Source organism: Microcoleus sp. CAWBG58 (assembly GCF_020883045.1).
Taxonomy (GTDB): Bacteria; Cyanobacteriota; Cyanobacteriia; order Cyanobacteriales; family Microcoleaceae; genus Microcoleus.
Genome location: NZ_JAHRFA010000024.1, coordinates 11661 through 69331 on the forward strand (window position 1 = coordinate 11661; position 57671 = coordinate 69331).

A 57671-nucleotide genomic window follows, 5' to 3' on the forward strand; every position below is an offset into this window, starting at 1 on the left:
ACAGTTGACAGCGATCGTAGGGTGCGTCGCCCTAGAAAATCCCCTTGCATATGGAGAATGTCAAAGCGACGCACCTATTGTTAGGCGAATTTAAAGGCAATTTGCGATCGGCTGTAGCATCATTAAACAGTTGACAGTTGACAGTTGACAGTTGACAGCGATCGTAGGGTGCGTCGCCCTAGAAAATCCCCTTGCATATGGAGAATGTCAAAGCGACGCACCTATTGTTAGGCGAATTTAAAGGCAATTTGCGATCGGCTGTAGCATCATTAAAATTGTAAAGTGTCATTGCGAGGAACGAAGCAATCGCCAAGACTATGACGCTTCTCAATTAATAAGACTCGGCGGTTGCCACCGCGTCCATACAAACAAAACCCACTTCAAGCGGGTTGAAGATTCGACTATAACTCAATATCGTTTACTGGTATACCGCCCTGAGGGTAAAACCCTATGAGAAATAGATACGGAGATTGCTTTCCTGCGGATCGCTTCGCTAACGTTCCTCGCAATGACTATTCTAAGTAAACCGTATTGGACTATAACTGGTTCCCAGATAAAGTGCCTGGGAACCAGTTATATAGCGGTTCTCAAAAAAGTGAGGTATGCCCTATGCCCATGGAGGCCTATGACCGATTTGGCCTATGCCCATGAGTACCTCATCTTTCTGAGAAAGGCTATATTTCGCTGCCTAAGTTGCACTCACAAAAACAGAAGCCGCAAGCTGACTTTGACTGACGCCCTGCACAATTCCCAGATAATTGCTACCCGACTTAATCGCCGTAGAAGCGACACTGGCACCTCCATTCAACTGCAAACTCACAGCTTCAAAAGTCAAGTTGGCAAATCCGATTCCGTCAGTCAAACCAATCTTATCTCCAGCCACAAAATCGGTAATCACATCGGCATTAATTAAAGTAGCCGAAGCAGACAAACCTCCCGCCAGGATAAACGTATCACTTCCAGCGCCACCGGTCAGAATGTCTTGCCCGCGATCGCCCGCCAAGACATCATCGCCGTTACCACCAATCAAGATATCGTTTTCCTTGCCGCCCCGGAGAGTATCGTTGCCGTCTCCTCCGATTAGTCGATCGTTATCATTGTTGCCGCTGATAAAATCATTACCAACACCGCCATCAATTGAATCGGAATCTTTGCCACCCGATAAAAGATCGTTGCCGCCGGCGCCGTTAATTGTATCCGCGCCTTGCATTCCATTAATCGTATCAGCGCCTGCTCCTCCAGTGAGATTGTCTTTGCCGGAAAGGGCAAAAATTTGCAATCCCACAGCACTGGCAGGTATTTGAGTATCAGCAGCATCTGATAGGAAATAATTGCCACCGCTGGCTGTATTCTTGGGTGCTGTCGTCGGGGTGCCGTCCCCTGTAGCATTGGGTATTGGGGAAGTAATCGAGACTAATGTGCTGGGTGTAGGAGTTGGAGTTGGAGTTGGTACGGGAGTGGGAGTTGGAGTGGGAGTGGGAGTTGGTGTGGGAGGTGGTGCGGGATTGACACTACCATCAAGCGAAGTAGCAAAAACTTGCGTCCAATAGTGATTGTAATTGACGCTGCCAGTATCGTTGCCTAGGAAATAGTAACCAATGCCAATCTCTTTCAGGTTCGGGTTGAGAATGTTAGCCCGGTGGCCGCTGCTGTTCATCCATGATGATACAACTTGTTCGGGTGTAGAAGAACCCGCAGCGATATTTTCTGCTGCCGATCTGAATTTATAGCCCGTTGCAGTAATCCGACTTCCCATTGACGAACCATCTTTTCCGGTGTGATCGAAAAAGTCTTGCACTGCCATGTTTTGGGTGTGATTTTGCGCCGCATTCAACAACTGAGTATTCAAGGTTAGGGGGGACAAACTCAATTTGCTGCGCTCTATGTTCGTGAGTTCTAAAACTTTATAGATAAAGTTTTGATTGGTTGTAGCTGGTGCAGGTTGTGAAAGTTGAGAAGCCGATCGCTCTCCTGTTAAAATGTCAGCAGACTCAGAATTGGAATTTTGTAGTTGTTCTAGCATGGGGATGATAAAAATGTTTAAGACTGGGCTGAGCTGGTAGATGGCTTACCGTCTTAACGATAATTTCCCCGATCGCAGGCTCGGCAGGCTTCAACAATTGTGTTAATCCCTGCCGCTGTTGTATCTATTCTTATTATACCTATTCTTCAACTGCCGATGTCAATATCCGGACTCTGGTTGAAAAAAGCCAAGAGTGCGATCGCCCGTGGCATCAATACAAGCGACATTCCCATCCGCGAGCGGATCGTGCAGAATAATTACCCACAATCATTATTTTAAAAGTAATCTATTATACTTGCTTTTTTGAACTATACCGTTAATATACGTACAACAATACAATTTATAGCGGTTCTCAAAAAAAGTGAGGTATAGCGGTTCTCAGAAAGATGAGGTACGTTGTTGGGCTTGGGCCCTCTTTCCTAAGATTATAAAGAGCGCTTAAGCGCAACTACGTACCTAACTTGTCTGACGACAATAAAACCGCCCTGCGCGGAATCTGAGATAGAGTTTGAGATTTGAGATTTTTCCCGATTAGTAAGGTTCATATTGCGCGTCCAGTTTACGGGTTGGGGGCTAGAAACCCGGTTTCTTCGAGTTTTGCATTTAGTTACGAAAAGTATACGAAGAAACCGGGTTTCACTCTTGTTAGCGATCGCGCGCCAACTAATTTTTTAGTAGAGTCCTCACAAAAAATTATCCATTAATTCAAAACTCACCGCTTAAGACTCACAATTTCAAAATATTATCTTGTCCGACTTTAGCCTCCTGAGACACTTGCTCAACCTCATCTTTGGCAAGAATTTTCAAAGCTGCCTCTGCTTCGGCACCACCCAACCGCCCCAAAGCTTGGGCGACTCTATAACGAATTTGCCAATCTGCATTGGAAGCGTAGGGAAGCAACAGCGGCAGCGCCCGTTTATCCCCTAATTCTCCTAATGCACTGATGGCAATAGTTTGGATCAATTCGTTTTCAGAATTCAGGGCATTTTCTAACATCGGAAATGCTTTTGGATCGCCCATTTCTCCCAAAGCTGCGACGATGCTGAGTTGCACCAACCATTCAGATGTACTGCTGTAAACTTGTTCCAAATCTTCTAAAGCAGCGGTTAATTTCAAGGCGCCCAAAGCATCGGCTGCTGCTGCTTGCACGTCGGGTTCGGGATCGTTTCGCAAGCTGTGAAGCAATATCTCTAAAGCATTTGGCAGATTCTCAGTGCCTAGGGTTGATATTTGGCTGACTGCTGCGTACCTAACGCGGACGTTTTTGTCGCCGATCGCAATTTGAATCAAATTATAGGCGATCGCCGGTTCTAGCTGTCGCAGTTGGTTGACACCTCGCAGCCTCTCGCCAAAATCCTCGGAATTTAGCAATTGTTCGACAGATTCAGGGGTAATACTCATGCTATTTTTAAATTGATAATTGAGAAGAAGAAGGAAGAAGGAAGAAGGAAGTTCGGCAACGGATTTTGTAACGGATGTAACGGATGGAATTCCGCTCTAAGTCGGAAGAAGGAAGAAGGAAGAAGGAAGAAATATTTCTGCGCGTATTCCTGACTTTTTTCTGGGGAATCTAGAGACTTATTGCATAAATCTTTGATTGATGGGGAAATCTGAGATAAACGCCAATAAACGCGGATTTTTTTCCAAAAAGCGAGCGAATCAAAGCAATTAACTTCTTAGGTAGTTGGCGATCGCCAAAAGCTTAGAGATTGAAGGAGCGATCGGCTCTTTTTCTGATACAATCCTTCAATTGTAACAATTAATTAAGACTGGGCCGCCATCCATCGGATAATATCTCCCCTAGTGAGGATGCCGATTACTTTGCCGGCACTATCGACTACTGGCAATCGGTGGATGCTGCGATCGTGCATTAGTTTGGCTGCTTCTTGGATAGATTTGTCTGGTTCGATGGTAATGGGTTCTTTACTCATCGCTTCTCCTACTGTTTGTCCTAAAGCTTTGTGGAGTTCTCGCTCGTAACGCGAGGGATTTTCTAGGTAAATCACGCTGTCGAGTACCATGATGTAAGCGGGCGGAGTGACGCCGGTTTCGCGCCACATCAAGTCGGTTTCGGAGATGACTCCTACCAATAAGCCATTCTCATCTACAACGGGAAGGCCGCTAATACGTCGATCGGCTAAAATTTTAATCGCTTCGTTTAAGGGCGTTTCGGGGCGCGCCAAAATCGGATCGCGACTCATCACATCGGCTACTGTTTTGGGCATGATTGGCGGTTGATTTAGTTGTTGCTCTACTTCCGATCATATAGGGAAAGCGCGACACAGATAGCACAAAGGCAGACGGGAGGGCGGATTCGTTACCAGCTAGAAGCATGGAAAAAGTTTGAATCCCAGAATTTGAAAGGTTTTTGCGATCGCACTCACGAATTCTGCCGTTTGTCAGTCAAGCGCGCGGGCGATCGACCTGACAACATTGTTAAAATATGTTAAACAGCAGATATCGCAACCGTGCCCGACGATGAGGAAGTTCCCTCTTCCCTCTTCCCTCTTCCCTCTTCCTTCTTCTATAAATTCTTAGCGATGCCAGAATCTCCAGCCCCAGAAGCAGATAGCCAACCAGAAACGCGCTGTGTATTAGTTTGCCAGTATCAATCTTGCCTGAAACAGGGTTCAGCAGCAGTGCTAGCTGCTTTTGAAGCCCAACCAGTCCAAGGGGTAACAGTTGAAGCTAGTAGCTGTCAGGGACAGTGCAACACGGGCCCGACTGTGCGAGTCACCCCAGACAAAATTTGGTATTGTCGAGTTAAACCTAGTGATGTACCGTTAATTGTGGAACAGCACCTCGAAGGGGGAAAACCTCTAGAGGCGCTGTTCAATCCAAGAATACATATGCGTTATTATTAGTCTTGACTTGATTTGATGATTTTTATCAGATATGTTGGCATCTAATTTGAACTTTTCTCTTAAGTCTTTGATTGATGTCGTTTCCGGTTATATCGGAATGATTTAACCACAGAGAGCGCAGAGGACACAGAGAGAGAAGATAGAGATGAATACCGATGCAATCGGATTTGATATGATGTCGAACCGCAGATTTACAGCAGATGAAGGCAGATTTTTTTAAGATAGAAAGATGTGGTGATTGTAAGGGAAGTGATGCTTTGAGAATCAAAGGAATTGCGGTTAGTTTTTTAGTCCTAATTTTGGGGCGCACGTCGGCGGTAGTCGCTCAAACGCCTGGGGTTGCTGGGGATATTTGTCCTGGAGAATTGGGGGCGAAGGTGGATGCGATCGCCAATCGTGCTGAATTTAGCCGATCGCGCTGGGGCATTTTGATTCAACCGCTATCATCTACGGCGACTCTCTACAGCCGTGAGGCCACCAAATATTTCATTCCAGCATCCAATGTCAAGCTGCTAACCACAGCCGCTGCTTTGCAGAAACTCGGTGCCGATTTTCGGATTAAGACATCGGTTTACGGTGGCGCAAATGGCAGTTTGTATGTTGCTGGTAGGGGCGATCCGAGCATTGCTGAGACTCAGTTAAAATCCTTAGCATCGCAGTTGAAGCAGCGGGGAATCAGTCAAGTTAATGAGTTGATTGGCGATGACAGTTATTTTCAAGGCAGTGCAGTCAATCCGAATTGGGAATGGGAAGACGCCCAAGCTGGCTATGGCGCGCCGGTTAACAGTTTGATTTACAATCAAAATTCGATCGAGCTTTTGTTGTCACCGCAGGCGATCGGGCAACCTCTAAAAGTCTCTTTTGCTGAACCTAAGTTAGCAAATCAGTGGCAAATTCTCAACAATTCCATCACAGTCCCCACCACCGAATCGGAGTTTGTTGAAGTTGGCAGGGAATTCGATCGCCCTACAATTAGAGTTAGCGGGCAGTTGAAAGTTGGTGCGGAATCTGAATCAGCTTATGTCGCCGTTGTCAATCCCGCTTCTAATTTTTTGCAACATTTTCAGCAAGTTTTAGTGGCTGAGGGCATTCCGGTTAAACAGGCTTTGGTTGCTCCTGTTTCTCGTAATGGCGATCGCGAATTAGCATTTGTGGAATCGCCACCGCTGGCGGAATTGGTAAAAGAAACTAATCGGGAAAGCAACAATCTTTATGCAGAAGTTTTATTGAGATTGTTAGGGAAAGTCACAGGCAAGATGCCTGTGCCACAAGAGGATACAGGTGAAATTGGTTTGAAGGAATTAAAAACAGCTTTAACTCAATTAGGGGTAAATCCCAATAGTTACAAATTAGCTGACGGTTCCGGACTTTCCCGCCACAATTTAATTAGTCCAGAAGCCTTGGTGCAAACTTTGAGATTGATGGCGACTTCACCTGCTGGATTTATCTACCGCGCATCACTACCCGTAGCTGGCGAGAGTGGCACCTTGAAAACTCGCATAAATAATACACCAAACCGCGTAATTTTGCAAGCAAAAACTGGAACCTTGAGCGGAGTTTCGGCACTGTCGGGATATATCGAAGTTCCGAATTACGAGCCGCTGGTGTTTAGTATTATCATCAATCAATCCGATCTGTCTGCTGCAAAAATGCGATCGGCAACGGATGAAATTGTGCTATTATTAAACCGCCTCCGCCGCTGTTAAAACAACAGAATCTAATTTGACACTCTCAGGTCTAAAGACACTGAGATTCTTAAGAAATTTCGTTCTTAATATCCCTATTGCTAGGGTTCCTGGGCGCAATCCTTTTGCCAAAAAATGGTGGGCTGCTATCCTTGTCTTTCAACAAGCTCCTCAAGCGTTTAAGGGTTTTTATCCCTTGGTAACGCGAGAGTCCCCGCGTACCTTTATGGTAGGCATTTGCTTCTCAGGTTTGACCTGTGTATCCATCCCACTATGCTTATTGTAAGAGCTTTTGTCCTTTTTACACTGCCAAAAATGTTAAGAATTAAGAAAGATTCACGGCGGTTGAAACCGCCCTTAGAGCTTACATCGAGCGGGAGTCAACGCCTCTGAGTTTTCCGCTTACCGAATGTTTTTTTATAAAAAAGTTGATATAGCGCTTCTCAGAAAGATTCGCGGACGTTGTTGGGCTTGGGCCCTTTAGTTTAAGCGGTTATCGAGCTGTCTGTCATACCTCATATTTTTGAGAAAAGCTATAAGTAGTTACACCTAAAAAGACGACACCGAAAAACTCTACAAGTTTTACGTTTAACTACATTGCAGCGGCGGGGATCGAAAAGCAGCTAGAATAAAAACAGAAGAATTTAAACCATTGCGCTATTTGAACCTGCTATCAGTCGGCGGGTTCTGTACTCCCCGAAAATAAGTTTAACTTTCCAACTATGAAATCTTTAGATTCCGAACAGCAACACAGCTTTGTCGAAACCAACAACATCCGCTTGCACTGCGTTTCTCAAGGAGAAGGCGAGCTCGTTATCCTCCTGCACGGGTTTCCCGAGTTTTGGTACTCTTGGCGCCATCAAATTCCTGCTTTAGCACGCCATTTCAAGGTTGTGGTGCCGGATTTGCGGGGCTACAACGATTCGGACAAGCCGGAAAGCGGTTATGATTTGGATACGCTGAGTGCTGATATTCGCGGTTTGATCGATCGGCTCGGCTATACAAAAGCTCACATTGTCGGTCACGATTGCGGTGGTGCGATCGCCTGGAACTTAGCTCAAAAGTTCCCCGAAAAACTCAACCGCTTAGCAATTTTAAACGCTCCGCACCCGCAGCGATTCGTCCAGGAAATGGCAAGCAATTTAGACCAACTCCGTCGCAGTTGGCACATTTTGGCTTTTCAAGTTCCCGGCATCCCTGAATGGTTGATCCGGCAAAATTTGAAAGATTTTGTACAAAATATCTTGCAAGGACAAGCTGTTCGCAAAGGAGCTTTTAGCGCTGAGGAAACTAAGATTTATCAAACCGCTTTAGAAAAGCCAGGAGTGTTAGCGGCGGCGATGAATTATTACCAGCAGATGTTGCACCCACAGCGTCTTTGGCATTGGGGGCAGAAGTTAGAACCTGTGACAGTGCCTACTTTGGTGCTTTGGGGAGAAGAAGATGCGTTTTTGAGCCACACGCTTGTAGAAGGTTTAGATCGGTTAATTACGGCGCCGTTTAAGTTAAAATTAATTCCTCACTGCGGTCACTGGATTCAGCAGGAAGCGCCCCAAACAGTGAATCGAGAATTACTCAATTTTTTGAGAAATTCCTCTCGTTCTTTGGCTTTGGCATAAAACATTTTAAAGGTTGCAAATAAAAACCCGGTTTCCGTGTGAAACCGGGTTTTTATTTTTCTCCGAGCATATCTGTAGGGTGCGTCACTAGAGAATTTCTGAGTTACCAGAGAATTAAATCAGGCTGACGCACCGTACTATAGTCTTTCTCAAAGAAATGAGGTATGACTGACAGCTTCTATCACTATTAAGCTAAGAGGGCTTAAGCCCAACAACATACCTCATCTTTGTGAGAACCGCTATATCTAACTTATTTCGCCTCAACAACAGATATAAATCCCCGACACGAGGGTCAGAATTGATTCCCAAATTTTAGACCGTAGTTCAAGTTCCCTGATTCATCGAGTTGAGTCAACCTAAAATCTAAAATCTTAAATCGACTTATGAGTCCCAGAGCATATTTTCTTGCATCAACAGTGCAATCATCGCAGTTCTAGAACAAACACCGAGTTTGATAAAAATCCGCCTCACGTAAGTAGCAACCGTCCAGTGACTGATATTTAAATTTTTGGCAATACATTTGTTGGGCAGACCTTGGGCTACTAATTGGGCGATCGCTCTTTCTCGCGGGCTCAGGCTGATTACCGGTTTGTAAATTGTGCTTTGCATAGTTTTGCAGTGCAGTGACGAGTTAAAAAATTAATCAATTAATGGTAGAATCCCCAGTTTCTCTCGGACTTCTGATAAGGGAGTTTCCCAATCAGATGCAACGTCCCAGTCAATTAGTCGCTCGGCTAATTTTCCATGTTTTAAACCTTTGATAATTTGTCCGATCGCACATTTTCCACTGAGCAGTCCAACTAACACTAAAATCGCACAGGAAGGGCGAAATACTTGAGCGCGAGTAAACGCTTGAAGTACAAATTCATCTTCAGCAGAAGGTGAAAGACCCGTCAGAACGTGCCAAACGTCGTGGTTTCGTTGAATCCAGTCTCCAGATGCGATCGGCTCAAACCCTTGTTCGTCTAGAAATCGCGCCACTTCGCACCCTAATGTTCCTGCTGGCAGTTGACGCAATTTTTCCAAGTCTATTTCAAAATGTCGATCGCTCTCAATTTGAGGATTAATTGTTTGAGCCATCTTTAATATAACTCCTAATCGACCGTCAGTCATGATTGATTCTCCCTGGAATAAGAATTTAAGTTCCTGAAAAATGAAATTCATGTTTGTCCAGTTCATTTTTGCGATGAATCAAGACAACTTTTTTTTACAGTTCAGCTCAGAAATCCTACATTCTGTAACAGCAATTAACTTTCAGGAGCTTTTACATTTCTTTACAAACAGCCTCAGAGGTGAAATCTGTCAGTTGTCAAAATCTGGCTAGTGTTCGTTACCGCAGCTTGACCCAGAGGGAAGTAACCGTAAACTCCACAGTATTTAGCGGTGATTGGAACTCCTTTACTTACGTATATGAATCTATTTTGCTCTTAAGTATTTGTACTTGCAATGAGTTAGAAGCTGAAGCGTGTAAACCCAGTGATGCGAGTGCTACCAAGTGAATCAAGGTGAAGAGACCTGAAGCAGGGTGAAGTAAACAGTTGACAGTTGACAGTTGACAGTTGACAGCTTGCCCTGTGGCAAGATTATTCGTAGGGTGTGTCGCCACTAAAATTTTCTGAATTAAAATCGACTTTTCGAGTAGCGACGCACCTCAATAGCTTTCGGTGACACAAATTGCCCCGGGCGGGCGATGGCTACGTCCCGGCTTGCGCCTACGCACTCGAAGCGAGCTAGTATTGATGCAAAAATGAGATGCACCCATTTAACAGAGAGCATCTCATTTTTGTAACAAGCATTTTTTATTTGAGTGCTGTCCGCGACAAAATTTAAATTTCTTCCATATCTCCTACATCTTGAATGTCATCATCAACATCAATATCATCAGCATCGACATCATCAGCATCGACATCCACAGGAGCCACAGAATTAGCAGAAACCACTGCCCCAGTATCAAGTTTTTCCCGTACTAGCCGCTCGATCTCATTTTTGAAATCGATATTTTTCTCCATGTGTTGAATCACTTTGTCTCGTCCTTGAGCGATGTTCTCGCCGTTGTAACTATACCAAGAACCTTTTTTCAGGATTACTCCCATCTCGTCTGCCAAGTCAGTCAGACAGCCTAAGGTAGAAATGCCTTTACCAAATACAATGTCAAATTCGGCAATGCGGAAAGGCGGAGCAACTTTATTTTTAGCAACTTTAACTTTCGTGCGGTTGCCGTATTCTTCGGTACCTTTTTTCAAGCTTTGAATGCGGCGAATGTCGAGCCGCACGCTGGCGTAAAATTTGAGGGCGTTACCACCTGTTGTTGTTTCGGGGTTGCCGTAAGTTATGCCGATTTTCTGCCGCAATTGGTTGAGGAAAATCACGGTACAGCCGGATTTGCCGATGTTGCCGGTGATTTTACGAAGTGCTTGACTCATCAAGCGGGCTTGCAAACCCATGTGGGAGTCGCCCATGTCACCTTCGATTTCGGCGCGGGGGACGAGGGCGGCTACGGAGTCAATGACTACGATATCGACGGCGACGGATCGCACGAGTTGATCGACAATTTCTAGGGCCATTTCGCCGGTATCCGGCTGGGAAACTAAGAGATTTTCAATATCGACGCCTAATGCTGAGGCGTAGGTGGGATCGAGGGCGTGCTCGGCATCTACGAAGGCTGCGATGCCGCCGGTTTTTTGGACTTCGGCGATCGCGTGGAGCGCTAGAGTAGTTTTACCGGAACTTTCGGGGCCGTAAATTTCAATTACTCGGCCTTTTGGCAAACCGCCGCCCAAAGCAATGTCCAGTGTCAGAGCTCCGGTGGGGATGGTTTCTACCCTCATGCGAGTGGAGTCTCCCAATCGGACGATCGCTCCTTTGCCAAAGCTGCGTTCGATTTGGGATAGTACGGAATTTAGGGCTTTTTGCTTTTCTGTGTTTTCAGTAGTTTTTGTAGAAGCTTCTTTTTTTGCCATTTTCGGTACGCGGGTAGACCCCTTGCGGAGCTTGTTGATTAACTGTACAACACGTATGTTAGCAGTTATTTTTGGGGTCTGGAGGTTCTGGGGGGATTTGGTTTAGAATTCTTGATTTTGGGCTGGTTGGGCGCGATCGCGCCCCGATCCGGAAAGAATTGGTTGAAAGCCCGCCCGCCTTCGAGGGAGAAATTAAAATCATATCGTGTCCGGTCGGTTGACCGCGATAAGATCCGTTCGTAGTGCGGACTTCAGTCCGCAATATGCTGCGGACTGAAGTCCGCACTACGAACAGTCAACTGTTGACGGTGGCTCTTAGTTGAAAGGTAGAAGGCTTTCGGCAGAGGGTAGAATGATGGTCAGTTGGGATCTGTATTGTATCGATCGAGCTTTAACAGGGCCCAAACGGGAGGTTTTCCACAGCAATACACAGGTTGCAGCAGGCGAACCCGGTAAAAAACCCGGTTTCTGAGCGTAGTGGTGCGATCGTCCCCTGAGTCGATCGGTACGCCTCTGGGACGATCGCCACAATTAGGACAAGCATGGCATCTACAACACATCAAGACACATCTGTTAATCCCAAAAATCCCCAAAATTCCCGGTTGCTAATCAGCTTATTGGCGATCGGCATTTTACTAGGTATCGGATTTCGGTTCTTCGAGATCGATCGCAAACTTTACTGGCACGACGAAGCTTACACATCAATCCGCGCCGCTGGTTTTACCAGGCAAGAAATCGACGACGAACTATTTCAAAACCGGATTATTCCTGCACCAGAATTGCAGAAATATCAGCAGATAAAACCGGGAAGTACAGCAGCAGACACAATACGTTCGTTAGCACTGGAAGATCCGCAGCATCCGCCTTTGTACTTTTTGATGGCTCGTTTGTGGATGCAGCAATTTGGCATTTCTCGAACAGCATCCCGAAGTTTGCCAGCAATATTGAGTTTGCTGTCGCTGCCTTTGATGTACGTTTTAGCCCAGGAACTTTTCGCTTCAAATTTGACAGCCTTAGTAGCAACAACGCTGTTGGCTTTATCTCCCTTTGACATCTTGTTTGCTCAGACAGCAAGGCAGTACAGTTTGCTGACTGCAACGGTGATTGGCAGCAGTTGGCTGTTGCTGAGAGCATTGCGATTGCGGGGCTGGCAAAATTGGGCGTATTACTCGATCGCGATCGCGATCGGTTTCTATACTCACCCTTTCTTCACGTTAACACTTGTCGGACATGGAGTTTTTATAATTGCTTGCTGGCTGTTTGTCAAACAAAGAAAATTGCGAGGTCACTTAACTAATTCGCAATTTTTCTTAGCAGTAACAGCCGCTTTAATCTTGTATCTGCCGTGGATTTACGTGCTGGCGACTAACCTGGAACGAGCCTCAGCAACGACAGATTGGACGCGAATATCTCCTGGTTGGCTGTACCTGGCAAAATTGTGGACGCTCAGCTTTACAGCCTTATTTTTTGACTTCGACTTCGGCTTTGACAATATCTGGACTTATCTGCTGAGATTGCCATTTTTGCTGTTAATTGTGGCAGCGGTTTACAACATCTGCCGCCGCACAAATATTTCGACTTTGCTGTTTATTGTAACATCAATTTTTGTCCCGTTTTTGATGCTGGTTTTACCGGATATAATCTTAGGTGGCAAACGCTCCGCCGTCAGCCGCTATCTGATTTCGTGTTTTCCGGGGGTGCAGCTAGCAGTTGCTTGCTTGCTGGCCAGTAATGTGAAAACTCAGCAGCGGTTTTGGCAAGTCATTTTAGCGGGGGTATTTACAGCAAGCATAGCATCCTGTACAGTCAGCGGTGTTTCTGATACTTGGTGGAGCAAAGACTTGAGCTATTTTAATGCTGAAGTTGCGAGAAATATTAACAAAGAGGCGATGGCTAATCGCTCGATTAAAGATACAATTGTAATTAGCGATCGCGGTAATGACTTTACTAACATGGGAGATTTGCTCTCCCTGAGTTATTTGCTCGACAAAGATGTACGGCTGATGTTGCTGAGTCAGTCGCCCGATATCGAGATGCTGAACAAATATTCGGCTCCTCTAGTATTCCGCCCTTCGGAAAAATTGCGATCGGCACTCAAGCAAAATCAACGCCGCCTAGAGCCGATATTGGCATACGCCAAACTTTTTCGAGTGCGGCGGATTTCTTAGTTATCGGTAGGGTACGTCAGAAAAAAAACTGTTTGAGTTATCTCAATTATTTGAACAGACGCAGCTTAAGTCATTATTTCGACATTTTTGATAATAAAAGTATGTTGTTGCGCTTGGGCGCTCTTTATCTAATACATAAGAGCGCCCAAGCGCAACAACGTACCTAAAGATTAACCCCTATAAGAGTGCCAGTTGAGTTGTTTCAAATATTTGGGCTGACTCACCCTAGACCACCAGCAATCATTATTTGAATAATTAGGATTAAACGTCATGCAAGAGTCAAACAATTCTGCTTCGGAAACCGCACAGAAATTTCGCAATCTTCAGACAGAATTACGCGAACGTTGGCGAGAGATAGAAGAATTTGACAGCGGAGATTGTGATATTATCGTCATTCCTTCTCTCAGCTTAGATCAGCAAGAAATTCTGAAAGTTGAGGGTGCTTACCACTACGAAGAGCGGCATTTATTTTCATTGATTCGCCTGCGAAATCCTCGCACGCGCTTAATTTACATTACCTCGGAGCCGCTGCACCCCATGATTATAGATTATTACCTGCAATTGCTCCCAGGTATTCCATTTTCTCACGCGCGCGATCGCCTTTTGCTCTTCTCGGCTTACGATGCATCGGCGAAATCCCTCACCCAGAAAATTTTAGAACGTCCTCGCTTGATGGAGCGAATTCGCTCTTCAGTACGCCCGACAAAATCTTATATGGTTTGCTACAACTCAACACCCTTAGAGCGGGAGTTATCTGTTAAATTGGGAATTCCTTTGTGGGCTAGCGATCCGGATTTGCTTTATTGGGGAACAAAAAGCGGCAGTCGGCAAATTTTTCAAGAAGCTGGCGTACCTTATCCTGACGGTTCCGAGTTGGTTTGGAATGCAGAAGATTTGGCCCAAGCTGCGGCTGCGTTGTGGGAAAGACAGCCGGATTTGCAGCGGATGGTAATTAAGTTAAATGAAGGTTTTTCCGGGGAAGGAAATGCAATTTTAGATTTGAAGCCGATCGCAGGTAAAGCACCTCAAGAAAGAGTTAAAGCACTTGGCGATTGCTTCCACAATTTGCGCTTTCAATCAACAGGCGAAACCTGGAAAAATTTCAGCAGTCGCATTCCCGAATTAGGAGCAATTGCGGAAGCATTTATCGAAGGAGAAGAAAAGCGATCGCCCAGCGTTCAAGGTCGAATTATCCCCAGCGGCGAAGTAGAAATTCTCTCAACCCACGACCAGATTTTAGGAGGCCCGGACGGTCAAATTTTCTTGGGTTGCCGATTTCCTGCGGATGAATCCTATCGGCTGGCGTTGCAAGAATTGGGATGGAAAGTGGGGAAAAATCTAGCGGCAAAAGGTGCTTTAGAGCGATTTGGAGTGGATTATGTTGCTGTCAAGCAAGCGGACGGGAAATGGGATATTCAAGCAATAGAAATTAACTTGCGAAAAGGAGGTACTACTCATCCTTTTATGGCTTTAAAACTGTTAACAAATGGTCGGTACGAGCGAACTACGGGATTATTTTACAGCCAGCAGGGGCGTCCGAAATATTATGTGGCTTCGGATAATTTGAAAAAGGAGCGATATCGGGGATTGTTGCCGAATGATTTGATGGATATTATTGCGGACAATCAACTGCACTTTGACACAGGTACTGAGACGGGGAGCGTGTTTCATTTAATGGGTTGTTTGTCGGAGTTTGGCAAATTGGGATTGACGAGTATTGGCAATTCGCCGCAAGAAGCTGAGGATATGTATAACAAGGTTGTGAAAGTTCTCGATCGCGAAACTTCATAAGGTACGTTGTTGGGCTTCAGCCCTCTAAGAGTGATTATGTAGTAAGCGAAGTTGCATCAAAAACTCAATTTACATTCATACCTCATCTTTCCGATCGATGCTATAAGTCGATTTATGGTTGAGGTACGTTGTTGGGCTTTAGCCCTCCGATCTTTATTATGAGGATAGTAAGCGAAGTTGCATCAAAAACTCAATTTACATTAATACCTCATCTTTCCGATCGATGCTATATAGCCTTTTTCAAAAAGATGAGGTATAACTGACAGCTTGCAAAACCACTAAACTCTTAGGGCTCGCATCCCAACAACATACCTCATCTTTCTGAACTCATAAAGTTGTGGAATTGCTGGCTGGGGAAATCTCGTTTAACTGTTGATTCCTCGATCGCACAAAAGGGTTAATTCGTAATTTAAGCTGACAACCGCAGGTTTTACGCTGCGGAATTCTAGGTTGTAGCTAATTTTTAGCGGGATAAATTGGCGTGGGGTCGATCGAGCCTGTGCGGTTGAGAGGCCAAAAACGGACGATCGCCCTACCGATGATATTTTGTCTGGGTACAAAGCCCCAATAATGGCTGTCACAGCTTGCGTTGCGGTTGTCCCCGAGTACCAAGTAAGAATTTTGAGATACTACTACAGGCCCGTAGGGATATTGCGGAATTTCTTCAATATATTTTTCCTGTAGCGGCTGCTTGTTGATATAAACTTTTCCATCTTTGACTTCCACAGTATCGCCCGGAAGTCCGATCACTCGCTTGATATAGGCATCTTTGATCGGCGGTGGCTGTCCCGTGCACAAACTCGCCGGATCGGGAGGCATAAACACGATAATATCTCCTCGCTGCGGGTCTTGGAGTCGATAGCTCACCTTGTCTATAATTAATCGATCGTTAATTTGTAGGGTTGGGAGCATTGAGCCGGTGGGAATGTAGCGAGCTTCAGCAACCAAAGTGCGGATACCAAAGGCTAAGAATGCTGCTAAGCCGATCGTCTTAATTCCTTCTATCCAAGGATTTTCGGTATCTTGCGGGGGTTTCTGGTCGGCTGACTTGTCTAGACGAGTCATAAGTATTTAAGTCACTGGGCTGGATACAAATTATAAACTTATTTCGGGGTTTTTTGAGGAAATCTGCAAAATCTGCGCCCCAGACGTGAGTTTTTGTACTATCTGGTTGAGTAAGGTGCGCCGAGGTCGATCGTAAAAATTACAATTTTCCCGAAAGCTAGTTATATTTATTAGTATTTTTCCAACTCTTTTGAGGATAAAATTTGTCTGGGGTTCTACGTACATTACCTATTTAATTATAGCTTATGCCGACCACATCAAGTTTGTTAATCCGCCGCGCTCGCATTCTGTTACCTGACGGTGAGTTTTTGGTAGGGGACGTGCAAATTAGCGATGGCAAAATTGTTCGGGTTGCTCCGGAGATTGCGGCAGAGTGCGATCGCGAAATAAATGCGATCGGCTTAACTCTCTTGCCCGGAGTAATTGACCCGCAGGTACACTTCCGCGAACCGGGTTTGGAACACAAGGAAGATTTGTTTACGGCTAGCTGTGCGTGCGCTAAGGGCGGCGTGACATCGTTTTTGGAAATGCCGAATACCCGCCCCCTAACCACAACCCAAGCAGCCTTAGATGACAAGCTAAGGCGCGCTGCTGACAAGTGTTTGGTCAATTACGGCTTTTTTATTGGGGCGACGCCGGAGAATTTACCGGATTTGTTGGATGCGAATCCGACTCCGGGGATTAAGGTGTTTATGGGTTCGATGCACGGACTGTTGTTGATGGATGGAGAGGAAAATTTAGAGCGAGTTTTCGCCAAGGGCGATCGATTAATTGCAGTACACGCCGAAGATCAAACTAGAATTAATCAGCGCCGTCAGGAATTTGCCGGCAGTACCGATTTAGCCGTGCACTCGCAAATTCAAGACAATCAAGCAGCCTTGTTAGCAACTCAGCTAGCCGTAAAACTTTCTAAAAAATATCAACGCCGACTGCACATTCTGCATCTTTCAACTGGCGACGAAGCTGAGTTTTTGCGACAAGAAAAACCCAGTTGGGTAACAGCAGAAGTAACGCCGCAGCATTTGTTGTTAAATACCAGCGCCTATCAAAAAATCGGCAGTTTAGCCCAGATGAATCCGCCGTTGCGCGATACCCGCGATAACGAAATACTTTGGCAAGCCTTATTAGACGGCGTAATTGATTTTATCGCCACCGATCACGCGCCGCACACCTTAGAAGAAAAAGCTCAAGAATATCCAAATAGCCCATCGGGAATGCCCGGTGTTGAAACTTCTTTGCCTTTGATGCTGACGCAAGCAGTCGAGGGAAGATGTACAGTTGCCCAAGTTGGTAATTGGATGTCTGCGGCAGTTGCTAAGGCTTATAAGATTCCGAACAAAGGGGCGATTGCTCCGGGTTTTGACGCCGATTTAGTTTTAGTCGATTTGGACAACTACCGCCCGGTAATCGGAGGAGAAATGGCGAGCAAGTGCGGCTGGAGTTCCTTTGAAGGTTGGAATTTAACAGGATGGCCTGTGGTGACAGTTGTGGGAGGAAAAGTTGTTTTTGAGAACGGTAAATTAGATACAACGGTTAGGGGTGAAGCCTTGACATTTGACGCTGAGTAGTCAATTTATATAAACAAAGGTATGTAGTTGCGCTTGGGCGCTCTTTCATATATAAGAGAGCGCCCAAGCGCAAGTATAGCCTTTATCAAAAAGGTGAAGTATGCCATATTCTATGTACATCAAGGTTTTCGACATTTAATATATACCTCATCTATCCCAGAACCGCTATACGTACTTTTCTATAGAAAAAAAGAGCGCCCAAGCGCAACTACATACCTAAAACATCAAGGTTTTCGACATTTAATATAGCCTTTCTCAAAAAGATGAGGTATGACTAAAAGCTTACATAACCACTTAAACTCTTAGGGCCCAAGCCCAACAACATCCGCGAATTTTTCTGAGAACCGCTATATATACCTCATCTATCCCAGAACCGCTATACGTACTTTCATCTAGAAGAAAAGAGCGCTCAAGCGCAACTACATACCTAAAACATTACAGTAAAATTTGTGCTAAAATTATCTGAATATATTACCTGACGAGCGAGGCTATATTATATATGCTTAAAGAACTAGAAACACAACTTCTTGCCTTAACTCCGACTGAGAAATCTGATGCAATACGGCTTTTAACCCAAAGTTTAAACAATAGCTGGCCGGGAATTACCAAGACTCCCGATGTGTGCGGCGGCGATGCTTGTATCGCCAAAACTCGCATCCCAGTTTGGCTGCTTGAAAGTTGGCGCCGTCAAGGTTCAAGCGATGCTGAACTTCTACAATTTTATCCCCATCTAAGCGCTGCCAATCTAGTCAATGTTTGGACTTATGCTGATGCACATCTGGAGGAAATCGAAGAATCAATCCGCAAAAATGAGGAAGATTGACTTATGCTAAATAAGTTTATGAAGCGATTCCTCACCTTGCGAGAAATGTTTCTGAAGAATAGAGAATCGCCCTTTTTCAATCTTGTGATTGCCAATCCAATAACTCGCCAGTCCCCATCAATTCAATTTGCCGCCCGCTATCGCAATAACTCAAAGAAATTCGCAAAGAATTCTCTGGTTTGTACGGCAATCTTTCGGCCCATTCGATCGCCACAATTCCCAAATCTCTTTCTAATCCGTCCCAATAACTCTCTAAGTGCAAAGCCTCCGCTTCTTGGGGTTCGAGTCGGTACAAGTCTAGATGGTACAGCGGAATCCGCCCTGCAAAATACTCGTTAATCAGGGTGAAAGTAGGACTTTCCACAGATTCGGAGATTCCCAAGCCTTCGGCGATACCTTGCACTAAGGTGGTTTTGCCGGCGCCTAAGTCTCCTTGTAACAAGATTGCAGTGCCTGGTGGGAGCGATCGACCTAATTTTATGCCCAACTTGCGCGTAGCTTCAGCATCTGGAAGAGGAAGTATCATATCAGTTATTTGTTATTTGTTATTTGTTATTTGTTATTCGCTTGGGGCTGCTAATAACCAATAACATTAGTTTGCACAGCCAACAGCCAACAGTTAACAGTTAACAGTCAACAGTCAACAGCCAACAGTCAACAGTCAACAGTCAACAGTCAACAGTTAACAGTCAACTGTCAACTGCTTAAATGTTCTGGGCGCGGCCGTACCAACGCAGCAACATCCCCGCCAATCTTTGGGAATTGTGGCGAATTAAACCGGTATTTTTATCTTCATCCATGACATTGGCGATGACAATGCGCCGCCCCAGTTGCGTTATGGCTTCACGATCGAGTACAACCGGATAGGAATTCTCCTGAGAATAGCGGATCAAAGATTTTGCAGATGGGACTTTTCCTTGAACTACTACAGCATCGAACAGGGGGCGGCCGCAAGCCCGATCGATCGCCCGAATGTGATCGGCAACGCTGTATCCGTCTGTTTCCCCCGGCTGAGTCATAATATTGCACACATAAATGCGCGGAACTTCACTGTGGGCGATCGCATCAGCAATTTCCTTCACCAACAAATTCGGAATTACACTCGTATAAAGACTCCCCGGCCCAATAATAATAAAATCCGCTTCTTGTAATGCTTCAACCGCCCTCGGTAAAGCCGGAGGATTGGCAGGAGTGCAGCCAATTTTGACGATTTGCCCGTTAGCTTCGCTAATGCTGGACTCCCCCTCTATTCTCCGGCCGTCAGCCAGTTCTGCCCACAAAGAAACGTCGCTCAGAGTAGCCGGCAGCACTTCCCCTCTGACAGCTAAAACTTTAGAACTGGCGGCGATCGCCTGTTCCAAATCTCCAGCAATATCGCTCATCGCCGTCAAAAACAAATTACCAAAACTGTGACCCACCAAACCATCACCGGCCTGAAAGCGATATTGAAATAACTCAGTTAATAACTTTTCCTCATCTGCCAAAGCGGCCAAACAATTGCGAATATCTCCCGGTGGCAATACTCCAATTTCCCGGCGCAGCCGCCCGGAAGACCCGCCGTCATCGGCCACGGTGACGATCGCAGTAATTTTGGCACTGTAATCTTTCAATCCCCTAAGCAAATTAGAAAGGCCCGTACCCCCCCCAATCGCCACAATTTTCGGGCCGCGGTGCAAGCGGCGGTGGTTGAGGAGTCGATCGACCAATTCCTCATTGCCTTCGGGCATCAGCACTTGGGTAATCGAGTTCAAACTGCGAGTTTGGCCCCACAGAATTAACAAAATTCCGCCCGCAATCACGATCGGCCCCGACACGTAATTGGGAATAACTTCGGCAATCCAAGTCAAAAAATTTCTCAACAATTGCAACAGGAAAAAAATCGGAGTCATCCCAGTCCAAATCGCTAAACCCAAACTGGCAAGTACCACACCGCTAGCACTGATCAGCAGCCACCGTTTCACCAACAGTCCGGGGGCCAACCACTTAAACCACTGGTGAACTCGCCCGTTCCGCAAAGAAGAAGGGTAAGGATTTCTGGATTGGACAAAAACCTGCTTAGCTTTGGCAAAGACTCGCAGGGCTTTAGGAAATGAACTAATTGACATGGTTAATTAGTCTTAATGGTATTGGAATAGCTCAAGCTGACAAATTTACAATACAAGAGAGTTTTGATTCTGGCAGTCAATTTAAGTCATTAGTCATCAGTCATTAGTCATTAGTCATTAGCTAGACTGATGACTGATGACTGACAACATAATAATCGATCGCATCTTATGGCTGAGCCGCTAATCGAACTCAAGGGGGTAAGTAAGTCCTTCGGGGATAACCAGATCCTCGATCGAGTGGATCTGAGGATATATCGGGGAGAGGCCCTGGCAATTATTGGCCCTTCCGGGACGGGGAAATCTACGATTTTGCGGATAATTGCGGGTTTGTTGGCCCCGGATGCGGGCGAGGTTTTCGTTCAGGGACAGCGGCGGCTGGGATGGGTGGACGACGTGGCAGATCCGATCGGGATTGGGATGGTGTTTCAGCAAGCTGCTTTGTTTGATTCGCTTACGGTAGAGGAGAATGTCGGTTTTTTACTGTACCAGCATTCTAAGCTGCCGCGCCGCCGGATTCGGGAATTGGTGGAGGAAAAGTTAGAGATGGTGGGTTTGCGGGGAATTGGCGATCGCTATCCAGCGCAGTTGTCTGGGGGAATGCGGAAGCGGGTAAGTTTTGCCCGCGCCATCATGGCAAATCCCGATCATGCCAGGGACAATCCGGAAGTTTTGTTGTACGACGAACCGACGGCGGGCTTAGATCCCATCGCTTCGACGGTAATTGAAGATTTAATTCGGGATTTGCAGAGAGCTCAGGGAGTTTGTAGCACTTATGCGATCGTCACTCACCAAGACAGTACCATCCGCCGGACTGCCGATCGCATTGTTTTTCTCTATCAAGGCAAAGTGCAGTGGGAAGGAACTGTCAGCGATATTGCATCGACAGATAATTTGTTAATTAAACAATTTTTTAGCGGCAGCGTTACCGGGCCAATTCAAGTGATTGGGTAGTCAATTGTCAGTGGGCAGTTGGCAGTTGACAGTTGGCATTTGACAGTTAGTAGGGGCGGTGCCCCCGTGCCCGCCCTCTTCGTTGACAGTTGTTACTTGACAGTGGGCGGTTGTTAGGAAAGCGGTTGGCCGTGGTTAATTGTTTGTATTATTGGAGATGGAAGATGTCACAAACAAATTTTCACAAGTTAGATGTTTATAAATTATCAGAAAAATTAGCTGATGAAATTTGGAATATTGTTATAAAATGGGACGCACTAGCAAAAGATACGGTCGGCAAGCAAATTATTCGATCGGCTGATAGTATTGGTGCTAATATTGCTGAAGGAGATGGTCGAGGTAGCTATCAGGATCATCGGAGATTTATCAAAATTGCCAGAGGTTCTTTATATGAAACAAAGCACTGGTTGAGACGGGCTTATACTAGGCAACTACTAACAACTACGCAAGTAGAAACACTCAAGCCAATTATTGACGAACTGTCGCCCCGGCTAAACGCCTATCTAAAATCTATAGGCAACACATCAGATAAAAATTAACAACTGCCAACTATCAACTATCAACTATCAACTGCCAACTGCCAACTGCCAACTGCCAACTGCCAACTGCCAACTGTCAACTGCCAATTGCCAAAGGAGGCAATATGCGATCGCGAACTGTAAGAGAAGGTTCTGTCGGATTCTTAATTTTAGTAGGAATCGGTTTATTTGGTGGCTTAGTGCTCTGGCTGCAGGGCGTACAACTAGGCAACCGCAGCTACAAATTCGCCGTAGAATTTGCCAGCGCCCAGGGAATGCAAATCGGCACGCCCGTCAGGTATCGCGGCGTCACCGTCGGTAAAATTACCGCCATCACAGCCAGCGCTAACGGCGTAGACGTGACGATGGAGATTTCCCCCGGTACTTTAGTTATGCCCCGAGATGTGGCGATCGAAGCGAATAAATCGGGTTTAATTGGCGAATCGTCGATCGACATTACGCCCAACTCAATTTTACCAGACTCCTTACTCACCGCCAATCCGTTTAGTGCCGACTGTCCCCCTGAGATAATCTGCAAAAATTCGCGCTTAAAAGGTCAAGCTGGAGTCAGTCTCGACGAACTAATTCGCTCCACAGTCCGCCTAGCTAACTTATACACCGACCCCGCCCTGTTCAACAATATTAAATCGATTTCAGAGAATACAGCCAACACAGCGAAAGGTGCAGCTAAACTCACTCAAGATTTATCAAGTTTAACTCAAACAGCCAAAGCAGAAATCAAAACCTTGAATAAATCAGTAACAGGAGACGTTGGCAACTTAACTCAATCAGTAAAAAGCGAACTAGCAACTTTAAATCAATCATTAAAAGGAGAAGCCAACAGTTTAAATCAATCTTTGAAAGTAGAAATCAACAATTTAACTCAATCCTTAAAAGGAGAAGCATCCAGCTTAAACCAGTCCCTCAAAGGAGAAATATCAGGAGTTGCCGCTGATGTTTCCAAAGTAGCAGCCACAGCAGACACTTCCACAAAAGCCGTATCGGCCGCAGCCATAAATTCAGCCAATTCCGTAACTCAAGCAGCAAATAAAATCACATTAACAGCAAACGAAGTCAATTCATTAGTGACAACCAACCGCGCCAGTTTAGTCTCAACCCTGAATAACATCAATCAAAGCAGTCAAGAATTGCGGGTAGCTGTCAGCAGTTTGAGTCCAACAATTAATCGCATCAACCAAGGACAATTGCTGACTAATTTAGAAGTTTTATCAGCGAATGCCGCCCAAGCTTCTGCTACCTTGCGAGATTTATCCAACCAGCTAAACAATCCCGCCACCTTGCTATTATTGCAGCAAACCTTAGATTCTGCACGAGCTACATTTCAGAACGTGCAGAAAATCACTTCCGACGTAGATGAAGTGACGGGAGACCCAGCTTTTCGCAACAACATTCGCAGGTTATTTAACGGATTGGGAGGCTTGTTAGGTTCTACAGAACAACTGCGGCAGCAAGTTAAAGTCGCTCAAACATTAGCTCCAATTTCTGAGAAAGTAAATGCGGGTACAACGGCAGTAAATCAATCAGTTAAGCCGGGATTGCCCAGTTTTAACAAAAAAGAAAAATTGTCTGTTATCCCTTCTCAAGCTGCAAAATCATCAGCACCAGTTGCTCACGAAAATACTCCTTGAAATCTGGTATCATTGAATAACCGTCGGCAAGGTGCATGGCGCGCCCTACAGTTAGGAAGGTACGCATTATAGAGGTTTCATTTAGTAAGGTTGGCAGCGCGCACCCCGAGATTTAAGTTGTGCAAATCTTCTTGAAAAAACTCTTTCAATCGAAACAAGGAAAAGCAATGACGCAAACATTATCGAAGCCTGTCGAAACCAAAACCAAGTACACTATAACTTGGGAAAAATTGCCAGAAGACTTCATATTACCCGACGATCCTGTGGAAAACATCGACCAACCACTATTAGCAGCCGCTTTGCGAGAATCATTGGAACTTGCCGGATTTATCCTTGCATCAATGCTGATAGCTTCCAATTTCGGACTGTGCGCCACAGTCAACGACAAAACAATAGTAAAAGCACCAGATTGGGTGTACATTTCCTCAGTATTGCCAGCCGAACCGGGAGAAGTTCGCCGCAGTTATACTCTCAATGCGGAGGGAGAAGTGCCTGCTGTAGTGATGGAATTTTTATCGGATACTAACGGCAGTGAATATTCAACGAAACCGACATATCCTTACGGAAAGTGGCGGTTTTACGAGCGAATATTGCAAGTACCAGTTTATGTAATTTTTGAGCCGAAATCGGGAGATTTAGAAGTATACCGCTTGGTTTCGGGACAGTACGAATTGCAAGAGAATGATGCCAACGGTCGATTTTGGATAGAATCAATGAATTTATTTCTGGGGGTTTGGGAAGGGGAAAAATCTCAGAGAAGGGGTTATTGGTTGCGCTGGTGGGATGAGAATGGCAATTTGTTGCTGTGGGGTGCTGAACGGGTGGAACAGGAACAACAGCGGGCCGATGAGGAACGCCAGCGGGCCGATGAGGAACGCCAGCGGGCCGATGAGGAACGCCAGCGGGCCGATCGCCTAATGGCATACTTGATAAGTCAGGGTATCGATCCTGATGCCATTTGAAGGTCGATCGATTTGAGATTTTACATTAGGAATAAAGGAGCGCCATGACTGCAACAATATTAGAAGAAAAATTAGATCGGCCGTTACTATTTCCAGGCTTAAGCTGGGAACAATTCAAAACCTTAGAACCGATGCTGGATATTCCCAAAGTTCGGCTGTCATTTTTAGATGGGATACTGGAGAGAGGGCTCTCCTGGGTTTGTGGTGAAATTGTATTTTAAGCTACAAAAATCTTAAAGTGCAAGCGTTGAAACTCATACCAGGAGTCATACAGGTTTTACTTATCACCGAATATCCAGGAGAGCCCTGGAGTTCAGAGAATGCCTGGAAGAAAACACGAAATAGCCAAGGGACGTATCGGTGCGTTGGTAGAAACTTACATGATGGGGGCAGGAATCGATTTCACCCCTACAGAGTCTCTGACTTTAGAAAATGAATCGGTAAGAGTGAAGTGTGAAGCAGACAAATCTTACGAATTGGGTGCTGATAGAGAACGTCAAGATTTAGCTATTGAAGTAGTCGTAACTAGCGGCGGAATTGATAAGCTAGAGGCTTACAAACGCCTGCAAATTTCTGAAGTCTGGTTTTGGGAAAACAGCCGACTGTCTCTGTATGCTCTGGGAAAAGAAGGATACGAACAGATTGTGAGTTCTCAATTGCTCCCAAAACTCGATATTGATTTACTTGTCAGGTGTGTTAATATGCCGAGTCATGTTGAGGCAGTTAAGGCATTCAAAAGGGCGATCGATTTCAATTCTTAGTCAAAAATATTGAGCCTATGTGGCATCATTGAAGAATTGGTAAGCTGTTGCAGCATTAAAATTTAATTTTTTGGGGCAAGCTAGAAGCATCGCCCCACTCGTTGTTTCCAGAAACAGGATTGTTAAAATTAGATGCGCGCCAGCTTAACACCAGAAAAGTTTATAATAGAGCTACAACTCACAGGAAGCACGACCATGACAGCAGTCGTTACCACCCTCAAAACTTCTGAAATCATATACCCTAGCGCTGATGGAGAACCAGTGGCAGAAACTTACGACCATCTTTACGCAATTTTAACCACTTTAGAAGTCTTAAAACAATACCTCACAGACCGTCGAGCTACTGTTTTAGCAAACCAATATTTGTACTACGCTCAAGGATTCCCAAAACTGCGCGTAGCACCTGATGTGATGGTGATTTTTGATGTAGAACCAGGTGGCAGAGATAATTACAAAATCTGGGAAGAAGAGCAAGTGCCGAAAGTAATTTTTGAAATTACATCACCAGGCACCAAGTTGGAAGATCAAAACAATAAAAAAGAGTTGTATGAGGGGATTGAGGTTCAGGAATATTGGTTGTTTGACCCTAGAGGCGAATGGATTCCTGAACAATTGCGCGGGTATCGATTGGGAGAAGATGGGTATGAATTAATTAGAGATAGTCGCAGCAATGTACTGGAACTACGGTTAGAAATAGAAGGAAGATTGATTGGATTTTATCGGGAAGATAATGGAGAGAAATTATTGATTCCCGATGAATTGGCTTCGGCTTTGCAAGCGGAAAGGCAACGGGCTGAATCTGAACGGCAACGGGCTGCTGAACTCGAAGCTTTGTTAGAGCGTTATCGATCGCACTTTGGAGAATTACCGCAGGATAACGCCTAAAGACGCAGGAGTACGATCGCACTTTACCGAGGCGATCGCACTCTTAGTTCTGAGGTAAGATCATTACACTTCAGTGTATTCCTTGCTTTTTTGAGACTCTAACCAACGTTGATAAGCTTCCTTGTCTCCTCGAAAAGAATCGAGAGAAACTTGACGTTCTGGCATGGGTTTGAGGGGAGCATCAATGGGCGAATATTGGCAATAGCAGATTACTACGATATCAAATTCGCCGATCGGAATATCGGGAGTATAAGTCTCAACCCGCGCCACTTCCCAATCGCTGGTGCGGTAATGAGTGCTATAACCGTGTCTATCTGGATCGTGTTCTGCTTCTACGCGAACAAACTCTGGGGGACGATAGCCAACTTCAGGAATTTCGTCATTAGAAGAGTCAAAGTGTTCGGCTAAAATCTTGGTTAGGCATTGGGTGTGTTCAAGCTTGCGTTTTTCCCAACCAGGTTGGCGCTTGTCTGCTCTAAAGACAATCCATTTACGCATCTTCATCCTCCTTGCTTTCTAGTTCTTTGTACCAGTCTGGAAACTCCGTTTGACCTTTAAAAACACAATCAACTTTGAAAAATTGGCCGTCAATTTTCTCAACCTCAATTAGTTTCCAACCATATTTTTGTTCCATCTCTTCACAACAATCTGGATCTGCTGCTGCGTGTCGAGACTTGTCTTCATCTGGATCGTAACGCAACCATCGTGGATTTTTTGTCATAATTGATATTGCTCCCTGTGTTGGCTTGACAACCTTGGAGAAGTCGTCTGGACTCGGTATTTGTGGTACTGCGTCCGGGCGCGTCTTTGTAAAATTATATGATAATGGTTGTAATATCTGCCTGCTTCTGAACCAGGCAATTGGTTGAATTTGCTTGACAATTATCAGTTTGTATGTATGCAGATTCAAGCAAAAAATTTAAATGGGGAGGGCGATCGTTTTGCGATCGAACTTGGGCAATCTAGAAATAGGTACGAGTATGAGTGCCTGGAAAACAGCGACGCCAAGAGTTAGCAATGGAAAGTATACAGAAAAAATCTAGTGATAGTGTGGTTCGTAAGGGCGATTCCCTACGGGATAGCTACGCTTCACGAATTAAGCAGATTTTTGCGTTTCTATCGATGGCTGGCTTTGCGGGTTCGACAATTTTTGGTATGGTAAGTCTGTTCAGCAGCGGTTTGAGCAGCCAGCACCAGCAAAAGCAGACGCCAGTGGTAGTTTCGCAGGAGTCTTTGCTGGCGGCCAAGGAACGGGGTTATATGGGGGGTTTGCAGCGGGAACCGCAGAATGTGACGGCTTTGGAGGGCTTGGCGAATGTGCGGTTGGAGATGGGGAATCGCGTGGGGGCGATCGAGCCTTTGGAGAAGTTGGTGAAGTTGCATCCCGGGCGCGTTGATTATAAGGAGCTTTTGGCCCAGGCGAAGGGGAAGTAAGGGGCGAAAGGGCGATCGGTAACTCATTGTTATTACACTAGATTGATAACTTTTAAATTAAATTGTTGTTCGTAATTCAAATGGCTGACTGACTTTTATAAAAGGATTGAATATGGGCATAGTACGCATGGGGCCGCCGACCGAAATTATATACAAACTCAAACAAGCTTACGGGATTAATAATTTTATTGAAACCGGAACTTATCAAGGCCATACAGCATACTGGGCAAGCCAAGTATTTGAACAAGTTTTTACAATTGAATATTCTCAAGACATTTATCAAAAAGTTACCGAAAAATACGGTCATATCAAAAACATAGACTTTCTGTACGGCGATACCAGAAACCTTCTTCAAAATACAGTATCACAGCTTGAAAGCCCAAGTTTATTCTGGCTTGACGCTCATTGGAGCGGAGGGCTAACTTATGGGGAAAGCGACGAGTGTCCGTTGCTCGCAGAAATCGAAATAATCAACCGCTCCGATTGCGAACACTTCATTCTAATTGATGATGCCCGATTGTTTTTATCTCCGCCACCGCCGCCCCATTCACCTCAACAATGGCCCGATATTAGCAACATATTAAATTTATTGAATCCAGGAAAAAACAGCCGACATATTGTAATTGTAGATGATGTTATTATTGCTGTTCCTGTGCCAGCCAAAGAACTAATTGTTCGGTATTGCCAAAATGCGATCGCAAGTTTAGGCAATACAGGCAGCGGGAAACAAAAACAAAATCATCAAAGCACTGTGGTGTCTGTTAACAATCTTAATAACGCAGAGTCTATCAATAACTATGAATTGAAAATTATTTCTAATTTTATTGCTTCCGGTAATGTGGTTTTCGATATTGGCGCAAACATAGGTAGCTGGACAAATCAAGTATTAAACAGATACCCCGACGTTCAAATTCATTTATTTGAGCCAGCACCGCCAATATATCAAACACTTCTACAAAACCTGGCTGAACCGATTAAAAGCGGTCAACTGGTATTAAACAACTTGGCTATAGCACACCAACCGGAAATCCGGGAATTTTATTATTACGAAAAATCTTCAGGGTGGAGTACATTTCACCGACGATTTGAAATCGAAAAACAGTATAATATTCAGTCGCCTCAGCCATTTCAAGTTCTAACAGCTACCCTTGATGATTATGTCCAAACCAGGGGGATCAAGCGAATTAATTTCTTAAAAATTGATACAGAAGGCGGCGAACTAGAAGTTCTGCGCGGAGCAACTAATCTCTTGCAAAAAGGCAAAGTAGATTATATTCAGTTTGAGTACGGCGGAACATTTGTCGATGCCAACATCACATTAAAACAAGTATTCGAGCATTTACAAAAATTTCGTTACACCATCTTTAAAATACTGCCCGATGCTTTACAACCCTTACCCCAGTTTTCACCAGAATATGAGAATTACGAGTATAGCAACTTTTTAGCGGTGAACGAAAGGTTAACAGCTTTGATTTTTAGTGAAGCACCAAAACTGCTCGATTTGCAGCAGCTTTGCGTAAAACATTCTGTTGTACCGCGTGGCGTTATTCACATTGGTGCACACGAAGGCAAGGAAATTGCAACATATCAAACGATGGGGGTGCAAAGGGTACTATTTATTGAAGCCAACCCTGCTGTATTTGAACGTTTGCAAACGAATATAGCTGGTTTTCCTAACGTGCTAGCGGTGAATTGTGCAATTAGCAATATCAACGGCACAAGCACATTGTATGTAACTTCTATGGATCAAAGCAGTTCGATTTTACCATTGAAGGAGCATCAAAAGATTTATCCGCAAATCAAGGAAGTTGAGCGTGTGGTGGTGGAGTCGAGAACTCTGGATACGCTTTTAGCAGAACTTCAAGTTAATCCCGCTGATTTTAATATATTAAACATTGACATTCAAGGTGCAGAGCTGTTGGCTTTGCAGGGAGCGACTAACATTCTCAAACATATTGAAGCAATTAACACGGAAGTTAATTATGAAGAGCTGTATGAAGGATGTGCTTTAATTGACCAGATAGATGATTTTTTAGAGCTGCGAGGGTTCGATCGCGCTGCAACTGCAACACCGTACCATCCATCATGGGGCGATGCTTTTTATGTGAAAAAACCAGTAATTACAATGTCCACGCTGGGCAGAAACGGGCGGTTTGCCAATCAAATATTTCAGTATGCCTTTTTGAAAATATACGCAAAAGAACATAACTTGAGAGTCGAGACACCAGCCTGGATCGGCCAGTATCTGTTTGGATGCAACGATTCGCCCATATCTCAACAGTTACCTGTAGTTAGCGAAGAAACTAATAACCTTTTAGAAGCTCGAATACCCAAGGCAAAAGAAAACTTCACAAATGTGGATTTTTGGGGTTATTTTCAGTACCATACAAAGTATTATGCAGCGCATAAGGAGTATTTTCGATCGCTGTTCAAACCGGTGCCGGAAGTAGAAAAGAAAATGAAGGAAGTATTGGATTGTTTGCGATCGCGCGGCAAAACTCTCGTCGGTTTGCATTTGCGGCGGGGAGACTACGGCTACAGCGATTTCTTCATCGCGCCGAGTGAATGGTACAGAGAATGGCTTAAAGGTTTGTGGGAGACTCTGGAGGAACCGATACTATTTATTGCCAGCGATGAACCGGAAAAACTTTTAATTGATTTTGAGGAGTATAATCCGATCGCGACTAAAGATTTAGGTTTGGAGTTACCGCAAGCAGAGTTTTATCCTGATTTTTACTTGTTGAGCCAGTGCGATATTGTCGGAATTTCCAATAGCTCATTTTCATTCGCAGCTTGTATGCTTAACGAAACAGGCAAATTTTTCTTTCGCCCGCACTTGTATGCCCAAAAACTCATTCCTTTTGACCCTTGGAATAGCGAACCGATGTTGCGAAACTATATGCCTATTAATTTTTTCACAATAGTCCTCAACGGCCAGCCTTTCATCCGCTACCACATAGAAGTATTTAAACAACTGCCCTTTAAGTGGCACTGGCATATTGTTGAGGGTGTAGCTGATTTGAAGCATGATACTGCGTGGGCTATTCGATTGGGTGGAAAAATTACGGAGGAACTTCATTGTCAGGGCCGCAGCAAGGATGGTACATCAGAATATATAAATGAAATAGCACGTATTTATCCCGAAAATATTACTGTTTATCGCAAGCCAGAAGGTATTTTTTGGGATGGGAAGCGTGAAATGGTAAACGCACCGCTGGAAAATATTAAAGAAGAATGCTTGCTGTGGCAGGTAGATGCCGATGAACTGTGGACTGTTGAGCAAATTTGTACTGCGCGGCAGATGTTTATCGCTCGTCCTGAAAAAACAGCAGCTTTCTACTGGTGCTGGTATTTTGTGGGAGAAAATCTGGTTGTTAGCACTCGCAACTGTTACGCTCAGAATCCTCAACAAGAGTGGTTGCGTACTTGGAGATTTAAACCCGGAGCAAGTTGGGCAGCCCACGAGCCTCCAAGATTAGTTGAATCACTGCCAAATAGCGAGTGTCGGGATGTGGCAGCAGTAAACCCTTTTCTGCATGAAGAAACTGAAAAGCAGGGTTTGGTATTTCAACACTTTGCTTATGTGACGCTAGAACAATTGCGATTTAAACAAATATACTACGGTTATAAAAAAGCAGTTGTTGAATGGATGGCATTGCAAGCTCAAACGGAATTCCCAGTGCGGTTGGGAAATTATTTTTCTTGGGTTCAAGATGGAACGATGGTTGATACAGCAGAATCGTTAGCTGTATCACCGATCGCGCGGCGAGAAAAGAATAGTAATGAGTGGCATTTCGTGCAGTCAGAAAAGGTGCAGAGGCAAACTGCGCTTGCCGAACAGCCTCCAATGATTATTGTGGACGGCGTGTTTTTTCAGCTTTATAATACCGGAATTGCTCGCGTGTGGCGATCGCTCTTAGAAGAGTGGGTGCATCAGGATTTTGCCAAGCATATTATTGTGCTCGATCGCGCCGGAACAGCACCAAAAATACCGGGTATTAATTACCGTGCTGCTCCCGCTTACAGTTATGACAGCACAGATGCCGATCGCGCAATGCTACAGCAAGTTTGCGACGAACTGGAAGCTGACTTATTTATCTCGACTTACTACACAACGCCGATCGCCACAACCTCTGTATTCATGGCTTATGATATGCTTCCCGAAATATGGGGAGCTAACCTCGACAAGCCCATGTGGCGAGAAAAGCATCGCGCTATTAACCACGCATCAGCTTATATTGCAATTTCTCAAAATACTGCTTCCGATTTAGTCAAATTTTTCCCCGATATTGCTGCGGAGTCGATCGCCGTAGCTCATTGTGGAGTCGCCAGCAATTTTGCGCCAGCCGATCGAGAAGAAATTAGCTATTTTAAGACTAGGTATGGAATATTCAAACCTTATTTCCTGGTGGTGGGTGCTGGAGATGTTCATAAAAATACAGATTTGTTCTTTCAAGCTTTTGGTCAACTTCCTACAAGACAAGCCTTTGATATTGTCTGTACGGGGAAACGCTTCCCATTTAAAGATGAGTTTAGAGAATTTACATCAGGCAGCGCCGTGCACATACTGGAACTTAGCGATCGCGAGTTGAGTGTCGCCTACTCTGGTGCAGTTGCTCTCGTTTATCCTTCAAAATATGAAGGCTTTGGTCTACCAGTTCTCGAAGCGATCGCTTGCGGGTGTCCCGTCATTACTTGTCTTAACGCTTCCATCCCTGAAGTTGTGGGTAAAGCAGCCTTATATGTTAGCGATACTGACGTTAACGAGCTTGCACAGGCACTTTGCGAGGTACAAAAGCCAGATGTCCGCAGATATTTAATCGCAGAAGGATTAGAACAAGCGAAAAAGTTTTCTTGGTCAAAAATGGCAAGGATAGTTAGCACGACTTTGATAGATGCTGCTTTTCAAGCTTTAAAGCTGAGGCCAATTAATTTGATCGTTTTCCCAGATTGGTCAGCATCAGAAGAGTCTATTGGCACTGATTTGACACAAGCGATTAGGGCGATCGCCACTCACCCTGACAGAATGAAGATGACATTACTCGTAGATACTGCCAACATTTCTGAGGAAGAGGCAAATCTGGCTTTATCGGGCGTTGCTATGAATCTTTTGATGGAGGAAGATTTAGACGTTACTGAATCTGCCGAAATATCGTTAGTGGGAAATTTGAACGAAAGGCAGTGGGAGGTTTTACTCGGCAGAATACAAGCTAAACTTGCTTTGGAAAACGAAAATGAACAGGCGATCGCAGCCGTCAAAGCCGAAAGCCTGCCTTCCTGCGAACTCGATAGCTTCAGCAGCAGGCGAGCTGTTCACTCAGAAGAAGGAGATTGGAAGTTCATTTCTCCCATGCTAGAATCTCTGACAGATCCTCAAACAGACAATGATTTTCAAGAACAATCACCGGTAGATTGCTACTTAGAATATATTAAAACAAATTGTCCGACTCTAAATTTAGATACCTGGTTACGCATAAAGTCAAGCCTTGAAACTACATCTTGGGACGAACCTGTATCCGCAGCAGATTTGAATAATTTTGCTGTTGTGGCTTTGATTCAAGCCGAAAGTTGTCCAGACTTATCCGTCAAAGAACTCTATTTTAATATGGCACTAGAAGCTTTAAATAGAGGAGTAGAGTTGCGGGAGCATCCCCTCTGTACTGCTCATCTTGCTGTAGTGCTTGCCATGACAGGAGAAATATTAGAAGCCAGTCAAATTTCGCTGGCATCCTTGATCGATACTCTGCACTATGCTGATAGCTCGGCCGCTCAAATTATGCCAGCAATTGTCTATTTTCCCCAAATAGATAACAGTTTTAGAAGCTACCGGAACGAAAATCTCACTCAAATTCTACAAGCAAAAGAGGGTTATACTCAAGCGGTTATGTTGTTGACAGAAGTGCTGTGTCGGTCACTGCTTGTCTCTTACAACACTAGAGGACTTTTCGTCAAACACTTAGCAGCTCAAGTTTTCCCGGATTCCATTTCGATCAATTTAACGCTGGGAATATCGAGCTTGATCAACAATCTATGGGAAGGGTTGTTATACCTGCACCGTGCTAGACAGAAAGCTACCGATTCAGCACCGATTTTGCAAGCGCTTTACCTCGCCTATAAAAATTTAGAACAGACAGAAAAAGCAAATTACTGGCTAAATTATGCTCGGAATTTATGCAAAGATCGTCCTCATTCTCTCGATTGGAGATGGACAGAGTTAAAATTGGAAAGTTATTTCACTTACGCGCCCTTTGAAGACCAAATTTTATTGGCGGTTGAATCGAATTTCCGAAGTTATGCGACTGGGGTATTGATTTCAGAAGGAGACTGGTTTGAAAAAGAAATGGAGTTTTGGCGCAATTCGATTAAACCAGGCATGACTGTTATAGATGTGGGTGCGAATGTGGGGGTGTACACCTTTAGTGCAGCTCGGCGCGTAGGATCTAAGGGTCGTGTTTTCGCAGTCGAACCTTTTTCAAGCTGCGTTCGCTGTTTGCAAGAAAGCTGTAAAATTGGTAAGTTCGACTGGGTAAAAGTCTGCGCTGGCGCTGCGAGCGATCGCGCAGGAACAGCTCGGTTGTCTCTTTCTTTGGCCAGCGAACTAAACAAAATTGTGGTTGGCGAATCTGCCGAACAAATGGAGCCAGGTACCTTTGAAGATGTTACCTGCTTTACTCTCGACAGCCTAATTGAACGAGAAAATCTAACCACAGTAGATTTTATCAAAATAGATGCAGAAGGACACGAACTTTCTGTATTGACTGGCAGCGACAAAATTTTGTCTGAATTTTCCCCTGCAATCCTTTATGAAAATACTGACGCAGGCCAACGCAGCAATCTAGCTGCTGCCGATTATCTCAGAGGTAGAGGATATCAGTTATTTATTTATCAACCTTATCTGCAAAAGCTGCTTCCTGTAGATTCTGCTGAAGATTTGCAAGGAAATCTTAATGTCATCGCTTTACCTAGCGATCTTAACGATCTACAATCTCTAAATCTATCCGAAAGTTTTTCATAATTCAAAAGGACGCTTTATGCCTGTTTTTCTCAACAGTTTGAAAAAAAGCGGTCATTTAGACCGGGTTTACATGACACTCTGTAATATTGGTTGTCGTAAATTAACCAGTGAAGATGACTACGGCAGCCAAGGATGGAATATTTTTGCACCTCGGCTGACTATTTACGGTTTTGATGCAGATGCAGATGCTTGCGAAGCGGCCAATGCTGACCTTGAAGCACGACAAGTCAATTGGACTGAAAAACATATTCCTTTAGCTTTAGCCAAGTCTGTAGGTGAATCTACACTTTATGTCACGCAACATCCTATGTGCAGTTCGCTTTATCCACCTAATGAACCTTACTTGGAGCGTTTTTCTGGACTGCCCGAACTTGTAAACTTAGATTTTTGTATTGAACTTGAAACCACCACTTTAGATGAGTTTTGCCAGCAGGAAGGAATTGAGGAAATAGATTTCCTGCAAATTGACGTTCAAGGCGCAGAACTTCAGGTTTTAGAAGGTGGTGCGGAAATTTTAAGCCGAAGTGTTCTAGCGGTTCAGGCTGAAGTAGAATTTTCACACTTATACTCAAATCAGCCCCTATTTGCTGATGTTGACACCCATCTTAGAAAACAAGGTTTTACACTATTTGATTTAGAACAAGCATATCGGCTTCGCGCTAGAACACCTATTGGCTCAGCAGTGCGGAACGGTCAATTGCTTTGGGGAGATGCTTTTTATTTTCGGGATTTAATTCAACATGACCTTGACAGCCCCTTAAAAACACCGCATAAAATTCTCAAGTTAGCTTGCCTCGCGGATCTTCTGAATTTTCCCGACTATGCCCTGGAGCTACTAGAGTATTTAACTTTGGAATACGGCAACAACCCTAACTATAACTTTGCTAACAATATTGTTGAGAGTTTGACTCAATTTCCAGAGCTTGTCAGCCAAGGACTGGGTTCCCTGCCTGTCGTGGCAAGAATTCAAGATTACATTAGCGATCGCGATATTGACTTATTCCAGGCAAGTCAACCGCTAAATCAGCAGTCGATTTCTCCAGTAGCTATGTTTCAATTCGATCGCTCTAGCAAACTCTTCGTGCAGCGACACAATCAAAGACGATTGGAGCATCTAGCGAGCTTGGGATTAAATATCGCTGGTAAAACTGTACTGGAAGTTGGAGCAGGAATTGGCGACCATACAAGCTTTTTTATAGACCGGGCCTGTGAAGTGGTCACCACAGAAGCAAGACCTGAGAATCTAGAAATTCTGATCGCCCGTTATCCCAATCTAGAGGTAAAGCATCTAGACCTAGATAAACCCGATTTAACAGTGAATCGGCAGTTCGATATCATTTATTGCTACGGCCTGCTGTATCACCTACAAAAACCGACTCAGGCGATCGAGTTCATGGCTCAGTGCTGCAAAGATATGCTGCTGCTGGAGACCTGTGTCTCATTTGGGGATGGAGAATCGATCAATCCTTGTCTAGAGCCAGCAGAGAGTCCATCACAAGCAATATCAGGTCAGGGATGCCGACCTACCAGGCAGTGGGTATACAACCAACTGAAGCAATACTTTAACTTTGTTTATATGCCAATTACTCAACCTAATCACGAAGAGTTTCCTATAGATTGGAACTCACCTCCACCTACAGAAACTTTGACAAGATCGGTATTTATTGCCTCAAGACAGCCACTCAACAATCAACTTTTGATTGAAGATATTCCTGTGCAGCAGCAACGTCATTAAAATCATCTCCTTTGGAAAGGCAATTCAATACAGCAGATTCCACGTTTATCAAGTACACCTCGAATTGAACCCCGTAGGGACACTCCAAGAACCCATTGGTCTCAACTTAACGTCAAACCCAGTCAGAGAATGCTGTTTGACTATTAAGCCTAGATCCCCCCTAGCCCCCCTTAAGAAGGGGGGGACATGAGTCTTCTTAAAGTCCCCGCAACGATTCGGGGGATTTAGGGGGATCTAGACAGGGGTAAAAACGAGATTTATCAAGGGTTTTAGCCTTAAGTTGACAGTAATGGGCTAAAGGAAGTGTCCCTAGTGCACTTCCTAAACCTGGGATACTCTGTAATCCTAGCTTTGAAGATAAATGTCCCACATTTGCTGGTAGGCTTTTTCCATCTCGCGAGCAAACTGCTGGGCATTCCAAAGGGGAGAAGTTTGCCTTGACTGTCGCAGTTTCCACGAAATTTGCTGCCGCAAAGCAGCATCTTTTCCTAAACGAATTCCCCATTCCACATATTCTTCATCAGTCCAAGCAATACCCTCGGTCACTCCTGCATTCATCATCATTGTGTAGCTGTTGCGAGCAGCAAACTGCTGCCCGACTTGCGTCACTAAGGGAATGCACATCCAAAGAGTTTCTAGAGTGGTTGTGGCTCCGTTATAGGGATAAGTATCCAGAACTACATCTGCAATATCTAAGTTAGCTCGGTGAACTTCCTCTGAAGAAACTGCTGGCAAAAATCGCAGGCGATCGCCCTCCAAGCCCTCTTCTTCTGCTAGCTGGTTAAAGAATTTGTGAATCGATTTTTGATCGGCCCCTCCTTTGATCAAAAAGTAACTGTTAGGAACTTCCTTCAAAATCTTCACCTGTAGTCGCGCTGTATCTAGATGCCGTTTGTAGCCAGTCTGGCTGCTGAGGTATACGACTGCATTGCTCGGAATATTCAACTCGTCGCGGCGCAAAGTCGGTACTCCCACTTCAAAACCCTCTACAGCTATGTAAGTGTGGGGCAAGCGCCAAATTTTTTCACTGTAATAATCCTGAGCCGACTCCGGCATAACGTAAGGATCGGCAATATAATAGTCAATTGCTGGCAATCCTACAGCATCCCAACCCAACCAAGTAACTTGTATCGGTGCCGATTTCATTGCCATCACTTCACAGTTCACATCTAAAGTAATACTGTCAAGATCGATCAGGATGTCAATTTCGTCTCGGTCAATTTGCTCGGCAATATTTGTGCTGACTATCCCGCAGTGATACGGCTTATCAACATGATTGACATACCAGTTTTGTAAAAAGTGTTCTTCCTCTTTGTATCCGATAAAGTAGGCATGAATTTGAAATTTATCCCGATCGTGATGCTGAAACAGCCATCGCGCTAGCCAGCCCACAGAATGTCTCCTCAAGCAATGGGATAGGTAGCCAATCTTCAGAGGCTTGCCAGAAATACCGAGGCTCTTGCGAACTAACTGTCGCTGCCGGTATCCCTCTATCTCCTCCTTAGCATAGTTTTCAATGTTGCTCTGGCAGAGTTGAGCCAATTGGTTGCTTATTTTTCTGTTAGTTTTGGGATCGTCCTGAAAATACGGGGAAAAAAAGCTGGTAACGAACAAGTCGCAGACTGTAGAAGATGACAGCGAGGTCGGATATTCAGCTATTAGCAATTCTAGGAGCGAGTGGAGGCGATCGAGTGTTGCGAGCGCTTCTGCCCAATATCCGCCGGCACTCATCAACCCCCGTAAAATTAAGTGAGTAGCGTAAATTTTGGCGGGTAAGTCTTGTTGTAATGAATAGAAAAGCTTGGCTGTTTTTATGCCTTCGTCGAATTCACCTAAATTTTGATAAAAACAAGCCATGTGGCGAACTAACTCTGGCTGATTGGGAGCTAAACGCAAACCCAATTCAATATAGTTTATTGCCAATCCAGTTAACTTTAAGATATACCCAAGTTCAACACAGGTTTCAATAATAATGTTAATATAAGTTTGAGGCTCGCGGACGTGAGTTATACAGGTCTCTGCAAACTTCCAAGCTGACGGGTGTGCGGAAACGCAGTTCAAAACCCTTTTCAGCACTCGCATCAATAGAACGATGTCTGTGGCGACTATCCCAGTCTCCAACTCGAGCATTTCAATCAAGCCTGTAGAATTTAGTTGCTCGGGTGTAAAAGTCTCAAGCTGGATAGAAAGCTCGATCGCGCGCAACAGGTTGTCAATATCTGCCGGATTTATTTCCCGGATGTGCTGCCGGATCGCCCAAGCAAGAGCATAGTCTGACAAGCCCTCTCGGCGATCGGCTTCTGCTTGCAGCATATCTAAAAGTTGAGCTGTCCATTCATCAACTTGTTCCGCTTCCCCGTCGGCCATGCCCAGGAGCCAAGTTGTTTGAGCTTCCATCTCTTGCCCCTGCAACAGCAACATCAACCCCAAGTGCCAGTAGTGGGACTTGACTTCCGGCTCCTCTGCAATTGCTTGCTCGTATAAATTTTCAGCCTGAGTGTAATTTCCTTGAATTAAATATTGATTAGCCTGTTGCTGCCAATGAGTGCGACTATCTGATGAAATATTTTGTAAATAAATTGTCATAGTAGCGTATCAGTCCGATCTTTTCTGAATATCTATCTCAGGCAAATTCATCATTCAATAACAATGGGTAGTGTCAGCTACACTACCCATTGTTTGATGATAATGTTCAAATTAGGCTTGCAGGAACAACACCAACTTTGACACACTGCTAAATCGGAAACTATCTACTTGGACACTATTGTCCAACTGGTGTTATTACATTTTATGTTTTCAGCAGTAATATCCGCCGCCGTCTCAGCGCCCGCCGGCAGACCAACGCCTGCTAGTGTACTCTCGCACAGGACTGCGGTGCTAGTTTTCTCAGCGCCACCTTGTGCAATTAGTGCTACCGCCCCTATGTAAGATTTGAGTACGTTGCTTTGACCGTGTGCTATATTTCCTACAGCAGTGGTAGTCGTAGCAAGAGTTGGCTCTGCCTGTGTTCCTGCTGGGACAATAGTATATTTGTAGTTCTCAGTCTGAGTTTTAATGCCGAGCCCTAACGCAGGAACGAAACCTACAAATTTGCCGTTTTCAGCAAAGCCTGCCTGCTGGGCGCGGTTCATCGAACCAGCGTACTGCTTTGCCTCTGACTGCTTGGCTTTGTTAGCTTGGTTGAGGAAGGACGGCAAAGCAATAGCAGACAGAATACCGATGATGATAATAACGACCAGCAGTTCAATCAGTGTAAAACCCTTATCCTGTCTTTTTTGATTGAGGTGTTGCAGGAATCTGGCTTTAAATTCAGTTTTCATTGGTTGTTTCTCCTAGAGGGGTGGGATGCTTGATTTCTAACTCTTGTATGTAACTTACCCAGTTCTGCTCAACTTCATATCACTGCCGGCAAAAATGTTTTTAGCAGTGTCAGTGAAAGGTACAGATCGCTCAATAACGCTCCAAAAGCACGTACAAAAAGACTTCTAGGCTCATCAAGAGTTCCTTGATTTCATCTAAAGCCCTCTCCCGACTCACAGGTTCCAGGGTTACAAGGTCTAGGGGTCTGAGCTTGAGCCAGCGCTCCGCTAAGGAGATCGCAGGCTGCGCGCCCTCCCACAGAGGCAGCAAGCAAGCTGCCATACCGCTTTCTATCAAAATCGGCACTAAGGTTGGCGAAGGGACATAACGGCTAATCTGGAAGGAACTTTGGTTAGCGAGAGATTTAATCAAATCTTCTTTTAACTGGGGAGTTCGGATCTGAGGATGCAAATGCACCTTTGCCTGCTCCCAATCAGTCGCAGTCCATTCCGAAACTGGTACGAACGACTGAGCTCGATCGGGCAGACCGCACCAGAAGTCTATCAAACGGTGGACTGGATGTAAAAGTTCAAACAGGTGCAGCCGTTGTTCCACAGGAATTTCTGGCAAGCTCATTGCCAGAAACGCAGGTAGGTCATTTGGCTGCTTGAACAAATCCGTCAAGTCCCACAACCGCCAATAGACCATACTAATAAATTCTAAATCAGCAGCTTTTAATGCTGAAAAAACTTCCGGTACTGTAGAGCCTTTATCCCCCAGCAGCAAATAGTTAGCCAGCATCCATTCTTCGTTTTTTTCGGCTCTAGAACTCCATGTTCTTGCTTTGATAGCCACGTCATCTTTGAGGTTTTGTATAATTTCTTTAGCTAGCTCTATCTCCATTTCTCTAGGATTATCATCCATCAATCCCATGATTTTGAAAACTTTTTGAACGGCAAAGAAAGAACTTCTCTGTAGGGAACTGTGGAGGTTTGTCCGAATAATTCCATCCGGTTTCAAAACCGATTGCATCGCTTGCAATCCGACAACTGCGTCTGGCAAGAGATAAAGCACCTCGTCACAGTTGATAAAATCAAACTGTTGGTTTAAGCTAGGCAGATCCTCAATTGACAGAGCATGAAACTCACTATTCTCAAAGCCGTGATATTCCAGGCGCTGTCGAGCGAGTTTAACAGACTCTTCGGATAAATCGATGCCAACAATTTTGGCTCCCGGATTTGCTTCAGCCAAAACTAATGACTTGCAGCCGCTACCGCAGCCTGCATCTAAAATAACTTTTCCGTCAGTTTCTATAACTTTTTGATTTCTTAAATAGTAAGCTGTTACTAAGTTATGAATGTAGAGAGATTGATAGTCAATTTTAGGAGAGTGATCGAGGGGAATTCGAGGATAAGGGGCATTGTCAAATTGCTGACGAATTTTCTCTATTAACTCTGATTCTTGGGTATCCATTCTGAATCGCTCCTGATGCTGCTAAATTGTGCTGCGCTAATTGCTCTGTTACAATACCGAAACTTATCTTACCCTACGATCGCAAAAAACGATCGCCCCCGCCCAGCCGCCACAAATACTTGCCATAATAATCTGAAACCCGATCGCCCAACCAACCACCTCCATCAACCGACGCCCTAGCTGCTATCCTCGGCTGGCGATCGCCCCAACCTACCCAAATCAAGCCGATCGAGGAAAATACGATCGCCCTAACCAGAAATTCCTTTCCTAAATTCCCTGATCGCCTCCACACTCGAAGCCATCAGCAAGCAGCGACACAGCAAGTTAATATCTAAATCCGGCAAAACCACACTCGAAGCAATTTTTTCATAACCCTCACCACCCAAGCGATACATAGCCAATACGCCATCCTCCCAGAACCAGACTTCAGCAACTCCCAATACTCGATAGCGCTGCAATTTTTTGACATTACCGCTAGTAAAGACAACTTCGATACATAAATCTGGGGGAGAATCTGGGGTGATGCGTCTGCCAATAAAATAAGATTCATCAGCTTGTGCAGACACTACCCCTTCCTTTTCTTGGGTAAAACTTCCCGTAGGTGCAAACTCAATTTCATTTTCGGCACAATAGATAGACAGCAGCGTACAAATTGTCCGACTGAAAAATTCGTGCTCTGGGGAAACTGCCAAGATTTCCACCTCTCCTTTGTAATAAAATAACTTGATGCCAGGAGAGTCAGAAAACCCCTGTTCAATTAGTTTGAACTGTTCCCAGCTAATCCCGGAGTGAATGAACCTTTGGTCGAGTGGTTTTAAGAGTGTCTGTGCTATCATCGGAACCTCTATCAAGCTTCAGCCTTATTGTTATTATCACATTCAATCAAAACAGTCTAAATTCAATTCCACGCCCGCAACACAATACTTGCGATAATAGTCTCAATGCCTAATTATACAACCAACCAGCACATCCATGAACACCAACATCAGCCCGATCGCCAAAGTATTCACCTTCTCCGCCGCCCTTTCCCTAGCCATCAAGTACGCAGGGCCCAGCCTATCCATAGCCTCAACCGACTTCAACGCTCTGATCGCAGTGTTTACCCCCAGTATCATCCTAGCTGCGATTCTGGGCTGGCGGGCATGGCAACAGCAGCCGAGGTAGGAGTTGAGCAGCCACACAAAACACCAAAAGCCCCACAATACCCAACAATACAGGACAGACGATCGCATGGATCTAACCACCTTAAATCTCAAACCCTTAAATTTACTAATTTTCCCCGATTGGAACCAACCAGAAGAATCAGTTTATTTAGAGTTAGAAGAAATGATGAGGAATCTGATCGCTCATCCCGATCGCGATTTCCTGACTCTGTTAATAGATGCCAGCCAAACTTTAGAACAATCCGAATTAGATTGCCATCTAATTATATCAGCAATTGTTCTGAATCTGTTCATGGAAGAAGATTTAGATACGAGCTGCGAACCGGAAATTATTTTATTGGAAAACCTCACTCAAAGTCAGTGGTTGGATATTTTGCCGCAGATTCAATATCGAATTAAGTTAAAAGCAGAAAATCACCAAGCAATAGCCGAGTCAGGAACCGACAAAATCCCTGTAGTGGAACTGAAACAACTTAGCGAAATCGCCCTTGACTCCCAAGCATTAGCGTTGAGAGAATTTGGCAACCAACTCTACCGTCAAGCAAGATACGAAGCAGCCATCAAGCACTATGAAAGGTTTTTAGCATCCCAAACAGGAGATATAGAACTGTATTCTAACTTCAGCCAGTGTTTGAGAAACCTCAACAGAATCGAAGATGCGATCGCACTTCTCGAACAAGGCATTCGCCATTACCCAACAGCCGGACAACTGCACTTTGAAATCATCAAAATTTGCCAGCAAAACGGACGCATTCAGCAAGCTATATCGAGTGCAGAAAGAGCAACGCAAATACTGCCCGATGAATATGTTTTTAAACTTTTAAGACACTTAACACTGCCAATTGTTTACGATACGCCCGATGACATCCAATTTTACCGGGAAAGATATGTCCGAGAATTAGAAACATTAATTCAGCAAACCTCCCTAAATAATCCCCAATCTAAAATTAATGCTTTGCGGGGTTTTGGTAGTTTCACTAATTTTTACCTGGCTTATCAAGCCCACAATGTTGTGGAATCCCAATCCAAATATGCCAATTTAGTTCATCAAATTATGGCGGCAAACTATCCCCAGTGGGTGGAACCGCGACAGATGCCTCCATTGTTGGAAAATGGCAAAATTAGAGTCGGTTATATTTCTAGTTTTTTGCATTCTTACAGCGGCACTTTGTGGCTGACTGGCTGGTTGCGTTATGCCAACACAAAACAATTTGAAATTTACTGTTACTACACGGGTAACGATCCAGATCTAGTTACAGAACAATTTCGCGAATACAGCACAGAATTTCGCCACATTCCTCACAACTTAGAAGCTGTATGCCAACAAATTATTGATGACAAATTGCACATTCTTGTCTTCCCAGAAATTGGCATGGATGCACCAACTATCCAAATAGCAGCTTTGCATCTTGCACCGATACAATGTACGGCGTGGGGACATCCTGTCACCTCTGGTTTACCGACGATTGATTATTTTATTTCCAGCGAATTGATGGAACCAGAAAATGCACGATCGCACTACTCAGAAACCTTAATTAAGTTGCCAAATATTGGGGTTTCCTACCCAAAACCACTCGTGGGAGAATTAAACAATAGTCGCTTGGATTTTGACCTCCGAGAAGATGCAATAATTTACTTTTGCTGCCAAGCTCCTTTCAAATACTTACCGCAATATGATTGTATCTTAGCAGAAATTGCCCGCCGCGTTCCCCAAGCTCAGTTTATTTTTCCGCGCGGCGAACTGTTGCGGAAGCGGCTAAAGCGGGCTTTTGCTGCTGTTAATCTCGACAGCGAAGATTACTGTCTTTTCCGAGCGATTGCAACTCGACAAGAGTATATAGCCATGAACTTTCTTGCCGATGTTTTCTTGGATACTTTCACTTGGTCGGGGGGCAATACGTCTTTGGAGGCGATCGCCTGCAATTTACCTATAGTAACTTGTCCGGGAGAATTTATGCGGGGACTTCATGCAGATAGCTTTCTCAAAATGCTGGGAGTGACAGATACGATCGCACAAAACGAAGCAGCATATATTGAAATTGCTGTCAAGTTAGGTAAAGATTCACAGTGGCGGCGAGATATTGCCGAACGGATGAGTCAGCGACAAGATAATCTGTTTGACGATCGAGTTTGCGTGACTGCGTTAGAGGCTTTTTATCAAGAAGTTGTTCGAGAAAGACTTAAGCAGTTGACAGTTGACAGTTGACAGTTGACAGTTGACAGCGAGGTTTTTCGGATGGGATTTATATCAAGTCCGATCGAATGATGACAATAAAATTAGTTTGTAGTGAGGACTTTAGTCCTGATTCTATGAAGGACTAAAGTCCTCACTACGAACCTTAGATCCGAAACCCTCGAAAATCGCCCTGGGACTTCGTCCGGGGCACCCTACAAGTCATATAATATAGGTTAGGGCGATCGCAACCATACTTGAGGCACTCACCATGATTCAAACCATAACAGAATTAGTGACATTCGATGAATTCATTGACTGGTATCCTGAGAATTCAGGATGTCACTATGAACTACACAATGGAGAAATTGTTGAAATGCCAAAAGCAACAGGCAAACATTCTAAACTTACAGGTTTTCTCATCGCCGATCTCAACTTTGAAATCAGACGGCTACAACTACCCTACTTCATCCCGAAAGAATCCGTCATCAAACCGATGCGCGAGGAATCTGGGTATGAACCAGATATTATTGTACTCAACGAAGAAACCATTGGAAACGAGCCACGATGGGAGAAATCATCAATTATTACAATGGGTTCATCAGTCCCCCTAATCGTAGAAGTAACTAGCACTAATTGGGAGGATGATTATGCTCGCAAATTAGAGGCTTACGAATCAATGGGAATCCACGAATATTGGATTGTAGACTATCTAGGATTGGGCGGGAGACGGTTTATCGGCAATCCCAAGCAACCAACTTTTTCGGTTTACCAACTAATAGATGGGGAATACCAAGTTAAACTGTTTAGAGGGGCTGAGGTGATTGAGTCCCCAACTTTCCCAGAATTGAATCTGACAGCGCAGCAGGTGTTCGCTAAAGGAAATTGAAGAGGCTGGGTTGTAGGAGTATCTTGTAAAGAGGCGATCGCATTTAAGCTATCTTGTAGAGACGCGATTGCAAAAGCGTCTAAAGCAAGGTCGGCAATTCCCCGTTATAATATATAAAAATCGCATGAAGCTAGGACAATGGATCGGCTTATTAGCCCTCATCGCATCTTGTTACATCCTCTGGCAAATCAGGCAAGCCCTACTGCTGCTGTTTGCCGCCATCGTCTTAGCCACGGCGTTAAACAAACTAGCACGCTACTTACAAAAAAAATTGAGACTCAAAAGGTCGATCGCCGTACTGTGCTCAATTAGCTTCTTATTCCTCGTCTTCGTAGGCTTGTTTCTGATAATTGTACCACCCTTTGCCCTGCAATTTCAACAACTTACCCAAAGAGCTCCTCAAGGAATAGCAAGATTAAATGATTGGGTAGATCAAATCGAAACTCGCTTCTCGGGACAACTAGGCCAGCGCCTGCCAAATCTTGATGTTAATGACATTATGCGGCAACTGCAACCTTTATTCAACCAACTCGTTGGCGGTGCAGGAGCATTTGTCGGCAACACATTAGGCGTTATCCTGAGTTTTTTGTTAGTCTTAGTTTTGACCTTGATGACCTTAGCAGATCCCCTATCTTACCGCAAAGCATTTATACAACTATTTCCGTCTTTTTACCGCCGACGAATCGAGGGTATTTTAGACGAATGTGAAATAGCTCTCGGTAGATGGGTCATTGGTGCATTAATTAGCATGAGTGTGATTGCTTTTTTGAGCTTAGTTGGTTTGTCAGTTTTGCAAGTTCCCCTACCATTAGCTCACGCTGTAGTAGCAGGATTTCTTAACTTGATTCCGAATATTGGCCCTACTATCAGCGTCATTCCGCCAATGACGATCGCACTTTTAGACTCTCCCTTAAAATCAGGTTTGGTTCTCATCCTTTACTTCCTAATTCAACAGTTTGAAAGCAACATCCTCACCCCCTACGTCATGGCACAGCAAGTATCATTGCTGCCAGCAGTAACATTAATAGCTCAAGTATTCTTCGCCACCTTTTTTGGATTTTTAGGCTTATTACTAGCCCTCCCCCTCACAGTTGTCGCTCAAGTTTGGATTAGGGAAGCGCTAATTAAAGACATTCTCAACCAGTGGAATGCGAATCCTCAAAGGTTGGCGGCAATTGATTCAGCTATCGACGAAGAATATGAATCTATAGGAGTCACACAAAGCCGAGTGGAAAAGTTACCCGAACACCAACCCGACATCCAAGATGATGCTAAAAATGACGCAAATGAAGTTCCGGGAAATCAGTAATTCAGGTTTGTACTCATTCCGATTCTGGCTTAAATAGAAGTTTATTTTTGAGTCCGCGAAGGCGGACTTTGTTTTTATAGAAGCGATTTCAATCGCCGTCTCATCCCAAATCTGGCTTAAATAGTAGTTTATTTTTAAGTGCGCGAAAGCGGACGTTGTTTTTGTAGAAGCGATTGAAATCGCTGACTTTTATAAATCTCTGTTTTGTATTCTAGCAATCTAAACCGCATCTTGTCCAGCGCCAAAAATCTGTTGCACCGTCAAATTTAATTCTGGAAATGTGGGCGAAACAATCCTATCGCTCCCCCGAAACTGACTAACTTGATACTCGCCATCAACCAAATGGTGAACAAAGAAAGTAGGTTGTTTCGGATTGCCAATATAGCGTCTGCCGCCAAGTCCCAAATAATCCGCAATCCAGTATTCAGAAATACCCAAAGCTTCGTAATCAACCAACTTGTAGCCATAATCATCCCGCCAATTGGTACTGACAACTTCGACAATTAGCCGGACAGAACTACCCATTGTAATGATAGATTCCTTTTTCCATCTCGGTTCGCTGTTCGTCCCTTGTCTGTCCAAAACGATCGCATCCGGTTCGTAACCAGATAGCTCGTTATCAGCTTTGACAACGCATTCCTTGGGAAGGAAGTAGGGAAGTCCTAGTCGTCTGACTTCAAAGTTGAGTTCAGCGACAAGGAAGCCAGCTACTTCTGAATGTTCTCCGGTTGCTTTAGGCATCTCAACAATCGCTCCATTGTGCAGTTCGTAATGCTTTTCGGAATTTTCAGGATACCAGTCAATAAATTCATCGAAGGTGACTGGTTTTAATATCGCTTGAGTCATGGAGCTCGCTCCTTATATTATTTATGTAGGACTTATGCAATCATCCTCAGAAACCCGGTTTCTGACCGTATTTATCGCGATCGAACCCAAGATTTTCGTAGAAACAGGGTTTCTTAGCCTCAGTCTTATTATGATATTATCAGATCCGTTATAATGTCTTCCTTTCATTTTAAATCTAGACCGATCGCCAAAACTGCATTGGCGCGATCGACATTCCATCAAACTAAAATCTAAAAACTAAAATCTAAAATAGTCTTATGAGATCGATCGACGAAATCAACGATAAAATCAGCCAAGGCAAAGCCACAGTCTGGACAATCGAAGAACTCAAAACCAGAGTTAGAGAAACCAGCATTAGCCAAGCAGCAAAAGAAGTCGATGTGATTACCGCCGGCACCTTCGAGCCCATGGAATCCTCCGGCGCCATCATCAACCTCGGCCACACAGATCCCCCGATCAAAATCCGGCAGTGCTGGCTGGACGGCGTTTTAGCCTACTCCGGCTTCGGCGCCGTAGACCTGTACCTCGGAGCCACCCAAGTAGCCGAAGACGGCGAAGAATCGCGGGAACGGGGCGGCGGACACGTCATCGAAGACTTAATCGCCGGCAAACCCGTGCAGTTGCGGGCTTTAGGGCAAGTAACAGACTGCTACCCCCGCGCCTCCTTTGAAACCACGATTACCCGCGATACCATCAACCAGTTTTATTTATTCAATCCCCGGAACGCCTATCAAAACTTTATTGTAGGAGTCAACGGGGGCGATCGCCCGCTGTTCACATACCTCGGCCCCCTGCAACCGAACCTCGGTAACGCCGTCTATTCGAGCCTAGGAGCCATGTCACCCCTGCTCAACGACCCCCACCTCCAACTCATCGGCATCGGCACCAGAATCTTTTTAGGAGGCGCTCAGGGCTACATCACCTGGGAAGGAACCCAACACTTCCCGCTGCAAAAACGGCAGCCCAACGGCACTCCCATCGGCCCAGCCGCCACCCTGGCACTCATCGGCGACGCCAAACAGATGAACTCCAAATGGGTGCGCGGCTGCTACTTCAAAAACTACGGCCCATCTTTGATGCTGGGAGTCGGCATCCCCTTCCCCGTCTTAAACGAAACCGTCGTCGCCAACTGTGCAGTATCAGACAAAAAAATAGTAGCGCCGGTGGTAGATTTCTCTATCCCCCGGCGCGTTCGTCCCACATTCGGTTTAGTTAGTTATGCCCAATTAAAAACTGGTCGCATTCTCATCGAGGGCAAACCTGTGCGGGCCGCCCCGCTGGCGAGTATGTTTCTCTCGCGGCAAGTAGCATTGGAATTGAAGCAGCAAATTGAAACGGGTCAATTTACTCTCACGGCCCCAGTTGCTCCCCTACCAGCCGACAGAGTATTTCTTCCACAAGATTTGTGGGGAGCCCAAGTCAGGATTGAATAAACAATTTTAGATTCTAGATTCTAGATTTTAGATTTTTTTGTGGAGGCACAAGGTCTTAGAAACCGGGTTTCTTGTCCCCGGCGTTGCTTGAAAGCTGAGGTTTGTTGTCAAGAAACTCAGTTTCCGATCCTTGCGAGTGCGTCCAGGATTCTAGATTTTAGATTGAAGCCTTCTGGTGAAAAACTGCACGCATGGGAAACTGATGCACTCACCGAAAATCTAAAATCTAAAATCTAAGAATCTAAAATAGTCTTATTCCTGAACGGGCTTAGGCTTCTTCACAGGCTTAGGAAGAGGTTCCTTGGGGACAGGCGGTGCTGCTGCGGACTTGATAGTAGGACGCCCTACAGGAGTACCGTCACCGCTGGGCCTAGGAGTAAAGGGACGCTTGTTTCCCCCTCCTTTGTAGCCGCCACCGGGCTTACCGCTCCCGGGGGGGAATTTGCGCTTTTTAATCGGCAGGGCGCCAATATTGTTGGCCTGCTCAATCATCAGACTGTCAGCTTGCAATTTGACGTGGAAATCCCAAAAAAACCCGATCGCCTTTGTTCCTACATCCCCCTTGAGTTTCAGCTTAAAAAACTTCATCTTGTCGTCATTCTTGCGAGGAGCTTGCTTGATTTTGACGATGAGATACTTTTCTTCCTCTTGCGATTGTTGATAAATCACCTCGCCTCGAATCGAAAAATAGCCATCTTCAACATCAGGTTCCGAGGGCGGCAAAGATGCAGTCGGTGGTTCGGCGCTAGTCTCAATCTCCCCTGCTTCCTGATTTTCCTCATCAGAGGAAGTTTCTGGAGATTTTTTCAGGGTTTCCGGCTCCCAAACACCCATAATTTGGGCGTGCAAGTTGCCGTCTTCTTGCCTGGTGCGGGGATAGACCACCCAGAGGTGTTCTTGTTCCAGATCCAGGTGATTTTTGACTAAACTCATAACTCTACCCAGCAAAACTGCGTCGATGGCAGTTCCGTCGGCAGCTATCAACATACCTCGGGTGAATTGATCTTCAGATTGGGTGTAGCGGCCCCGCACTAAACCAACAGCTCGGTACTGTCTGGGTTCGCTGGGAGGGGGAATGGGATGTTGGCGCATGACAGAGGGTATGTCATCATCATCGACCTGAGTTTCGTTAGTGGGAGGCTTGGGGGTTGGGGTAGGTGCGACTGTGAGTTCAGTTGTCTTACCAGCAGATTCCGCAGGCGCTGCTGGCTCCGAGAGCGCAGGAGCATCGCTGGGCTTTGGCTTTGTTTTGTCCTCATCGGGGGCAGAACTGTAGCGTGGTCGTTGCAGCGTATCCTTTGGCGCTGGGGCGTCCGTTGGCGCTGGGGCGTCCGTTGGCGCTGGGGCGTCCGTTGTCGCTGGGGCGTCCGTTGTCGCTGGGGCGTCCGTTGTCGCTGGGGCGTCCGTTGGCGCTGGTGGTTGCTTTTGATCGACAGGTGCAGCCGATGCCGAAGACACGGGACTTTCGTCTGGTGTGTCGGGCACGGAGGCTGTAACTGCGGGCTGATTCACGGCGGGCTCGGTAGGCTGAGCCTTGCGAGCAGAAGTAGATTTGGACGATTTGGAAGACCGGTTGGGAGAGGGGTTCATAAAAACTCCTTGCAGCGGAGACACATCCCTTGAGGGAAATTAGGAATAAACTGAAGAAACTGATTTAAAAACTACTAGCACCCGACTTGAGGCTTGCGCCGGAAAGTTGGGTTTTGACCCGTCAACGCCAACTTTCTAGTGCGCTGCGAGGGATCCCGGATTTGCTGGCTGCTCTAATCCTTGTTGGCAAAGAGTTTGAGAGTTGCTAACCCAAGAATCGATCGATCGCCCGAAAGCTGGCGTTGCTGGCTAATAGCGTTTAGGATATTCAGATACTTCAAGTCCGGACAATCTAGGATATATCCCGACATAGCGTGTTGAATACCTGAGCATCCAACCCGGCAATATCTCGCAATGATTTGAGGAAAATCCCCAAAGCGCCGTTCCAATCTCTCTGGAGTAGCTTGCCTATTTTACTTAATCCAATTACCTAACGGACTGATCCGCCATATTTTCGGTAATTTTGAGCTTGACCGCACTCTTATTGGACGAAAGCCACATTCCTTGGGGCTGCGGGTCTTTGTGTCCAAAATAGTTTGGCTAGCGTGGAGTTGCGGGTCTGTTACCATATTAGCTGCAAGCAAAAGACTGGTTTGTGAATTGGGACTTTGAACTTAAGAACTTTTATGGTTGCATAGATCTGGTTAAATCGCAGACGCCCCTAGGCGATGGGTTGATTCTTAGAAAATAGTAGATTTTAAGTTGGGATAGTTGAATTATGGAAAAAGCAAACAAGGGTCGCGGGTTGATTACTGTCGTGGTAGTGCTTGCGCTCATCGCTTTTGTGGGATTTTCTCTGGTTCCAATTTTGGACAGTATTCTCAAGGGCACTCAAGCGCAAAGTCGATCGACTCCAACGCCAACTCAGACAGCCGCATCTAACGAGAAGCAATCGCAGTTGCTGCAAGATCAGGTGAGGGGGTATGAATTGGTTTTGCAGCGGGAACCTGACAATGTAACGGCTTTGCGGGGACTTTTGCAGGTACGGCTGGAGTTGATCGGACAAGGAGTGGGGGCGATCAAGGATGTGGTGCCGACTTTGGAAAAGTTGGCTAAACTGAATCCTGAAACTACGGAATACGGGATTTTGCTGGCTCAGGCGAAGGAACGCACGGGCGATCGCGAAGGGGCTGCTGGGGCCTATCGATCGATTTTAGCGTCTAAGCCTGGGGAAATTAAGGCTTTGCAGGGGTTGGTGAATTTGCTGTTGGTGCAGCAACGGCCCGAAGCTGCGATCGGACTGCTGCAAGATACGCTGAAGGCTGCTCCGGCGCAGAATCAGGCGAAACCGGGAAGTATTGATGTCACTTCAGTGCAGTTGATTTTGGGACAGGTTTATGCGGTGCAGAAGCGCTACCCAGAGGCGATCGCAATTTACGACGAATCGGCTAAGGCGAATCCAAAAGATTTTCGTCCGATTTTAGCTCATGCGATCGTGTTGAAGGAACAGGGCAAAACAGACGAAGCAAAAACGCTGTTTGATAAAGCGACTGAGTTAGCTCCACCTAACTATAAAGACCAAATTAATCAGTTAGCTAGCGGCACTCCTTCGCCTTCTCCTGCGGCAGAAAAAGCGAGTCCGGATCCTGCTGCTTCTCCCAGTCCAGAACCGTCAATTTCTCCCAGTCCAGAAGGTGCGCTACCGAAACCTTAAGGAAAGTTTTGAGTGAAAGACTTTCGAGTTTTAAGTTAAATATTTTTTAACTTAAAACTCGAAAATTATTGTTTTATTCCGAATTACAGATTAGGTCATGTCCCGGAAAATAACGATTATAAGGTTCGTAGTGAGGACTTCAGTCCTATGAAATTGATGCGGACTAAAGCCCTCACTACGAACCTAGGATTATAAGGTTTGTAGTGAGGACTTCAGTCCTATGAAATTGATGCGGACTAAAGCCCTCACTACGAACCTAGGTATCCGCTCAATAACTCGCGGTAGACTACTGCTTTTGGAAGGATTTTGCGATGTTTGACGCTCATCATTGAGCGATTTACCCCGATTTATTGAGCGGATACGAACCTAGGATTATAAGGTTTGTAGTGAGGACTTCAGTCCTATGAAATTGATGCGGACTGAAGTCCTCACTACGAACCTAGGATTATAAGGTTTGTAGTGAGGACTTCAGTCCTATGAAATTGATGCGGACTGAAGTCCTCACTACGAACCTAGGACATGATATTATAAATTAAGTCAGACCTCGGAGGGAATTATGACCCAAAGCGTTGACCGCGTTGTTCTACCTCCTGCTTTTCCCGACCACACTCAATTACCAGAGTCGGATGGTACTTTTGTGAAAAATTTCCAGGAGCATCCACAAAGTTTAATTTTAACAGATTCGATCGGCCCGATTTTGCAGCAGCGGCATCCTGACGGACAATATGCGATCGGTCAAGACTGCGGCATCTATTGGCGAGAAACCGAGCCACCGGAAAAAGGTGCAGAAGCTCCTGATTGGTTTTACGTTCCCAATGTACCTCCTAATTTAGACGGTCAAATTCGGCGTTCCTACGTGCTGTGGCGCGAACACATAGCACCGTTAATTGCGTTGGAATTTGCTAGCGGGAATGGCGATGAAGAGCGCGATCGCACTCCGTTGTCTCGCACCGAAGAAGGGGTAATCACGAAACCGGGCAAGTTTTGGGCTTACGAGCGGGTGATGCGAATTCCCTATTACGGCATCTATGAAATTAACAGTGGCAGATTAGAAGTTTATCGGTTGATTGACGGGTATTATCAACTGTTAGAACTTAACGATCGGGGACATTTTCCGATCGCACCTTTAGGCGTAGAATTGGGACTTTGGCAAGGCAGTTATCAGAATCAAACCATGCTTTGGCTGCGTTGGTGGGATGAGGAAGGTAATTTGCTGTTGATTGGCGATGAAAGAGCTCAATTGGAGAGATTGCGAGGGGAACAACAACGGGAAAGAGCCGAACAAGAAAGATTGCGAGCCGAACAAGAAAGGCTGCGAGCCGAACAAGAAAGGCTGCGAGCTGACAGTGCAGAGCAGGCACGACAAGCTGAAGCTCAGGCAAGAAGGGCTGCAATTCCCCGGTTGTTGGGAATGGGTTTGAGTGCCGAACAGGTGGCGGAGGCGTTAGGTTTATCGGTCGAGGAAGTTACGGAGGATGGTGGAGAGTGAGATAGTGGGGGGGAAATTGGGGAAAAGGGCGATCGATCTTAATAGACTTCATCGTGGGAACCCATTTTGAGCAATAAAATCGCTTCCTCTTCATCTTCTGGATCGGTGACAAACTCAAATAAAATCCGATAATCATAGTCTATTGAACATGACCAGATACCCGATAAATCTCCCGCCAGTTTGTGAGTTCGCAAGCTAGGGTGAAAGCAGTCTTCAGACAACAGTTGTATGGTTGCTTCAATTAAAGGGCGAAGCTGAGGATTTTTACGAACTAACTTCTTGAAAGTACGAATAGATTTGGGAGTCCAACCAATTTTCATCAATCATCCAACTCCGCCATAAAATCGGCTACCGAGCCAAATTTAACATTTCCCTCAGCATACTCTTGACGAACTTCTGCCACTTCCTTTAGTAATTCATTTCGTCGCTGTTGTCGCAGGCGATTCTGAATAATATCTAGAAGCATGGCTTGATCTTCTAATGATAAAATTTCTACAGCTTCAAGAGCTTGCTGGAATTGAGATGTCTCTGTCGTTTTACTCATATTTATTGTTCAGTAACTTACCAGATTATTTTCATTTCAACCAAGGGTGAACTTTTTTTTGAACATATCTTCCCAATGGTATCCCTAGAATAAAAAAAATAACCACAAACTCTTGGTTTGTGTTGCCGAAAACAGCAAAGAAAACCATTGATAATAGACAAAACCAGAGAATCCAAAAAGCTATTCCACAAATACAACCATCTACTTCACGAAACAGAAAAAATGTAGACTTTTGTGCAGGTTGTGATGGCGCTATTTCTGGAAATGTAAAGCTTCTGGATTCCCGTTCTCCACGACGATATTTTGCTTCATGTTCTTCTTTTTTACGCTTATGTTCTTCCCATGAAAGCCATGCCATAAATACACTTGCACAAGCTGCGATAGCTTCCCACATAAATACTGCCTCTTCAGAACCACAATATTTTTTATTAATTTTAGCCAAATTTATCATATCTTAGCATTTTTCACTTCTGCTGTGTGTAAGATTTTCCTTGTTCCCAAGTTCAGCGCGAGAACAAGGATTTCAAACTAGCTTCTAGTATTTACGTTCCTGCGGCTCAAACATCGTAATCGCCACCGGCATATAAGCCAAATCAATCCCCGCAGGCGAATAATACGCCAGCGTATGCTTCAAGAAATTCCCATCATCGCGATCTGCAAAATCTTCCCGCGAATGAGCACCCCGACTTTCCTGCCGGTTCAAAGCCGAAGTTAAAATCATTTTTCCCACGATTATCAAACTCCGCAATTCCAAAGCTTCCACAATTTCCGTATTCCAAGATTTACCCTTGTCATCCAAGTAAACTTCTTGATATTGTTTTTCCAATTCCTCCAATTTATGCAAACCTTCCTGCATCAATTCGGCGCTGCGAAATACTCCGCAATACTCAGTCATCGTATCTTGGAACTTTTGCCTAATTTGGTTAATTCGGTATTGTCCGGGACGGTCTACAAGTGCTTGAATTTGCTCTTGGGTTTCCTGAATATAACGCTGTTCGTCTACTGCGGGCAACTTGCGATTTTGGACGAATTGTGCTATTGTTGCGCCAGTAACTTTGCCGTAAACTACGCATTCTAAAAGCGAATTGCTGCCCAAACGGTTCGCACCGTGAACAGAGACGCAAGCTGCTTCGCCGGCCGCAAAGAAACCGTCTACCAAAGTGTCAGCACTGCTGCGAACTTGTCCGCCAATATTAGTTGGAATTCCCCCCATTGAATAGTGAGCCGTAGGACGCACGGGCATGGGCTGGTCTACGGCATCAATTCCTAGCAAGCGGTGCGCTTCTTCCCAAGCAAAAGGTATTTTGCTCATGATTTTTTCGCGTCCCATGTGCCGCAAATCGAGGTAAATAAATGGGCCGCCTGCACTACCATCGAGATTAATGCCTCTACCTGCACGAATTTCTAAGGAAATCGATCGCGATGTAATGTCCCTGGGCGCTAATTCCATCCGCGACGGGGCATAATTCGCCATAAATCGATCGCCCTCGGAATTAATCAAATAAGCCCCTTCACCCCGCACAGCCTCCGAAATCAACACTCCCACCGGATACAAACCCGTCGGGTGAAACTGCACAAACTCCATATCTTCCAGCGGCAATCCCGCCATCGCCGCCATCGCCAAACCGTCCCCAGTCGAGGCGTAATCGTTCGAGGTTGTGTTGTAAACTCGGCCGTAACCCCCCGTAGCAAACATCACCGCCTTCGCGCGCACGACGGCAATTTCGCCGTCTATTAGGTTAAACATAACTACGCCCTTGGCTTGGCCTGCTTCCAAAATCAGGCGGGTGACATACCACTCTTGATAGATGTGAACTCCGTAACGGCGGAGATTGTTGACTAATTCGTGGAGGATGGCGTGACCGGTTTTGTCGGCGGCGTAGCAGGTGCGGCGGTGGGAATGTCCGCCAAAAGCGCGCTGGGCAATTCTGCCGTCACTTAGGCGCGAGAAGAGGACTCCCATGTGTTCTAAATCGATGATGACACCGGGCGCTTCGCGGGTGAGGATTTCTACGGCGTCTTGGTCGGCTAAATAGTCTGAACCTTTTACTGTGTCAAAGGCGTGGGCTTTCCAACTGTCATCTGGATCGACATTTTGGAGGCTGGAGGCCATGCCGCCTTGGGCGGCGACAGAGTGCGATCGAATCGGGTGAGTTTTGGCAACAACTGCTACCTTTAAACTGGGATCGGTCCGAGCAATTTCTACGGCTGCGCGGCAACCTGCTAAACCGCCGCCTACAATGATTACGTCGTGTTCTAGCATTTTTTGTTAATTATTTTTAGTGTTCTGCTCAACTTATCGTGACCCAAAAAAAAACTTCCTACCAAAACATCGGGAAGTTTTTTAACTTTTGATTTCAATCGAAAATCAAAATCTCAAATTTCAAATTGAACTAGCCGACGCTTTCGACAGACCTCTGATGGGACTGATTTCCCGTTGCAGAAGGCTGATCTTCGGTGGCGGGGTCTACAGAAAGCACTTCAATGTTATTGAGTAGAGTTGTCACGAAAGCAAACAGCAAGAATGGCAGAGACAGCACTAAAATCAAGCCAACTGTAGCCAAGGCGTAGATTTGGCGGGCGCTGCTCCAGAGGGCGAGTGCGGACGCTAGACTCAGGAAGATGACTATCAGCCAAACAATAATTTGACCGTAAATGTCACCAAAGGTGAGGGTACATTTAAGGCGATAGTTGTGAATGTTATCCATTGATGCCTCGGGTGATTGCTATTACGACTTGTCGAAAAATACTTTGACAGTGCGTCTAATGCCCACTGTAGAATTTATAATTTTAGCTGCTATAACTTGGTTTTGGCGGTGTTTTAAACATTTTTATAGAAGTCTGCAACAAGACTTTATAAAATTTTACTTCGGGCTGGGAAATTCTAGCAAACCAGACTTAGGCACTCCGACAAAGAAACTGGGTTTTTTACTGTTTTGGCGCCTGTAACGAGTCTTTTCGCAAAAACCTCTGATCCCCGTGCGTGCAGGACTACGACAGAAAGGTACAAGGGGAAAGTCTACTTTTTGACCGATCGCGATTTTTGTAAAGTAATGTTAAGCTGCATGGGTATGGAATCAACCTTTATAGCGTTTTACCTGTGTTTTAGCCCATGTCTTCCGATCGCACATTAATGATTTCGCGCTGTTTCCTGGCTGGTGTGGGAACGCAGATGTTTGTACACCACCAGCAGCGGATTCCGCAAGAAAGTCCGGTACTGGTGGTGA

The 57671-nt window shown here is 45.2% G+C and carries 53 protein-coding genes (1 of these 53 only partly in view); 26 read left to right on the forward strand and 27 right to left on the reverse strand.

Annotation, left to right across the window (positions count from 1 at the left end):
* Positions 1-688: 688 nt before the first annotated feature.
* Complete coding sequence (locus QZ918_RS12945) at positions 689-2023, reverse strand: CAP domain-containing protein (RefSeq protein ID WP_293335554.1); 1335 nt, start codon at positions 2021-2023, stop codon at positions 689-691.
* Positions 2024-2179: 156 nt separating this feature from the next.
* Between QZ918_RS12945 and QZ918_RS12950 the strand changes: the two genes are divergently transcribed.
* Entirely contained in the window at positions 2180-2302 is a 123-nt protein-coding gene (locus QZ918_RS12950; protein WP_293335557.1) for a hypothetical protein, read from the forward strand.
* A 447-nt stretch (positions 2303-2749) separates the two neighbouring features.
* Here QZ918_RS12950 and nblB read toward each other — a convergent pair whose 3' ends face one another.
* On the reverse strand, positions 2750-3424 hold the full coding sequence (gene nblB / locus QZ918_RS12955; RefSeq protein WP_293335560.1) for a phycobilisome degradation protein NblB: 675 nt from the start codon (positions 3422-3424) through the stop codon (positions 2750-2752).
* A gap of 362 nt (positions 3425-3786) precedes the next feature.
* Positions 3787-4248 carry a CBS domain-containing protein gene (locus QZ918_RS12960; protein WP_293148380.1) on the reverse strand — a complete coding sequence of 154 codons (462 nt, stop codon included), beginning with the start codon at positions 4246-4248 and terminating at the stop codon, positions 3787-3789.
* 315 nt (positions 4249-4563) lie between these two features.
* Between QZ918_RS12960 and QZ918_RS12965 the strand changes: the two genes are divergently transcribed.
* The 3 genes from QZ918_RS12965 to QZ918_RS12975 all read left to right on the forward strand — a co-directional run bounded on the left by QZ918_RS12965 (position 4564) and on the right by QZ918_RS12975 (position 8191).
* Positions 4564-4887 carry a (2Fe-2S) ferredoxin domain-containing protein gene (locus tag QZ918_RS12965; protein ID WP_293335563.1) on the forward strand — a complete coding sequence of 108 codons (324 nt, stop codon included), beginning with the start codon at positions 4564-4566 and terminating at the stop codon, positions 4885-4887.
* A gap of 200 nt (positions 4888-5087) precedes the next feature.
* Entirely contained in the window at positions 5088-6593 is a 1506-nt protein-coding gene (gene dacB, locus QZ918_RS12970; RefSeq protein WP_293335566.1) for a D-alanyl-D-alanine carboxypeptidase/D-alanyl-D-alanine endopeptidase, read from the forward strand.
* 701 nt (positions 6594-7294) lie between these two features.
* Positions 7295-8191: an alpha/beta fold hydrolase gene (locus QZ918_RS12975; protein ID WP_293335569.1), complete on the forward strand. Its 897-nt coding sequence runs from the start codon at positions 7295-7297 to the stop codon at positions 8189-8191.
* A gap of 381 nt (positions 8192-8572) precedes the next feature.
* Here QZ918_RS12975 and QZ918_RS12980 read toward each other — a convergent pair whose 3' ends face one another.
* From QZ918_RS12980 to QZ918_RS13005, 6 genes are all read right to left on the reverse strand, one after another.
* Entirely contained in the window at positions 8573-8800 is a 228-nt protein-coding gene (locus QZ918_RS12980) for a response regulator transcription factor (protein ID WP_293148388.1), read from the reverse strand.
* A 30-nt stretch (positions 8801-8830) separates the two neighbouring features.
* A complete protein-coding gene (locus QZ918_RS12985) occupies positions 8831-9304 on the reverse strand; it encodes a Coq4 family protein (RefSeq protein ID WP_293335572.1) in 474 nt (157 codons plus the stop codon).
* Between the two features lie 289 nt (positions 9305-9593).
* Entirely contained in the window at positions 9594-9797 is a 204-nt protein-coding gene (locus QZ918_RS12990; RefSeq protein ID WP_293148391.1) for a hypothetical protein, read from the reverse strand.
* Between the two features lie 220 nt (positions 9798-10017).
* Positions 10018-11151 carry a recombinase RecA gene (gene recA / locus QZ918_RS12995; RefSeq protein ID WP_293335575.1) on the reverse strand — a complete coding sequence of 378 codons (1134 nt, stop codon included), beginning with the start codon at positions 11149-11151 and terminating at the stop codon, positions 10018-10020.
* A 58-nt stretch (positions 11152-11209) separates the two neighbouring features.
* Positions 11210-11437: a hypothetical protein gene (locus QZ918_RS13000; protein WP_293335578.1), complete on the reverse strand. Its 228-nt coding sequence runs from the start codon at positions 11435-11437 to the stop codon at positions 11210-11212.
* A 105-nt stretch (positions 11438-11542) separates the two neighbouring features.
* Positions 11543-11695 carry a hypothetical protein gene (locus QZ918_RS13005; RefSeq protein WP_293335580.1) on the reverse strand — a complete coding sequence of 51 codons (153 nt, stop codon included), beginning with the start codon at positions 11693-11695 and terminating at the stop codon, positions 11543-11545.
* On the opposite strand from QZ918_RS13005, the gene QZ918_RS13010 reads away from it, so the two are divergent.
* A complete protein-coding gene (locus QZ918_RS13010) occupies positions 11694-13319 on the forward strand; it encodes a glycosyltransferase family 39 protein (protein WP_293335583.1) in 1626 nt (541 codons plus the stop codon). The two genes, QZ918_RS13005 and QZ918_RS13010, sit on opposite strands and share 2 nt — an antisense overlap.
* Before the next feature lie 270 nt (positions 13320-13589).
* On the forward strand, positions 13590-15110 hold the full coding sequence (locus QZ918_RS13015) for a peptide ligase PGM1-related protein (RefSeq protein WP_293335586.1): 1521 nt from the start codon (positions 13590-13592) through the stop codon (positions 15108-15110).
* Positions 15111-15566: 456 nt separating this feature from the next.
* On the opposite strand, the gene lepB is transcribed toward QZ918_RS13015, so the two are convergent.
* Complete coding sequence (lepB, locus tag QZ918_RS13020) at positions 15567-16175, reverse strand: signal peptidase I (protein WP_293148401.1); 609 nt, start codon at positions 16173-16175, stop codon at positions 15567-15569.
* Positions 16176-16420: 245 nt separating this feature from the next.
* On the opposite strand from lepB, the gene QZ918_RS13025 reads away from it, so the two are divergent.
* On the forward strand, positions 16421-17743 hold the full coding sequence (locus QZ918_RS13025) for a dihydroorotase (RefSeq protein ID WP_293335589.1): 1323 nt from the start codon (positions 16421-16423) through the stop codon (positions 17741-17743).
* A gap of 499 nt (positions 17744-18242) precedes the next feature.
* On the forward strand, positions 18243-18566 hold the full coding sequence (locus tag QZ918_RS13030) for a DUF433 domain-containing protein (RefSeq protein WP_293335593.1): 324 nt from the start codon (positions 18243-18245) through the stop codon (positions 18564-18566).
* Positions 18567-18642: 76 nt separating this feature from the next.
* On the opposite strand, the gene tsaE is transcribed toward QZ918_RS13030, so the two are convergent.
* Entirely contained in the window at positions 18643-19092 is a 450-nt protein-coding gene (tsaE, locus tag QZ918_RS13035; RefSeq protein WP_293335596.1) for a tRNA (adenosine(37)-N6)-threonylcarbamoyltransferase complex ATPase subunit type 1 TsaE, read from the reverse strand.
* Positions 19093-19270: 178 nt separating this feature from the next.
* Positions 19271-20671: a gluconeogenesis factor YvcK family protein gene (locus QZ918_RS13040; protein WP_293335599.1), complete on the reverse strand. Its 1401-nt coding sequence runs from the start codon at positions 20669-20671 to the stop codon at positions 19271-19273.
* Between the two features lie 168 nt (positions 20672-20839).
* Between QZ918_RS13040 and QZ918_RS13045 the strand changes: the two genes are divergently transcribed.
* The 7 genes from QZ918_RS13045 (at position 20840) to QZ918_RS13075 (ending at position 26397) form a co-directional block, all read left to right on the forward strand.
* Positions 20840-21622, forward strand: a complete 783-nt coding sequence (locus QZ918_RS13045) for an ABC transporter ATP-binding protein (RefSeq protein WP_293335602.1) — start codon at positions 20840-20842, stop codon at positions 21620-21622.
* A 164-nt stretch (positions 21623-21786) separates the two neighbouring features.
* Positions 21787-22161 carry a four helix bundle protein gene (locus QZ918_RS13050; RefSeq protein WP_293335605.1) on the forward strand — a complete coding sequence of 125 codons (375 nt, stop codon included), beginning with the start codon at positions 21787-21789 and terminating at the stop codon, positions 22159-22161.
* A 104-nt stretch (positions 22162-22265) separates the two neighbouring features.
* Positions 22266-23789 (forward strand): MlaD family protein, encoded by a 1524-nt coding sequence (locus QZ918_RS13055; protein ID WP_293335608.1) that lies wholly within the window; start codon positions 22266-22268, stop codon positions 23787-23789.
* A 167-nt stretch (positions 23790-23956) separates the two neighbouring features.
* A complete protein-coding gene (locus QZ918_RS13060) occupies positions 23957-24751 on the forward strand; it encodes a Uma2 family endonuclease (RefSeq protein WP_293335611.1) in 795 nt (264 codons plus the stop codon).
* A 44-nt stretch (positions 24752-24795) separates the two neighbouring features.
* Positions 24796-24972, forward strand: a complete 177-nt coding sequence (locus QZ918_RS13065) for a hypothetical protein (protein WP_293335614.1) — start codon at positions 24796-24798, stop codon at positions 24970-24972.
* Between the two features lie 99 nt (positions 24973-25071).
* Positions 25072-25512 (forward strand): PDDEXK family nuclease, encoded by a 441-nt coding sequence (locus QZ918_RS13070; RefSeq protein WP_293335617.1) that lies wholly within the window; start codon positions 25072-25074, stop codon positions 25510-25512.
* Positions 25513-25707: 195 nt separating this feature from the next.
* Positions 25708-26397, forward strand: coding sequence for a Uma2 family endonuclease (locus QZ918_RS13075; protein WP_293335620.1), 690 nt, complete (start codon positions 25708-25710; stop codon positions 26395-26397).
* 63 nt (positions 26398-26460) lie between these two features.
* Here QZ918_RS13075 and QZ918_RS13080 read toward each other — a convergent pair whose 3' ends face one another.
* Together QZ918_RS13080 and QZ918_RS13085 are read right to left on the reverse strand one after the other, a co-directional pair.
* Positions 26461-26895, reverse strand: coding sequence for a hypothetical protein (locus QZ918_RS13080; protein WP_293335623.1), 435 nt, complete (start codon positions 26893-26895; stop codon positions 26461-26463).
* Entirely contained in the window at positions 26888-27118 is a 231-nt protein-coding gene (locus tag QZ918_RS13085; protein WP_293148421.1) for a hypothetical protein, read from the reverse strand. The genes QZ918_RS13080 and QZ918_RS13085 overlap by 8 nt, the downstream gene beginning before the upstream one ends.
* A gap of 296 nt (positions 27119-27414) precedes the next feature.
* Here QZ918_RS13085 and QZ918_RS13090 point away from each other — a divergent pair, with 296 nt between their 5' ends.
* The 3 genes from QZ918_RS13090 to QZ918_RS13100 all read left to right on the forward strand — a co-directional run bounded on the left by QZ918_RS13090 (position 27415) and on the right by QZ918_RS13100 (position 36581).
* Entirely contained in the window at positions 27415-27831 is a 417-nt protein-coding gene (locus QZ918_RS13090) for a tetratricopeptide repeat protein (protein ID WP_293335626.1), read from the forward strand.
* 112 nt (positions 27832-27943) lie between these two features.
* A complete protein-coding gene (locus QZ918_RS13095; protein WP_527250406.1) occupies positions 27944-34846 on the forward strand; it encodes an FkbM family methyltransferase in 6903 nt (2300 codons plus the stop codon).
* A 16-nt stretch (positions 34847-34862) separates the two neighbouring features.
* On the forward strand, positions 34863-36581 hold the full coding sequence (locus QZ918_RS13100) for an FkbM family methyltransferase (RefSeq protein ID WP_293335629.1): 1719 nt from the start codon (positions 34863-34865) through the stop codon (positions 36579-36581).
* 345 nt (positions 36582-36926) lie between these two features.
* Here the strand turns inward: QZ918_RS13100 and QZ918_RS13105 are convergent, their stop codons facing one another.
* From QZ918_RS13105 to QZ918_RS13125, 5 genes are all read right to left on the reverse strand, one after another.
* Positions 36927-39167: an O-linked N-acetylglucosamine transferase, SPINDLY family protein gene (locus tag QZ918_RS13105; protein WP_293335632.1), complete on the reverse strand. Its 2241-nt coding sequence runs from the start codon at positions 39165-39167 to the stop codon at positions 36927-36929.
* 164 nt (positions 39168-39331) lie between these two features.
* On the reverse strand, positions 39332-39901 hold the full coding sequence (locus tag QZ918_RS13110) for a type IV pilin-like G/H family protein (RefSeq protein ID WP_293335635.1): 570 nt from the start codon (positions 39899-39901) through the stop codon (positions 39332-39334).
* A 130-nt stretch (positions 39902-40031) separates the two neighbouring features.
* Positions 40032-41354: a class I SAM-dependent methyltransferase gene (locus QZ918_RS13115; protein WP_293335638.1), complete on the reverse strand. Its 1323-nt coding sequence runs from the start codon at positions 41352-41354 to the stop codon at positions 40032-40034.
* Positions 41355-41427: 73 nt separating this feature from the next.
* Entirely contained in the window at positions 41428-41646 is a 219-nt protein-coding gene (locus QZ918_RS13120; protein WP_293335641.1) for a hypothetical protein, read from the reverse strand.
* Positions 41603-42190 carry a Uma2 family endonuclease gene (locus QZ918_RS13125; RefSeq protein WP_293335644.1) on the reverse strand — a complete coding sequence of 196 codons (588 nt, stop codon included), beginning with the start codon at positions 42188-42190 and terminating at the stop codon, positions 41603-41605. The genes QZ918_RS13120 and QZ918_RS13125 overlap by 44 nt, the downstream gene beginning before the upstream one ends.
* Before the next feature lie 136 nt (positions 42191-42326).
* On the opposite strand from QZ918_RS13125, the gene QZ918_RS13130 reads away from it, so the two are divergent.
* From QZ918_RS13130 to QZ918_RS13145, 4 genes are all read left to right on the forward strand, one after another.
* Positions 42327-42518: a hypothetical protein gene (locus tag QZ918_RS13130; RefSeq protein WP_293335647.1), complete on the forward strand. Its 192-nt coding sequence runs from the start codon at positions 42327-42329 to the stop codon at positions 42516-42518.
* 3 nt (positions 42519-42521) lie between these two features.
* A complete protein-coding gene (locus QZ918_RS13135; RefSeq protein WP_293335650.1) occupies positions 42522-44723 on the forward strand; it encodes an O-linked N-acetylglucosamine transferase, SPINDLY family protein in 2202 nt (733 codons plus the stop codon).
* Positions 44724-44961: 238 nt separating this feature from the next.
* A complete protein-coding gene (locus QZ918_RS13140; RefSeq protein WP_293335653.1) occupies positions 44962-45579 on the forward strand; it encodes a Uma2 family endonuclease in 618 nt (205 codons plus the stop codon).
* Between the two features lie 124 nt (positions 45580-45703).
* Complete coding sequence (locus QZ918_RS13145; RefSeq protein WP_293335656.1) at positions 45704-46888, forward strand: AI-2E family transporter; 1185 nt, start codon at positions 45704-45706, stop codon at positions 46886-46888.
* Positions 46889-47107: 219 nt separating this feature from the next.
* Here QZ918_RS13145 and QZ918_RS13150 read toward each other — a convergent pair whose 3' ends face one another.
* Positions 47108-47734: a Uma2 family endonuclease gene (locus QZ918_RS13150; protein ID WP_293335659.1), complete on the reverse strand. Its 627-nt coding sequence runs from the start codon at positions 47732-47734 to the stop codon at positions 47108-47110.
* 257 nt (positions 47735-47991) lie between these two features.
* Here QZ918_RS13150 and QZ918_RS13155 point away from each other — a divergent pair, with 257 nt between their 5' ends.
* A complete protein-coding gene (locus QZ918_RS13155) occupies positions 47992-49167 on the forward strand; it encodes a homocysteine biosynthesis protein (RefSeq protein WP_293335662.1) in 1176 nt (391 codons plus the stop codon).
* Positions 49168-49419: 252 nt separating this feature from the next.
* On the opposite strand, the gene patR is transcribed toward QZ918_RS13155, so the two are convergent.
* Both patR and QZ918_RS13165 read right to left on the reverse strand, forming a co-directional pair.
* The gene (gene patR / locus QZ918_RS13160; RefSeq protein ID WP_293335665.1) at positions 49420-50679 is read right to left on the reverse strand and encodes a heterocyst master regulator PatR; all 1260 of its coding nucleotides are present in this window, start codon (positions 50677-50679) and stop codon (positions 49420-49422) included.
* 251 nt (positions 50680-50930) lie between these two features.
* A complete protein-coding gene (locus QZ918_RS13165; protein WP_293335668.1) occupies positions 50931-51068 on the reverse strand; it encodes a hypothetical protein in 138 nt (45 codons plus the stop codon).
* 407 nt (positions 51069-51475) lie between these two features.
* Here QZ918_RS13165 and QZ918_RS13170 point away from each other — a divergent pair, with 407 nt between their 5' ends.
* Positions 51476-52411: a tetratricopeptide repeat protein gene (locus QZ918_RS13170; protein ID WP_293335671.1), complete on the forward strand. Its 936-nt coding sequence runs from the start codon at positions 51476-51478 to the stop codon at positions 52409-52411.
* Between the two features lie 556 nt (positions 52412-52967).
* Positions 52968-53900 carry a Uma2 family endonuclease gene (locus QZ918_RS13175; protein ID WP_293335674.1) on the forward strand — a complete coding sequence of 311 codons (933 nt, stop codon included), beginning with the start codon at positions 52968-52970 and terminating at the stop codon, positions 53898-53900.
* 38 nt (positions 53901-53938) lie between these two features.
* Here the strand turns inward: QZ918_RS13175 and QZ918_RS13180 are convergent, their stop codons facing one another.
* The 5 genes from QZ918_RS13180 to QZ918_RS13200 all read right to left on the reverse strand — a co-directional run bounded on the left by QZ918_RS13180 (position 53939) and on the right by QZ918_RS13200 (position 57152).
* Positions 53939-54220 (reverse strand): type II toxin-antitoxin system RelE/ParE family toxin, encoded by a 282-nt coding sequence (locus QZ918_RS13180; protein ID WP_293335677.1) that lies wholly within the window; start codon positions 54218-54220, stop codon positions 53939-53941.
* Entirely contained in the window at positions 54220-54444 is a 225-nt protein-coding gene (locus QZ918_RS13185) for a hypothetical protein (RefSeq protein WP_293335680.1), read from the reverse strand. The genes QZ918_RS13180 and QZ918_RS13185 overlap by 1 nt, the downstream gene beginning before the upstream one ends.
* Before the next feature lie 31 nt (positions 54445-54475).
* On the reverse strand, positions 54476-54895 hold the full coding sequence (locus tag QZ918_RS13190; protein ID WP_293335684.1) for a hypothetical protein: 420 nt from the start codon (positions 54893-54895) through the stop codon (positions 54476-54478).
* 84 nt (positions 54896-54979) lie between these two features.
* Complete coding sequence (locus QZ918_RS13195; RefSeq protein ID WP_293335699.1) at positions 54980-56707, reverse strand: succinate dehydrogenase/fumarate reductase flavoprotein subunit; 1728 nt, start codon at positions 56705-56707, stop codon at positions 54980-54982.
* A gap of 130 nt (positions 56708-56837) precedes the next feature.
* Complete coding sequence (locus tag QZ918_RS13200) at positions 56838-57152, reverse strand: hypothetical protein (protein ID WP_293186559.1); 315 nt, start codon at positions 57150-57152, stop codon at positions 56838-56840.
* A 404-nt stretch (positions 57153-57556) separates the two neighbouring features.
* On the opposite strand from QZ918_RS13200, the gene QZ918_RS13205 reads away from it, so the two are divergent.
* Positions 57557-57671, forward strand: partial view of a lysophospholipid acyltransferase family protein gene (locus tag QZ918_RS13205; protein WP_293335701.1) — the 5' portion only. 611 nt of this gene lie beyond the right edge of the window; 115 of the gene's 726 nt are visible here — the first part of the coding sequence; its start codon is at positions 57557-57559; the stop codon falls past the right edge of the window.

Bases quoted from the DNA above. Each gene is read 5' to 3' on its own strand.
- QZ918_RS13075 (WP_293335620.1), top strand. From the start codon at position 25,708: ATGACAGCAGTCGTTACCACCCTCAAAACTTCTGAAATCATATACCCT.
- QZ918_RS13180 (WP_293335677.1), bottom strand. From the start codon at position 54,220: ATGAAAATTGGTTGGACTCCCAAATCTATTCGTACTTTCAAGAAGTTA.
- QZ918_RS13050 (WP_293335605.1), top strand. From the start codon at position 21,787: ATGTCACAAACAAATTTTCACAAGTTAGATGTTTATAAATTATCAGAA.
- recA (WP_293335575.1), bottom strand. From the start codon at position 11,151: ATGGCAAAAAAAGAAGCTTCTACAAAAACTACTGAAAACACAGAAAAG.
- QZ918_RS12980 (WP_293148388.1), bottom strand. From the start codon at position 8,800: ATGCAAAGCACAATTTACAAACCGGTAATCAGCCTGAGCCCGCGAGAA.
- QZ918_RS12985 (WP_293335572.1), bottom strand. From the start codon at position 9,304: ATGACTGACGGTCGATTAGGAGTTATATTAAAGATGGCTCAAACAATT.
- QZ918_RS13015 (WP_293335586.1), top strand. From the start codon at position 13,590: ATGCAAGAGTCAAACAATTCTGCTTCGGAAACCGCACAGAAATTTCGC.
- QZ918_RS13080 (WP_293335623.1), bottom strand. From the start codon at position 26,895: ATGCGTAAATGGATTGTCTTTAGAGCAGACAAGCGCCAACCTGGTTGG.
- QZ918_RS13185 (WP_293335680.1), bottom strand. From the start codon at position 54,444: ATGAGTAAAACGACAGAGACATCTCAATTCCAGCAAGCTCTTGAAGCT.
- lepB (WP_293148401.1), bottom strand. From the start codon at position 16,175: ATGACTCGTCTAGACAAGTCAGCCGACCAGAAACCCCCGCAAGATACC.
- QZ918_RS13155 (WP_293335662.1), top strand. From the start codon at position 47,992: ATGAGATCGATCGACGAAATCAACGATAAAATCAGCCAAGGCAAAGCC.
- QZ918_RS13140 (WP_293335653.1), top strand. From the start codon at position 44,962: ATGATTCAAACCATAACAGAATTAGTGACATTCGATGAATTCATTGAC.
- QZ918_RS13065 (WP_293335614.1), top strand. From the start codon at position 24,796: ATGACTGCAACAATATTAGAAGAAAAATTAGATCGGCCGTTACTATTT.
- QZ918_RS12960 (WP_293148380.1), bottom strand. From the start codon at position 4,248: ATGCCCAAAACAGTAGCCGATGTGATGAGTCGCGATCCGATTTTGGCG.
- QZ918_RS13130 (WP_293335647.1), top strand. From the start codon at position 42,327: ATGAACACCAACATCAGCCCGATCGCCAAAGTATTCACCTTCTCCGCC.
- QZ918_RS12965 (WP_293335563.1), top strand. From the start codon at position 4,564: ATGCCAGAATCTCCAGCCCCAGAAGCAGATAGCCAACCAGAAACGCGC.
- QZ918_RS13170 (WP_293335671.1), top strand. From the start codon at position 51,476: ATGGAAAAAGCAAACAAGGGTCGCGGGTTGATTACTGTCGTGGTAGTG.
- QZ918_RS13115 (WP_293335638.1), bottom strand. From the start codon at position 41,354: ATGGATACCCAAGAATCAGAGTTAATAGAGAAAATTCGTCAGCAATTT.
- QZ918_RS13175 (WP_293335674.1), top strand. From the start codon at position 52,968: ATGACCCAAAGCGTTGACCGCGTTGTTCTACCTCCTGCTTTTCCCGAC.
- QZ918_RS13010 (WP_293335583.1), top strand. From the start codon at position 11,694: ATGGCATCTACAACACATCAAGACACATCTGTTAATCCCAAAAATCCC.
- QZ918_RS12975 (WP_293335569.1), top strand. From the start codon at position 7,295: ATGAAATCTTTAGATTCCGAACAGCAACACAGCTTTGTCGAAACCAAC.
- tsaE (WP_293335596.1), bottom strand. From the start codon at position 19,092: ATGATACTTCCTCTTCCAGATGCTGAAGCTACGCGCAAGTTGGGCATA.
- QZ918_RS13110 (WP_293335635.1), bottom strand. From the start codon at position 39,901: ATGAAAACTGAATTTAAAGCCAGATTCCTGCAACACCTCAATCAAAAA.
- QZ918_RS13030 (WP_293335593.1), top strand. From the start codon at position 18,243: ATGCTTAAAGAACTAGAAACACAACTTCTTGCCTTAACTCCGACTGAG.
- QZ918_RS13195 (WP_293335699.1), bottom strand. From the start codon at position 56,707: ATGCTAGAACACGACGTAATCATTGTAGGCGGCGGTTTAGCAGGTTGC.
- QZ918_RS12945 (WP_293335554.1), bottom strand. From the start codon at position 2,023: ATGCTAGAACAACTACAAAATTCCAATTCTGAGTCTGCTGACATTTTA.
- nblB (WP_293335560.1), bottom strand. From the start codon at position 3,424: ATGAGTATTACCCCTGAATCTGTCGAACAATTGCTAAATTCCGAGGAT.
- QZ918_RS13165 (WP_293335668.1), bottom strand. From the start codon at position 51,068: ATGTCGGGATATATCCTAGATTGTCCGGACTTGAAGTATCTGAATATC.
- QZ918_RS13200 (WP_293186559.1), bottom strand. From the start codon at position 57,152: ATGGATAACATTCACAACTATCGCCTTAAATGTACCCTCACCTTTGGT.
- QZ918_RS13105 (WP_293335632.1), bottom strand. From the start codon at position 39,167: ATGACAATTTATTTACAAAATATTTCATCAGATAGTCGCACTCATTGG.
- QZ918_RS13055 (WP_293335608.1), top strand. From the start codon at position 22,266: ATGCGATCGCGAACTGTAAGAGAAGGTTCTGTCGGATTCTTAATTTTA.
- QZ918_RS13025 (WP_293335589.1), top strand. From the start codon at position 16,421: ATGCCGACCACATCAAGTTTGTTAATCCGCCGCGCTCGCATTCTGTTA.
- QZ918_RS13190 (WP_293335684.1), bottom strand. From the start codon at position 54,895: ATGATAAATTTGGCTAAAATTAATAAAAAATATTGTGGTTCTGAAGAG.
- QZ918_RS12950 (WP_293335557.1), top strand. From the start codon at position 2,180: ATGTCAATATCCGGACTCTGGTTGAAAAAAGCCAAGAGTGCGATCGCC.
- QZ918_RS13145 (WP_293335656.1), top strand. From the start codon at position 45,704: ATGAAGCTAGGACAATGGATCGGCTTATTAGCCCTCATCGCATCTTGT.
- QZ918_RS13125 (WP_293335644.1), bottom strand. From the start codon at position 42,190: ATGATAGCACAGACACTCTTAAAACCACTCGACCAAAGGTTCATTCAC.
- QZ918_RS13005 (WP_293335580.1), bottom strand. From the start codon at position 11,695: ATGCTTGTCCTAATTGTGGCGATCGTCCCAGAGGCGTACCGATCGACT.
- QZ918_RS13060 (WP_293335611.1), top strand. From the start codon at position 23,957: ATGACGCAAACATTATCGAAGCCTGTCGAAACCAAAACCAAGTACACT.
- QZ918_RS13100 (WP_293335629.1), top strand. From the start codon at position 34,863: ATGCCTGTTTTTCTCAACAGTTTGAAAAAAAGCGGTCATTTAGACCGG.
- QZ918_RS13095 (WP_527250406.1), top strand. From the start codon at position 27,944: ATGGGCATAGTACGCATGGGGCCGCCGACCGAAATTATATACAAACTC.
- QZ918_RS13045 (WP_293335602.1), top strand. From the start codon at position 20,840: ATGGCTGAGCCGCTAATCGAACTCAAGGGGGTAAGTAAGTCCTTCGGG.
- QZ918_RS13085 (WP_293148421.1), bottom strand. From the start codon at position 27,118: ATGACAAAAAATCCACGATGGTTGCGTTACGATCCAGATGAAGACAAG.
- QZ918_RS13150 (WP_293335659.1), bottom strand. From the start codon at position 47,734: ATGACTCAAGCGATATTAAAACCAGTCACCTTCGATGAATTTATTGAC.
- QZ918_RS13070 (WP_293335617.1), top strand. From the start codon at position 25,072: ATGCCTGGAAGAAAACACGAAATAGCCAAGGGACGTATCGGTGCGTTG.
- QZ918_RS13090 (WP_293335626.1), top strand. From the start codon at position 27,415: ATGGAAAGTATACAGAAAAAATCTAGTGATAGTGTGGTTCGTAAGGGC.
- dacB (WP_293335566.1), top strand. From the start codon at position 5,088: ATGAAGGCAGATTTTTTTAAGATAGAAAGATGTGGTGATTGTAAGGGA.
- QZ918_RS13040 (WP_293335599.1), bottom strand. From the start codon at position 20,671: ATGTCAATTAGTTCATTTCCTAAAGCCCTGCGAGTCTTTGCCAAAGCT.